Genomic DNA, 57,671 nt, shown 5'->3' with positions numbered 1-57,671 from the left:
CACGTCGCACAGGGCGGCGTATTTTTTGGAGAGCGCTTCGTCGTCTTTTTTCTCGCCTTTGTTAAAGCGAACGTTTTCCAGAACCACCAGCTCGCCGGCAGCCACGTCAACGCCGTCGAGGTAATCTTTTACCAGACGTACCGGGCTTGAGAGCTTGTCTTTCAGGTAATTAACCACCGGCAGCAGAGAGAACTCTTCGTTGTACTCGCCTTCAGTCGGACGACCCAGATGGGAAGTGACCATCACTTTAGCACCCTGTTTCAGGGCCAGCTCGATAGTCGGCAGAGAGGCGCGGATACGCGCATCGCTGGTCACTTTGCCCTCTTTAACCGGTACGTTCAGATCCGCACGGATAAAAACGCGTTTCCCAGCCAGATCCAGATCGGTCATCTTAATTACAGACATGGTGAATCCTCTTATTGATTCTAAAGTTTTGCAGGCGTCTTCACGCCTTACCTGAAACCTGTGGCGGCCATTGCTAACGTCGTGTCGATCATGCGGTTAGCAAAGCCCCATTCATTGTCGCACCAGACCAGCGTTTTGATCAGATGCGCCCCACTCACCCGCGTCTGGGTGCCATCAACGATAGCGCTGTGCGGATCGTGGTTAAAATCAGTGGAGACCAACGGTAATTCCGTATAGTCAACTATACCATGAAATGCCCCCTGCGCCGCTTTTTGCAGCAACAGGTTGACTTCGCAGGCTTTTACCGGATGCTTCACGGTAACGCTCAGGTCGATGGCGGTGACGTTAATGGTCGGCACGCGCACGGCAATCGCCTCAAAACGGTCATTAAACTGCGGAAAAATGCGGGTGATGCCCGCCGACAGTTTGGTATCCACCGGGATGATTGACTGGCTGGCCGCGCGCGTGCGCCTGAGGTCAGGGTGGTAGGCGTCAATCACCTGCTGATCGTGCATCGCCGAGTGGATAGTGGTGACGGTGCCGGACTCGATGCCAAAGGCGTCGTCCAGCAGCTTAATCACCGGAATAATGCAGTTGGTGGTGCAGGAAGCATTGGAGACGATGCGGTGTTCGCCGCGCAGCTCGTCGTGGTTAACGCCGTAGACCACCGTCGCGTCAAGATCGCTGCTGCCGGGATGTGAAAAGAGCACTTTCTTCGCGCCCGCCGCCAGGTGCGCCTCGCCGTCTTCGCGGCTGCCGTATACGCCGGTGCAGTCCAGCACCACGTCAACGCCCAGCTCGCGCCAGGGCAGCGCCGCAATGGTCCGCTCATGCAGCAGGCGGATGGTATCGTCGCCAACGAACAGCTGCTCCCGCTCCTGACGCACGTCCAGCGCGAAGCGGCCGTGGCTGGTGTCGTACTTCAGCAGGTGCGCGATGCCCGCAGCATCAGCCAGTTCATTGATGGCCACCACGGTAATTTCCGGCCGGCGCCCGGTTTCATACAGAGCGCGGACCACGTTACGTCCAATGCGGCCAAAACCATTAATCGCTACGCGTACGGTCATAAGTCTCCTGCAATGCACTCCCTGATTACGGTGGCTGAAAGCCTAATCCAGCCTTGCGCAGAAGGGAATGCCTGCCGCCGCAAACGGCGACTGATTGCTTAATTGTCGAACATTTAATCGACTGAAACGCTTCAGCCAGAGTAATCGAAACGAGGAATAAAAGGAATGGTTGTCCAGAGGAAGGTGTACGTTATCTGATGTACATCACATTTTCGCAGGAATAATTTACAGCGGGTTCACATTTGATCTGAAGAAAAGAAAACAGCCAAAACAAAAGCGCCTCTCCCGCAGGAGAGGCTCGTCTATATTCCTCTCCCCGAGGGAGAGGAAACGGGCATTACAGCAGTTCTTTCGCCTTAGCCAGCACGTTCTCGACGGTAAAGCCGAACTCTTCAAACAGTTGCTCTGCCGGGGCAGATTCGCCGAAGGTGGTCATACCGACGATAGCGCCGTTCAGGCCCACGTACTTGAACCAGTAGTCGGCGATACCCGCCTCAACGGCAACGCGCGCGCTGACCGCTTTCGGCAGTACGGATTCGCGGTAGGCCGCATCCTGCTTGTCGAAGGTATCGGTAGACGGCATGGAGACCACGCGCGCCTTCACGCCTTCGGCGGTCAGCTTCTCCCAGGCCGCAACCGCCAGCTCAACTTCGGAACCGGTGGCGATGAAGATAACCTGCGGCTGACCGTCAGAATCTTTCAGCACGTAACCGCCGCGGGCGATATCTTTCAGCTGCTGCTCAGAACGCTCCTGCTGGGCCAGGTTCTGGCGGGAGAGGATCAGCGCAGTCGGGCCGTCCGCGCGCTCAACGCCGAACTTCCACGCCGCCGCAGACTCAACCTGGTCACACGGACGCCAGGTGGACATGTTCGGGGTCAGGCGCAGAGAAGCCACCTGCTCTACCGGCTGGTGAGTCGGGCCATCTTCGCCAAGACCGATGGAGTCGTGGGTGTAGACCATCACCTGACGCACCTTCATCAGCGCCGCCATGCGCGCCGCGTTGCGGGCGTATTCAACGAACATCAGGAAGGTAGAGGTGTACGGCAGGAAACCGCCGTGCAGGGAGATACCGTTGGCGATCGCGGTCATGCCGAATTCGCGCACGCCGTAGTGGATGTAGTTACCGGCAGTATCTTCGTTAATGGCTTTTGAACCGGACCACAGGGTCAGGTTCGACGGCGCCAGGTCAGCGGAGCCGCCGAGGAATTCCGGCAGCAGCGGACCGAAGGCTTCGATCGCATTCTGGGACGCCTTGCGGCTGGCGATTTTCGCCGGGTTCGCCTGCAGCTTCGCGATGAACTCGTTAGCCTTAGCGTCGAAGTCGGCCGGCATCTCGCCCTTCATGCGGCGGGTAAACTCAGCGGCTTCCTGCGGGAAGGCTTTAGCGTAGGCGGCAAACTTGTCGTTCCACGCGGACTCTTTCGCCTGACCTGCTTCTTTTGCATCCCACTGGGCGTAGATTTCAGACGGGATCTCAAACGGACCGTATTTCCAGCCAAGCGCTTCGCGGGTCAGCGCGATCTCAGCGTCGCCCAGCGGCGCGCCGTGGGAGTCGTGGGTGCCCTGCTTGTTCGGGGAGCCGAAGCCGATAATCGTTTTGCACATCAGCAGGGACGGCTTGTCGGTAACCGCACGCGCCTCTTCCACCGCGCGCTTAATCGCATCAGCATCGTGACCGTCAACGCCGCGCACCACGTGCCAGCCGTAGGCTTCAAAGCGCTTCGCGGTATCGTCGGTGAACCAGCCTTCAACGTGACCGTCGATGGAGATACCGTTGTCGTCATAGAACGCCACCAGCTTGCCCAGCTTCAGCGTGCCCGCAAGGGAGCACACTTCGTGGGAGATCCCTTCCATCATGCAGCCGTCGCCCATGAAGGCGTAGGTGAAGTGGTCCACGATATCGTGGCCCGGACGGTTGAACTGCGCCGCCAGGGTTTTCTCGGCGATAGCCATACCTACCGCGTTAGCAATGCCCTGGCCCAGCGGACCGGTGGTGGTTTCAACACCGGGAGTGTAACCCACTTCCGGGTGGCCCGGAGTCTTAGAGTGCAGCTGGCGGAAGTTCTGCAGCTCGGACATCGGCAGATCATAGCCGGTGAGGTGCAGCAGGCTGTAAATCAGCATGGAGCCGTGGCCGTTCGACAGCACGAAGCGGTCGCGATCGGCCCAGGAAGGGTTCTGCGGGTTGTGGTTCATGAAATCACGCCACAGGACTTCGGCAATGTCGGCCATACCCATCGGGGCACCCGGGTGACCGGATTTGGCTTTCTGTACTGCGTCCATGCTCAGCGCACGAATAGCATTAGCAAGCTCTTTACGTGAGGACATTTTGACTCCAGTTCGTACTGTTGAAGGCCCTGCATAAAACGCCTTGACGACAGCGCGTTTTAGGCTACGCCGGAAAAATGTGCCAACAATGTAACTCAAGCGATTAAGCATGTACATGGAGCATCCTCGCGCCACCTGGGAAATATCCGCATTGCAGAATCGCTGTACGCAATCTGCTCGCCAGTACGGATCGCTATTCTTTATACTGGGCGCACCGCCATACTGAGCACACTGTCTCGCACAGCGTGGCGGCCGACAATTCAAATGGCGTTGATACTCATTGATGGAAAATAACGATGAACATTCGTAGCTTACTAGTTGCTCTGGGGATAGCGGGTGCGTTAACCGGCTGTCAGAACATGGATTCCAACGGATTGATGAGCTCCGGGGCCGAGGCGCTGCAAGCCTACACCCTGACCGATGCCCAGGTGAAAGAGCTGAGCGACAAGGCCTGTACTGAAATGGACAGCAAGGCCACCATTGCCGCCGCGGGCAGCGACTACGCCCAGCGGCTGAATAAAATCGCCGCCGCCCTTGGCGACAACATTAACGGTCAGCCGGTGAACTATAAGGTGTACGTCACCAAAGACGTCAACGCCTTCGCTATGGCTAACGGCTGCATCCGCGTTTACAGCGGCCTGATGGATATGATGAACGACAATGAAGTCGAAGCGGTAATTGGTCACGAAATGGGCCACGTGGCGCTTGGGCACGTGAAAAAGGGCATGCAGGTTCAGCTGAGCACCAATGCCGTGCGCGTTGCCGTCGCCTCGGCGGGCGGCACGATAGGCAGCCTCTCCCAGTCACAGCTTGGGGATCTTGGCGAGAAGCTGGTCAACGCTCAGTTCTCGCAGCGCCAGGAGTCGCAGGCCGACGATTACTCCTACGACCTGCTGCGCAAGCGCGGCATCAGCCCGGCAGGCCTGGCCACCAGCTTCGAGAAACTGGCGAAGCAGGAAGCGGGGCGTCAGAGCACCATGTTTGACGATCACCCGGCGTCCGAAGAGCGCGCCCAGCACATTCGCGATCGGATGAAAGCTGACGGAATTAACTGATCGCTGCGGGAGGCGTAATGCCTCCCACTTTATGTATAGCACCAAATGCTAATTTAAGAGCATATATCGTTAAATCGGGCTTACTTCGTTAATAAGCGATTCATTCGACGACTAATATCAGCGCAGAATAATATTTCACAACCCCGCCTAAAAATACATTTATTATGCTTTAAAAAAGCCTAATTAGTAACAGATTAAATATTCCAACCCCAGCTGGCGCATACCACGTCTCCTGCTATCATAGCAATAAGACATACGCATATTGTTATTGCATTCCTTCATTATTCAGGTAACTTCCCGTTACACAGCAACTCACTTTGACAACAGTTAATAAGAGACGTTCCTCAGTGAAAAAACAAATTTCATTAATCGCCTTAGGATTAATGGCCGCCGTACCGGCCATCGCCAGCCAGCAATCTGATAGTAAAGGCTTTGTCGACGACAGTCATTTAGATGTCCTGCTGCGCAACGCCTATATTAAACGTGATTATCAGGACGGGCTGGAAGATAAAGCCGAATGGGGCCAGGGGATCATCACCACCTTCAAATCCGGCTTTACTGAGGGCGTGGTTGGCTTCGGCGTTGACGGTATCGCGCAGTATGCCGTACGCCTCGACGGCGGCCGCGGCCGCAGCGGCGCGGGCGGCATCGACTTCTTCAAGCAGAACGACGATGGCAAGGCTAAAAGCAACCTGGCGAAATTTGGCGCTGCCGCCAAAATGCGCTTCTCAAATACCGTCCTGAGCTACGGTACCCAGAACCCGGTGCTGCCTATCCTGTACGCCGATGATTCGCGTCTGCTGCAGGAAACCTACACCGGTACGCTGTTAACCTCGCAGGAAATTGAAGGCCTGGACGTGAACGCCGGTTATTTCACCGACGAGCAGCGCAAGAGTGACGATCGCCACAACAGCGGCCTGAAGAGCATGACCTTCGGCGGCGCCAACTACAAATTCAACGATCAATTCAGCGGCGCGTTTTACGCGTCCAACGTTGAAAACGTCCTTAACAAACAGTACCTGGGCCTGAACTTCAAGCAGCCGTTCGCCACCGGCCAGCAGCTGGTACTGGATTTCAACGGCTACAACTCCCGCCTGAAGCGCGGCTACGCCAACGAGCTGGATACCGGCCGTAACAACACCATCTGGAGCCTGGCGGCCAGCTACATCTGGGACATCCACACCTTTATGTTCGCCTGGCAGCAGAACAACGGCAGTACCGGCTATAACTACGGCGGCTACCGCAATAAAGGCGGCGTCGGCGACGGCGGCAACACCATCTGGCTGGCGAACTCCTACTGGTCAGATTTTAACGGCGAAGATGAGCGCTCATGGCAGGCCTCTTACGGTCTGGACCTGAGCGGCCTGGGACTTCCCGGCCTGAGCTGGACCACCGCCTACGTCAACGGGGATAACATCAAAACCTCTGCCACCAGCAACGGTAAAGAGCACGAGTGGTTCAACCAGGTGCAGTACCAGGTACAGGACGGCCCGGCAAAAGATCTGAAGTTCAAGGTCCGCTACTCGGTGCTGCGCGTCTCCAACAACGCCAGCGACTACAACTCCAGCGGTAACGAGATCCGCGTGTTCGTCGATTATCCGTTCAACGTCTTCTAAAAACAAAAACGCCTCTTCATTCACCGAAGAGGCGTTTCTTTCTCTGCCCGCGATTACTCGCCTTTCTTCGCCGCCTGAATGTAAAGCATCTCCAGAGCCAGGGTCGCTGCCGCCAGGGCAGTGATCTCCGACTGGTCATAGGCCGGGGCCACTTCCACAACATCCATACCGACGATATTCAGATCCTTAAGGCCGCGCACCAGCTTAATGGCGCGATCGGAGGTCAGGCCGCCGATCACCGGCGTGCCGGTGCCCGGCGCGAAGGCCGGATCGAGACAGTCGATGTCAAAGGTCAGGTACACCGGCATGTCGCCGACGATCTGCTTCACCTGGGCGATGATGTCGTCCACGCCGCGATCGTTCACCTGGCAGGCGTCGAGCACGGTAAAGCCGTTGTCTTTATCAAACTCGGTACGGATGCCGATTTGCACCGAGTGGTTCGGGTCAATCAGGCCCTCATTCGGCGCGGTGTAGAACATGGTGCCGTGATCGAATTCGCAGCCGTTGGCGTAGGTGTCGGTGTGGGCGTCAAAATGCACCAGCGCCATTTTGCCGAAGTGCTTCGCGTGGGCGCGCAGCAGCGGCAGGGTGACAAAGTGGTCGCCGCCGAAGGAGAGCATGCGCTTGCCGGCCGCCAGCAGGCGCTCGGCGTGGGCCTGCAGCTTTTCGCTCATCTCACGGGCGTCGCCAAAGGCGTACACCAGGTCACCGCAGTCCACCACGTTCAGGCGCTCGCGCATGTCGAAGTTCCACGGGAAGCGGTAGTGCTCCCAGGCGAGGTTAGTGGACACCTGGCGGATCGCCGCCGGGCCGTGGCGGCCGCCGGCGCGCCCGGAGGTGGCCATATCAAACGGTACGCCGGTGATCACCCACTCGGCGTCGCTGTCGTAGGGCTGGAAGTTCAGCGGCAGGCGTAAAAAACCAAAAGCGTTCGATACCAGAGAGTTGTCGTACTGATGACCTAAAGTGCTCATTGAAATGACCTCGAGTCGTTAATGAGATAAATAAAAAAACCCCTCCGCGTCGTTAGGCCCGACGAGGAAGGGTTTCAATTTTGCTACAGCTTATGCGGCGGATTATCGCTGCAAATTTATGCGGATTCAAGGGGGGCTCCCCTCACCCGGCCCCTCTCCCTGGAGGGGAGAGGGGATCCGGGCAATGCAACCGCTCTACTCGTCTTCCAGATAAGTATATCCGTACAGCCCCGCCTCGAACTCTTCCAGGAACTGCTGCTGCAGCGCCTCGTCCAGCCCGGTCTGCTTCACCTGATCGCGGAACTGGATCAGCAGGGTTTTGGCATCCAGCTGCACGTAGGCCAGCATGTCCGCCACGGTATCGCCCTCGTCGGAAAGCTCCACCTCCACGCTGCCGTCCGGGAAGACGAACACGTCAACCGCCTCGGTGTCGCCGAACAGGTTGTGCATGTTGCCGAGAATTTCCTGATAGGCGCCGACCATAAAGAAGCCCAGCATCGGCGGGTTCTCCGGATCGTACTCCGGCATAGGCATGGTGGTCGCGATGCCGTCGCCGTCTACATAGTGGTCGATAGCCCCGTCGGAGTCGCAGGTAATGTCCAGCAGCACCGCGCGGCGCTCCGGGGCGTGGTTCAGCCCTTCCAGCGGCAGCACCGGGAACAGCTGGTCAATGCCCCAGGCATCCGGCATCGACTGGAACAGAGAGAAGTTGACGTACATCTTGTCCGCCATCCGCTCCTGCAGCTCGTCGATGATTGGCCGGTGCGCGCGGTTGCTCGGATCGAGCTGCTTCTGCACTTCGCGGCAGATGCTCAGATAGAGCTGCTCGGCCCACGCCCGCTCCTGCAGGGTGAAGTTACCCGAAGAGTAGCCAACGTGAATATCATGCAGGTCCATCTGGCTGTCGTGCAGCCACTCGCGCAGGGAGCGGCGGGTGCCCGGCTCGTTCATCTCCTGCCAGGTTTCCCACATGTTCTGCAGCGGACGCGCGGCATCGGCCTCGGGGGCCGAGGGGGTGGTGTATTCGTTGCGCTCAACGCCAATGATGTTGGAGACCAGCACGGTGTGGTGCGCGGTCACCGCCCGGCCCGACTCGGTGATCACCGTCGGGTGCGGCAGGCCGTTCTCTTCGCAGGCGTCGCCAATCGCCCAGATAATATTGTTGGCGTATTCATTGAGGCCGTAGTTCACCGAGCAGTCGGACTGGGAGCGGGTGCCCTCGTAGTCCACGCCCAGACCGCCGCCGACGTCGAAGCACTGGATATTGACGCCCAGCTTGTGCAGCTCGACGTAGAAGCGCGCGGACTCGCGCACGCCGGTGGCGATATCGCGAATATTGGCCATCTGCGACCCAAGATGGAAGTGCAGCAGCTGCAGGCTGTCGAGGCGGCCCGCGGCGCGCAGGGTTTCCACCAGCTGCAGCACCTGGGTTGCCGCGAGGCCGAACTTCGACTTCTCGCCGCCGGAGGACTGCCACTTGCCGGAGCCCTGAGAGGCCAGACGCGCGCGCACGCCGAGGCGCGGCACCACGTTGAGGCGCTCCGCCTCTTCCAGCACGATGGCAATCTCGGACATTTTCTCGATAACCAGATAGACCTTGTGGCCCATCTTCTCGCCGATCAGCGCCAGGCGAATGTACTCCCGGTCTTTGTAGCCGTTGCAGACGATGACGCTGCGGGTCATCCCGGCGTGGGCCAGGACGGCCATCAGTTCGGCCTTCGACCCCGCCTCCAGCCCCAGCGGTTCGCCGGAGTGGATCAGAGACTCAATCACCCGGCGATGCTGGTTGACCTTAATCGGATAAACCAGGAAGTAGTCGCCGCTGTAGCCGTACGACTCGCGGGCGCGCTTGAAGGCGGCGTTGATGGAGCGCAGGCGGTGCTGGAGGATCTGCGGGAAGCAGAACAGCGCCGGCAGGCGCTGGCCCTGGGCCTCGCGGGCCTTGACCAGCTGCGCCAGATCGACGCAGGCGTTGGGCACGTCCGGGTCCGGGCAGACGCTAATGTGCCCGAGCTCGTTGACGTCGTAGTAATTGTTGCCCCACCAGGCGATGTTGTAGGTGCGCAGCATCTTGCTGGCTTCCTGGGAGTTCATAGCCACCTCCTGCATGGAACGTAGTACACCCTGATCGCCTGCTGACGATGGGGAAGAGAAAGTCATGTCGTCAGACATAGCGAACCTCACTGACTGTTGAAAGTGTAAAACAGCAAACTTCTATCGCAGAGCAAACTACTATCGCAATGTTACCAGGTGATAACAACCCATATACGGCGCCGCAATCCAGCAGAGAATGCTGAAAAGCCGCCGGTGCGACCGGTTTCATGTTCATATCAATTAGGAATACACGTATCCGGGGCGTACAGGCCGCCGGAGAAACCACGAGAAAACTCCCGGAAAGGAGCGCCCTTGTCCAGTTATCGCAGGGCCTGACCGGCTCTGGAGTCCTGAGATGTGCCGTGATGGGAAATACGGCGGCAGATTTGCACGCTATTGATGCAGGATGCGGGGAACAGACGCGCACCGGAACGGTACGACAGATTCAGCGAAGAACGGCGGTTCATTATCTCGTATCACCTCCACGCCGGCCTCCTGAGACCAGCGACAAGCTAAAGCCCAAATAAACACTGCTTTGCCCGGCCGGAAGTGGCGACACGAGGGGAACCAACGTGTGCTTTTTATATGAGCCGCGCGCGGCGTTTTATACCGGGAAGCGGGCTAAAAAGCAAAACAAAATTGCGCACGCTTTCAACAGTGTCAGGAAAAATTTCCAGCCCTCTTTTGCATTCTGGTGCGACGCAAATCAAAAAAAACTGGCGTTTGGTCGCGCAACTGACCTAGAATAGCCATCCAGATGTTAATCCATCTATACCGATTAACACTCAGACTTCCTGCGTGTATTCTGCAATCATCTTCAATCTGCTATACGCGCGTCTGAGCTAACCAAATTCCTCAGGTAATATTAAATATGGCAAAACACCTCTTTACGTCCGAGTCCGTATCTGAAGGGCATCCTGACAAAATTGCTGACCAGATCTCCGACGCCGTCCTCGATGCCATCCTGGCTCAGGATCCGAAAGCGCGCGTTGCCTGTGAAACCTACGTTAAAACCGGCATGGTGCTGGTAGGCGGCGAGGTCACCACCAGCGCGTGGGTTGATATCGAGCAGATCGCGCGCGATACGGTTCGCGAGATTGGCTATGTGCATTCCGATATGGGCTTTGATGCCAACTCCTGCGCCGTGCTGAGCGCCATCGGCAAGCAGTCGCCGGACATCAATCAGGGCGTTGACCGCGCCGACCCGCTTGAGCAGGGCGCGGGCGACCAGGGCCTGATGTTTGGCTATGCCACCAATGAAACCGACGTGCTGATGCCGGCGCCAATCACCTACGCGCACCGTCTGGTTGAGCGTCAGGCCGAAGTGCGTAAAAACGGCACCCTGCCGTGGCTGCGTCCGGATGCCAAGAGCCAGGTCACCTTCCAGTATGACGGTGGCAAAATCGTCGGCATCGACGCCGTGGTACTTTCCACTCAGCACGCCGAATCTATCGATCAGAAGTCGCTGCAGGAAGCGGTGATGGAAGAGATCATCAAGCCGGTTCTGCCGACCGAGTGGCTCAACAGCGCCACCAAATACTTCATCAACCCGACCGGTCGCTTCGTGATCGGCGGCCCGATGGGCGACTGTGGTCTGACCGGCCGTAAAATCATCGTTGACACCTACGGCGGCATGGCCCGCCACGGCGGCGGCGCCTTCTCCGGTAAGGATCCGTCAAAAGTTGACCGCTCTGCCGCCTACGCAGCCCGCTACGTGGCGAAAAACATCGTTGCCGCAGGCCTTGCCGACCGCTGCGAAATTCAGGTCTCCTACGCCATCGGCGTGGCCGAACCGACCTCCATCATGGTCGAAACCTTCGGCACGGAAAAAATCCCGACCGAGCAGCTGACCCTGCTGGTGCGCGAGTTCTTCGACCTGCGCCCGTACGGCCTGATTCAGATGCTGGATCTGCTGCACCCGATCTACAAAGAGACCGCCGCTTACGGCCACTTCGGTCGCGAAACCTTCCCGTGGGAGAAAACCGACAAAGCCGCGCTGCTGCGCGAAGCCGCCGGCCTGTAACTTCCCCGCTTTGCTGAAGGGCCCGCGCACAGGCGCGGGCCTTTTTTATTGCGTCATTTTCACGTCATTTAGTTACCGTAGTCTCATTTCCGGACGATTTATTTGATCAATCTACGCGCGTAGATACACTGAGCGCGATCTGATGACTGCGAGTATCCAATGACAACGACACCCCTCTCTCAATCCTCTCCGGACGCGCAGCACGCGGCGGAAGAGCGGCTGGCGACGCCGGAAGGCAAACGCGACTTTATTCGCGCCACCTTCTCCTGCTGGCTTGGCACCACCATGGAATATGCCGACTTTGCTCTCTATGGCCTGGCGGCCGGGATCATTTTCGGCGACGTCTTTTTCCCGGACGCGACGCCGGTAATGGCGCTGCTCTCAAGTTTTGCCGCCTACTCGGTGGGCTTTATCGCCCGGCCAATCGGCGCCCTGCTGTTCGGCTGGATCGGCGATCGCTACGGCCGCAAGCTGGTAATGGTGATCACCATCGCCCTGATGGGCGTTTCCACGACCCTGATTGGCCTTATCCCCGCCTATGCGCAGATCGGCGTCTGGGCACCCGTCTGTCTCGTTATCCTCCGCTTCTCTCAGGGGCTGGGCGCGGGCGCGGAGCTCTCCGGCGGCACCGTAATGCTCGGCGAGTATGCGCCAGTAAAACGCCGCGGGCTGATATCGTCGATCATCGGCCTCGGCTCCAACAGCGGCACCCTGCTCGCCTCGCTGACCTGGCTACTGGTGCTGCAGATGGACAAAGCCGCCCTACTCTCCTGGGGCTGGCGCATTCCGTTCCTGTGCAGCTTTCTGATCGCTGCCGTGGCGCTGGTCATCCGCCACCAGCTGCGGGAAACGCCGGTATTTGAGCGCCAGAAGGCGCTGCTGGCCGAACAGCGCAGGCAGAGTCTGGAAAAAGGTCTGGCGCAGCAGCAGCAGGATACTCGCCCCTTCTGGCAGCGTACCCGCGCCTTCTGGACCATGGTCGGCCTGCGCATCGGCGAGAACGGCCCCTCCTACCTCGCCCAGGGCTTCATCATCGGCTACGTGGCGAAAGTACTGATGGTGGATAAGTCGGTGCCGACGCTGGCGGTGCTTATCGCCTCCATCGCGGGCTTCGCCATCATCCCGTTCGCCGGCTGGCTCTCGGATCGCTTTGGTCGCCGCATCGTCTACCGCTGGTTCTGTCTGCTGCTGATGATCTACGCCTTCCCGGCCTTTATGCTGCTGGACTCCCTGAATCCGGCGATAATTATTCCGACCATCGTGGTGGGCATGGGGCTGGCGTCGCTGGGCATTTTTGGCGTACAGGCGGCGTGGGGCGTTGAGCTGTTCGGCGTCACCAACCGCTATACCAAGATGGCGTTTGCCAAAGAGCTGGGCTCCATTTTGTCCGGCGGCACCGCGCCGCTGATCGCCTCGGCGCTGCTGTCGTGGACCGGCCACTGGTGGCCCATTGCCCTCTATTTCGCCGTGATGGCAGGCATTGGTCTGGTGACGACCTTTTTTGCACCGGAAACCCGCGGCCGCGATCTGAACCTGCCGGAAGACGCCATTTGATTCTCAATCAACCGGCAAAGCTTTATGCTGTGGCGCTAATAGCCCCAACCAGAGCAGGTATTCAGTGAGCAAGCCCCTCGTGCGGCGCGTTACCCGCGCCGACATCGCCAGAGAAGCCGGTACATCCGTGGCCGTTGTGAGCTACGTCATCAACAACGGCCCGCGCCCGGTAGCGCCCGCCACCCGCGAGCGCGTGCTGGCGGCCATTAAAAAAACGGGCTACCGCCCCAACGGCATCGCCAGGGCGCTGGCCAGCGGCACCACCCGTACTTACGGGCTGGTGGTGCCAAACATCGCCAACCCGTTTATCTCTTCGATGGCGCACGCCCTGCAGCAGGAGGCGTTTGCCGACGGTCGGGTTCTGCTGCTGGGGGACGCGGGCGACGACCGCGTGCGCGAGCGCGAGCTGGTCAATAACCTGCTGCATCGCCAGGTGGACGGCCTGATTTACACCAGCGTTGACCGCCATCCGTGGATTGAGATGATCCAGGCCAGCGGTACGCCGCTGGTGATGCTGGATCGGGTGGCGCCGGAGCTGCAGGTCAGCGCGATTCAGGTTAACGAGCAGCGCGCCGCCTGGCAGGCGACTCGCCATCTGATTGAACACGGCTACCGCGAGATAGCCATCATTTGCGGACCGCTGGAGATGCTGAACACGCAGGATCGCATCAGCGGCTGGCGGCAGGCGCTGGAAGAGGCGGGACTGACGCCGGATCCGGCCAGGATCTTTGCCACGGACTACACCCGCCAGGGCGGCTACGATGCCGCGCAGCGTATGCTGGCCGGCACGCTGCCCCGGGCGCTGTTCGCCACCAATGAGCAGCAGGCCTTTGGCTGCCTGCGCGCCCTCGCCGGGCACGGACTGTCCGTGCCGGACGATCTGGCCCTGGTATGCTTCAACGGCACCGTCGAGTCCGCCTTTAACGTCCCCTCGCTGACCGCCGTTCGTCAGCCGGTCATCAGCATGGCCAGAAAGGCGATTGAGATGCTCAAGCAGTGGGACGGCGAGCCCGAGCGCTGCGAATTTGATTTTGAACTGGAAATCGGCGAGTCCTGCGGCTGTCGGCCCGCGGCGCACGCCAGGAAGAGTAACTGACTGATATGATACGCTTAATTATTGACTGCGATCCGGGGAACGGCATAGCGGGCGCCAACGTTGATGACGGACTGGCCCTCGCCCTCGCCCTCGCCGCGCCGGAGATCTCTCTGGAGCTGATTACCACCGTCGCGGGCAATACCCCGAGCGAAGTCGGCTACGGCGTTGCCTGCGATTTTGCCCGGCGTTTCACTCCCGGCCTGAAGGTGGCGCGCGGCGCATCGCGGGCGCTGATTGAACCCGCCGCCCCCTGGCGCGAACACCTCGACCGCAAGGTGGACGAGGTCGGCCTGCGCCACCTGTGGAACGGCGTGCCCATCCCCGGCCATACGGCCACCGAGCCGCCGATGGCCGTCCACCAGATGAGCGAACTTATCTGCAATAATCCGGGTGAAATTACGCTGGTGGCCATCGGCCCCTTAACCAACATCGCGCTGGCGATGCAGTGCTATCCGCAGCTTGCGGGCCTGGTAAAGCAGATTGTGATTATGGGCGGGGCGTTTAACGTTCACGGCTATCTGAAAGATACCAACTTTGGCATCGATCCGGAGGCTGCTCATGCGGTATTAACCAGCGGGGCCGACATTGTGCTGGTGCCGATGGACGTCACTATCCAGACTCTGATGACGCATCGGGATCTCGATCTGCTGGCGGCGGCTAAAAGCCCGCTTGGCCGGTATCTGGTGGACACCATGCGTCCGTGGATGGATTTTTCCATGCAGACTCGCCGGCTGCCGGGCTGCTGGATCCACGATGTGCTGACCGTTGCATGGCTGCTGGAGCCGGGGCTGGCGACAGCGGTTACGGATAATGTGGCGATATCCCTCAGCGGGATCGGCCGCGGCAAAAGTTTTCGCTGCGGACCGCAGAGCCTGCGGCTGGCGGTGAACGTGCCGCCTCCCAGCAGCGCGCCAGTAACTATCCTGCAAACCGTCGATAATCAGGGCCTGCTGGCGCTGATTCAGCGCCATATCAGCCGCTTTGCCTGCTGAGCCAGCGGCTAAGACAGACCGCCCAGCAGACCGATAACTATCAGCAGAAACAGGATAGCGAAGACTACGGCGATACCGTACAGCACGGCGTGGAATGCCAGAGTCCCTCCGCCGCACAGTAGCGCCGCGCCCACTATCCAGCGCCTTTCCCGACGTACGCCGGCAATAAAAGCGCACAGCAGCGCGGCGAAGGCCAGACCGATACTGGTATTATCCAGCACCCGGTCAATATTAACCGGCCTGCCCCGCTTCTCCTGCGGCGCAGGCTGTTCACCTTTGAGGCCCGCCAGGATGCCTTTCTTAACTTCAAAGACCTGTTCTGCGACCACGCTGGCAACGGATGGACGGACCGAAAACGGGCCGAGCGTGACGTGGAAAATACTCATGACCAGAGCAACAGCGCCTAACAGCGCCCCTGCCGCTCCCCAAAGGTTGTCCCTTATCGCTTCCATAGAATTGTCCTTAACACATTTAAACTGTGAGGAATTTGAGGTTATCGTCTAAATCGAGAGTAGCTAAATTCAACATACTGCAACAGGGTCTAACCTTATCCGTTATCAGACCTTGGCAATAAACCGCTCTCAATGAAAGCGATTACATCAAATTGCGCTTGCCGGGCGGAAGTCGCTACTTTTTCCCGCTGTCACGTAGCCTGTATGTTACATAATTTTTCAGCCATTTCTTAAGCAGCATTATCTCTACGCCCGGCTATACTCCTATCCTCATGTTTTATAATAACAAAAGAGGCTTACCTAAACTGACAATGGTGTAACCGATTACACCATTGTGAGTAGCCTCACATCTTTTTACCCGACACTAACCTACCCTTTACAGCGGTAAAATGAATATTCCAACTGGAGAGCATATGCCTGGGTACAATAAAAAAGGGCGTTCAAACAAGGCTGTAACGTTCTTTGTCTGCTTTCTCGCAGCCCTTGCGGGATTACTGTTCGGTCTTGATATCGGCGTGATTGCGGGCGCGCTGCCCTTCATCGCCAAAGACTTCCAGATTGACTCGCATACCCAGGAGTGGGTGGTGAGTTCCATGATGTTTGGTGCGGCAGTGGGCGCAGTCGGCAGCGGCTGGCTCTCCTACCGCCTGGGCCGTAAAAAGAGCCTGATGATCGGCGCTATCCTGTTTGTTGCCGGTTCGCTCTGCTCCGCCGCGGCGCCCAACGTTGAAATTCTGCTGATTTCGCGCGTGCTGCTGGGCCTTGCCGTCGGCGTCGCCTCTTACACCGCGCCGCTCTACCTGTCTGAAATCGCCCCGGAAAAAATTCGCGGCAGCATGATCTCCATGTACCAGCTGATGATCACCATCGGTATTCTCGCGGCCTATCTGTCAGACACCGCCTTCAGCTACAGCGGGGCGTGGCGCTGGATGCTGGGCGTCATTATCATCCCGGCGGTGCTGCTGCTGATTGGCGTTATCTTCCTGCCGGACAGCCCGCGCTGGTACGCAGCCAAGCGTCGCTTTAACGATGCCGAGCGCGTCCTGCAGCGTCTGCGCGACACCAGCGCGGAGGCAAAAAGGGAGCTGGAGGAGATCCGCGAAAGCCTGAAGGTGAAGCAGACCGGCTGGGCGCTGTTTAAGGACAACAGCAACTTCCGCCGCGCGGTATTCCTCGGCGTGCTGCTGCAGGTGATGCAGCAGTTCACCGGCATGAACGTCATCATGTACTACGCGCCGAAAATCTTTGAGATTGCCGGCTACACCAACACCACCGAGCAGATGTGGGGCACCGTCATCGTCGGTCTGACCAACGTGCTGGCGACCTTTATCGCCATCGGCCTGGTGGACCGCTGGGGCCGTAAACCGACGCTGGTGCTGGGCTTCCTGGTGATGGCCGTCGGCATGGGCGTGCTGGGCACCATGATCCATAACGGCATCCACTCTCCGTCGGCGCAGTACTTTGCCGTGGCCATGCTGCTGATGTTTATCGTCGGCTTCGCCATGAGCGCCGGTCCGCTGATTTGGGTACTGTGTTCCGAGATCCAGCCGCTCAAGGGCCGCGATTTTGGCATCACCTGCTCCACCGCCACCAACTGGATCGCCAACATGATCGTCGGCGCGACCTTCCTGACCATGCTCAATACGCTGGGCAACGCCAACACCTTCTGGGTTTACGGCGGCCTGAACGTCCTGTTCATCCTGCTGACCCTGTGGCTGGTGCCGGAAACCAAGCACGTGTCGCTGGAACACATTGAGCGCAACCTGATGCGCGGCCGCCCGCTGCGCGAGATTGGTTCGCAGGATTAATCCCTGCCCCGAAGCATCTGTGCGGCGCTGCCGCCAGATGCTTTTTTAACCTATTATTTTCATTTCTATGATCTCCCGCACTTACAGGAATGAATTTTCTACATTCCCCCTCTTTTTTAGAAAATAAGCCTCTTTTAAACGCTCAATAACCATACAAATAGAAAGCCTTTTCTCCTGATTACCGATTATGATTTTATCATTCCAATAATAAACGCCTGCCGCGCCTGCTTCACCATCGACTGATGAGCTGAGCACCATAACAACAATTATTTACCCTACATAAATAAGTGAGAGCCTTATGGATACGGCAAATAACAATATTATTGTAAGTACACCGCCAACAACTGAACAGAACGAAATCAGTAAAGCAGACTGGCAGCAGGCCATTAAATTTGACAGTACTGATACCGGTTGGGTCATTATGAGTATTGGGATGGCCATTGGCGCTGGTATCGTTTTTTTACCTGTGCAGGTCGGATTAATGGGGCTATGGGTATTCCTTCTCTCGTCTATTATCGGTTACCCGGCCATGTATCTTTTCCAGCGCCTATTTATTAATACACTGGCGGAGTCACCCGAATGTAAGGACTATCCCAGCGTGATTAGCGGTTACCTGGGAAAAAACTGGGGCATACTGCTGGGGGCCCTCTATTTTGTGATGCTCGTTATCTGGATGTTCGTCTATTCAACGGCGATCACCAACGACAGCGCGTCCTATCTTCATACTTTTGGCGTCACTGACGGACTGCTATCGGAAAACCCGTTCTATGGCCTGCTGCTGATCTGTATTCTGGTCGCTATCTCTTCGCGCGGTGAAAAGCTGCTGTTTAAGATCTCCAGCCTGATGGTGCTGACAAAACTGCTGGTGGTGGCTGCGCTAGGCGTCTCGATGATCGGCATGTGGCACCTCTATAACATCGGGGCGCTTCCACCACTGGGCCTGCTTGTTAAAAATGCCATCATCACACTGCCGTTCACGCTGACCTCGATTCTCTTTATTCAGACGCTTAGCCCAATGGTCATCTCTTACCGCTCGCGGGAGAAATCAGCTAAGGTCGCGCGCTATAAAGCACTGCGGGCGATGAATATTGCCTTCGGCATTCTGTTTGTCACCGTCTTTTTTTATGCGGTCTCCTTCACCCTGGCGATGGGCCACGATGAAGCGGTCAAAGCCTACGAGCAGAATATCTCTGCGCTAGCCATCGCGGCCCAGTTCATAAGCGGAGACGGGGCAGGATGGGTAAAAACCGTTAGCGTTATTCTGAACATATTTGCCGTGATGACCGCTTTCTTCGGCGTTTATCTTGGATTCCGCGAAGCGACTCAGGGCATCGTGATGAATGTTTTGCGCCGCAGACTGCCGGAAAATAAGATCAATGAGCGTTGGGTGCAGCGTGGAATTATGATATTTGCGATTCTGCTTGCCTGGAGCGCTATCGTATTGAATGCGCCGGTACTCAGCTTTACTTCAATCTGCAGCCCGATATTTGGCATGGTCGGCTGTTTAATTCCCGCATGGCTGGTCTATAAAGTCCCGGCCCTGCACAAATATAAAGGCGTATCGCTGGTCATTATCATTATTACTGGATTTCTCCTCTGCGTATCGCCGTTCCTTGCATTTTCCTGATAGGTAAATAAGGTCGTCATGATGTCTGAAAATCTCACGCCACTATGGGCTAATTTCATTCGCGCGGTGCAGGAGGAAGTGAAACCTGCGCTGGGATGTACAGAACCCGTCTCTCTTGCCCTTGCCTGTGCAATAGCGGCGGAGCAACTGTCCGGGGGGATCACGCATATTGATGCCTGGGTTTCCCCAAATCTGATGAAAAATGGCCTGGGCGTCACGGTTCCGGGTACCGGAATGGTTGGTCTGCCCGTTGCTGCGGCACTTGGAGCCATCGGCGGTAACGCCCACGCCGGGCTGGAGGTGCTGAAGGACGCCACCGAGGAAGATATCTTCCGCGCCCGGGCCATGCTTGAAGCGGGCAATGTTCACGTCATGCTGGAGGAGCAAAGTGACGAGCTTCTCTATTCGAGGGCGAAGGTCTATGCGGGGAGCGAATGGGCCAGCGCAACCATTTCCGGGGGACACACCCGCGTGGTGAGCGTAGAGAAAAACGGTAAGGTCTGCTTCTCCCTGGATGAGGAGACTGACGCCCACAGCACCTCTCCCCTGGAGGTGCTTTCTCACACAAACCTTGAGGAAATAGTAAATTTCGTCACCAACGTTCCGCTGGAGGATATCCGCTTTATTCTCGACGCCGCGCGCCTGAATGATGCCCTTTCCAGGGAAGGGCTGAACAAAAAATGGGGGCTACATATTGGCAAAACCCTGCAGAAGCAGAGTCTGCGCGGATTAATCGCGCAAGATCTCGCTGCCGATATTGTGATTCGTACCAGCGCCGCCTCTGATGCGCGAATGGGCGGAGCAACGCTGCCGGCAATGAGCAACTCCGGCTCGGGTAATCAGGGGATCGCGGCGACTATGCCGGTCGTGGTGGTGGCCGAATATCTGGGCTCCGACAGTGAAGAACTGGCGCGCGCGCTGATGCTGTCTCACTTAACGGCCATCTATATTCATCATCAGTTGCCGCGTTTGTCCGCACTCTGCGCGGCAACAACGGCTGCAATGGGCGCAGCGGCCGGGATGGCGTGGCTTTTTGACGGCCGCTATCAAAGTATCGCGATGGCGATTGGCAGTATGATCGGCGATGTCAGCGGCATGATTTGCGACGGCGCTTCCAACAGTTGCGCAATGAAAGTCTCAACCAGCGTGAGCAGTGCCTGGAAATCCGTCCTGCTCGCGCTGGATGACTCCGCCGTGACGGGCGATGAGGGGATCGTCGCCCATGACGTCGAGCAATCTATCGCTAACCTCTGCGCGCTGGCTCGTCAATCAATGCAGGAAACCGATCGCCAGATTATTGCAATCATGTCCAGGAAAGTATCCTGAAGCGATACTGATCCGCCTGTCCCTCTTCCGGGGGACAGGCGTTTACCGGGTTTGCACTCTCTGCGCGGTGATACTATTCTGCCTCCATGAAAACCCCTCGCCTCCCAATCGCTCTGCAGCAGGCCGTGATGCGCACGCTGCGGGAAAAACTCGCGCTGGCAAACCAGAAGCTTAACCGCAGCTATCCCGAGCCGAAGCTTATCTACCAGCAGCGCGGCACCGCCGCCGGCACCGCGTGGCTTGAAAGCTATGAAATCCGCCTTAACCCGGTGCTGCTGCTGGAGAACCAGCAGGCGTTTATCGAAGAGGTGGTGCCGCACGAGCTGGCGCACCTGCTGGTGTGGAAGCACTTTGGCCGCGTGGCGCCCCACGGCAAAGAGTGGAAGTGGATGATGGAGGGCGTGCTCGGCGTTCCCGCCCGCCGCACCCACCAGTTTGAGCTGGCGTCGGTGCGTACAAATACCTTCGCCTACCGCTGCGGCTGCCAGCAGCACCGGCTCACCGTCCGTCGCCACAATCGCGTCCTGCGCGGTGAAGCGGTCTACCGCTGTCTGCGCTGCGGCGAACCGCTGGTGGCGGAAAAGTAACCTCAGGAAATAACTGGAAGTTTTCTGATCTGGCTGATTGCATCTGACATCCCTATTCGCTACGTTGCGGGCTCGTTTTGACACGGAGTTCGTGATGTACCGTTGTAAATCCATCCTGACGCTGGCGCTGCTTGCCGGCGTAATAACCGCTCAAGCCCGCGAGCCGGGCATCCACAGTTTTTCCCAGGCTAAAGCCGCGGGCGTAAAGGTCAATGCCGATGTCCCCGGCGATTTCTACTGCGGATGCAAGATAGCCTGGCAGGGCAAAAAAGGCGTTATCGACCTGCGCTCCTGCGGCTATAAAGTCCGCAAAAACGAGACCCGCGCCGCGCGCGTTGAGTGGGAGCACGTAGTGCCCGCCTGGCAGTTTGGCCACCAGCGCCAGTGCTGGCAGGAAGGCGGACGCAAAAATTGCGTAAAAGATCCGGTATATCGCCAGATGGAGAGCGATATGCACAACCTGCAGCCCGCCGTCGGGGAAGTGAACGGCGACCGCAACAACTTTATGTACAGCCAGTGGAACGGCGGCGAGAAGCAGTACGGCCAGTGTGAAATGAAGGTCGACTTCAAAGCGAAAGTAGCCGAGCCGCCCGAGCGCGCCCGCGGCGCCATCGCCCGCACCTACTTCTATATGCGAGATCGGTATCATCTGAACCTCTCCCGCCAGCAGACGCAGCTGTTCACCGTCTGGAATAAGCAGTTTCCGGTCACCGACTGGGAGTGCCGGCGCGATGAGCGCATCGCCAGGGTGCAGGGAAACCACAACCCGTACGTCCAGCGCGCTTGCCAGGCGCAAAAGAGCTACCCTACACTAGCGTCAAACGTACACTAAACTTCGGAAGTTCTGACACTATGCGCATTCCCCGCATCTATCACCCCGAGCCTCTCACCGTCGGCAGCCAGGTAGCCCTCAGCGACGATGCCGCCGGCCACGTTGGCCGCGTCCTGCGCATGGGCGCCGGGCAACCGCTCGCCCTGTTCGACGGCAGCAACCGGCTGTTTCAGGCCGAGATCGTTGAGGCCAGCAAGAAAAATGTGCGGGTCGTGATCCAAAGCGGCGAGACCGACGATCGGGAGTCGCCGCTGCATATCCACCTCGGGCAGGTGATGTCCCGGGGCGAGAAAATGGAATTCACCATCCAGAAGTCCATTGAACTTGGCGTAAGCCTCATTACGCCACTTTCATCCGAGCGCTGTGGCGTTAAACTGGACGCCGAACGTCTGAATAAAAAGGTTCAGCAGTGGCAGAAGATTGCCATCGCCGCCTGCGAACAGTGCGGCCGCAACGTGGTGCCGGAGATCCGCCCGCCCATGAGCCTTGAGCAGTGGTGTGCAGAAGAGGAGAGCGGCCTGAAGCTCAATCTTCATCCGCGCGCCAGCGCCAGCATCAATACGCTGCCCCTGCCCGTGGAGCGCGTGCGGCTACTGATAGGCCCCGAAGGCGGTCTGTCGGCAGAGGAGATTGCCATGACCGCGCGCTACGCGTTTACTGATATTCTGCTCGGGCCACGCGTACTGCGCACCGAGACCACGGCCCTTACCGCAATTACCGCGCTGCAGGTGCGTTTTGGCGACCTCGGCTAACAACGGCTTCAAGGAGAAATGCATGATTAAGCTCGGCATCGTGATGGACCCCATCGCGGAGATCAACATCAAGAAAGACACCAGCTTCGCCATGCTGCTGGAAGCGCAGCGTCGCGGCTATGAACTCCACTATATGGAGATGAACGATCTTTACCTGACCAACGGCGAAGCCCGGGCCACCACCCGCCTGCTGAGCGTTGAGCAGAACTATGACGGCTGGTACAGCTTCAGCGGCGAGCAGGACATTGCGCTGGCCGACCTCGACGTTATCCTGATGCGTAAAGATCCGCCGTTTGACACCGAATACATCTACGCCACCTACATTCTGGAGCGCGCGGAGGACAAAGGCGCGCTTATCGTCAATAAGCCGCAGAGCCTGCGCGACTGTAACGAAAAACTGTTCACCGCCTGGTTTGCCGACCTGACGCCGGAAACGCTGGTGACCCGCAGCAAGGCCCAGTTGAAGAGCTTCTGGGAAAAGCACGGCGATATTATTCTCAAGCCGCTGGACGGCATGGGCGGCTCCTCTATCTTCCGCGTCAAGCAGGGCGATCCGAACCTGCCGGTGATTGCCGAAACCCTGACCGCGCTTGGCACCCGCTACTGCATGGCGCAGAACTATCTGCCGGCCATCAAAGAGGGCGATAAGCGCGTGCTGGTGGTGGACGGCGAACCGGTGCCCTACTGCCTGGCGCGCATCCCGCAGGGCGGCGAAACCCGCGGCAACCTGGCGGCGGGCGGACGCGGCGAACCGCGGCCGCTGACCGAAAGCGACTGGGCGATTGCCCGCCGGGTCGCGCCGGTGCTTAAAGAGAAGGGGCTTATCTTTGTCGGACTCGACATTATCGGTGACCGCCTGACGGAAATTAACGTCACCAGCCCGACCTGCGTTCGTGAAATCGAAGCGGAGTTTCCCATCTCCATCACCGGTATGCTGATGGACGCCATCGAGAAGCGCCTCGGCAAGTAAGCCGCACGCCCCTCTTTCATCTGTGAAGTGACAGCGCCCTGGTTTCACCGCATACTGGGCGCTGTTGCTTTTTAAACCAGGAAACAGAACCTCTGACAATGAATTTACAGCACCACTTTCTTATTGCCATGCCTGCTCTCCAGGACCCGATGTTTCGCCGCGCCGTCGTCTACATTTGCGAATACAACGAGGATGGCGCGATGGGCATCATCATCAATAAACCGATGGAGAACCTGAAGGTCGAAGGGATCCTTGAGAAGTTAAAAATCACCCCCGATCCGCGCGATCCGGCGATCCGCCTCGACAAGCCGGTAATGACCGGCGGCCCGCTGGCGGAGGATCGCGGCTTTATCCTGCACACCTCGCCCTCGTCGTTTGCCTCCAGCATTCGCATCTCCGACAACACGGTGATCACCACCTCCCGCGACGTGCTGGAGACGCTGGGTACCCAGGATCAGCCGGACGAAGTGCTGGTGGCGCTGGGCTATTCGTCCTGGGATAAGGGGCAGCTTGAGCAGGAGCTGCTGGATAACGCGTGGCTTACCGCTCCGGCGGACATGAATATTCTGTTCAAAACGCCGATCGCCGACCGCTGGCGCGACGCCGCACGCCTGATCGGCATTGATATTCATACTATGCCCGGCATTGCGGGGCACGCCTGATGAGCGGAACACTGGTCGCTTTCGATTTTGGCACCAAAAGTATCGGCGCAGCGGTAGGCCAGCGCATCACCGGCACCGCCAGACCGCTGGCGGCGCTGAAGGCAAACGACGGCAACCCGGACTGGACCCTGATTGAGCGCCTGCTCAGAGAGTGGCAGCCGGAGGCGGTGATTGTCGGCCTGCCGCTGAATATGGACGGCACCGAGCAGCCGCTGACCGCCCGGGCGCGCAAGTTCGCCAATAAGATCCACGGCCGCTTTGGGGTAAAAATTATTCTGCACGACGAGCGCCTGAGCACCGTTGAAGCCCGCGCCGGGCTGTTCGAGCACGGCGGCTACCGCGCGCTGAATAAGGGCAGAATAGATTCCGCCTCGGCGGTGGTCATTCTGGAGAGCTTCTTCGAACAGGGTTACTGATACGGGCCTGCCGCCAACAGCAGGCCCGCATTGTCATCAGTGGCGCAGGTGCTCGTTCGCCCAGCTCACCGCCTGAGTGCGGTTTTTAACGCTGAGCTTGCGGAACACGTTGTAAAGATGGGTGCGCACGGTGTTCTCGCTAATGAACAGCGCCCGCGCGATATCCACGTTGGTCGCGCCGTGGCGCAATTCATTGAGGATTTCGCACTCGCGCTCGGTCAGAGGGATATTATCCGGCTCGCCCGATGCCTGTTCCACGGCGTACATCGCCGGGTGCATCACGCTCAATTCAGCGGTATGTTCGCCGTTCAGCACGGCTTTAACGCCCTCAATTAAGCGCGATTCATCATCGTCGTGGCGAAATACGCCGTACAGCGCCGGCCATTTTGCCATTTCGTACAGCTCGTACTTTTGAGCGCTGTTAATAATTAGCAGGCGCGGGTTCTCGGCCTGCGACTGAATAATATCCCGCCAGATACCATTGAGCTTTTTATTAGAAACGGCAATATCAAACAGCACCACGGTCCCTTTCGCCAGGCGGCCGGTCAGCGGTTTGTTGATATTATGCACAGAAACGTCAACGCCGAGCAGTCCGGCAAGGTGGCAGGCGAAGGCATTGGCCTGAATAGAGGGATGAGTAATAAGGGTTACCTGTCGGGACTTATCTGTAAACTCTGATACATCAAGCATTTAAAAACTCTCCATAGTTGAGACTCACCATCATGGCGATTAAATAGTAAAAGAACTAACAAGCGTGCTCACATATTATAAAATATGAAGTCCTGATGAAGAATTTACTAAGAAAATTCTTAGGCATGCAAGCAGAATAGAACGAATGCCTGACAGCTGTCAAAAAGTTATCATCCATTTCTGCTGTTCGTCACCGAAAAGTCTCAACTTTTGCCTGGCGTAATATCATCGGAATGTCGTATATCACATCCTTGCTGCGCATATTTCTCCTTATTAACGACAAAAATCACCCTCTTTATCACAATTTAATTAACAGCAAATTCACATCCCTCTATTTAATTCTATCCTTTCTGACACTTCTTTGAGTTAACGTCAATATTCCGCAGCGTGGTTAAATTATTAAAGGTTTCGTAAAGCTAACATTTATAGCCGCCCGGCGGCCTGCCGCTGCTGAAAACTCTGGCTGAAGGTCAGCATGCCCGCCTGCTGCCCGGTCTGCATGATGCCCGGCAGCTGATGGCTCTTGCCCTCGCGGATCAGGTTGGCGGCGGCGGGCGTATTTACCAGCAGTTCGTACAGCGCCACCCGCCCGCCCAGCTTATCTGGCAGCAGCTTCTGGGCCAGCACCGCGCACAGGCTGCCCGCCAGCTGGCCGCGCACCTGCTCTTTTTCGCCGGCGGGGAAGGCGTCCAGCAGCCGCTCAACGGCCTGGGCCGCGCCCCGGGTGTGCAGCGTCGCCAGAACCAGGTGCCCGGTCTCCGCAGCGGTCAGCGCCAGGCGAATAGTCTCGCTGTCGCGCAGTTCGCCAATCAGGATCACATCCGGATCCTGGCGCAGCGCCACCCGCAGCGCGTCCGCAAACGAGGCGCAGTGGGCGCCGACCTCCCGCTGCTGGATCAGGCAGCGGGCGCTGCGGTGAATAAACTCTACCGGGTCTTCCAGGGTCAGAATATGCCCGTCCCGCTGCCGGTTGAGGTGTTCCACCATCGCGGCAAGCGTGGTGGACTTGCCGCTGCCGGTCGCTCCGGTGACGAGGATAAGCCCGCTCTCCTCGTGGAGCAGCTCGCCAAGGGCCTGCGGCGCCCACAGTTCAGAGAGCTGTGGGCACGCGTCGGGCAGCAGGCGCAGCACCAACGAGCAGCCGCGAATATGCTGGAAAGCGCTGGCGCGCAGCCGCCTGCCGCCCGCCGTTTCGACGGAAAAGTCGCACTGCCGCTGCAGCAGCCACTCCTGTACCCCCGCCTCTCCGAGCCAGCGGGCCAGCAGGAGCTGCAGATCCGGCGCCGGGAATGGCGCCCGCTCGAGGCTCCCCCGCCGCCGCCATCGCACCTGCCCGGCGCTGCACAGGTGTAGATCCGAGACGTTATGCTTTACACTAAGGGCCACGATTTCTTCAATATCCATACCAGTACCCGAAAATGAATGACATTGCGCATAACCTGACACAGGTCCGGGACAAAATCTCAGCCGCCGCCGCGCGCTGCGGCCGCGATCGACGGGAAGTTACCCTGCTTGCAGTGAGCAAAACAAAACCTTCGAGCGCCATCGAAGAAGCCATCGCCGCCGGACAGCGCGCCTTTGGCGAAAACTACGTGCAGGAAGGCGTGGAGAAAGTGCGTTATTTCCGCGAAGCGGGCCAGAGCGGCCTGCAGTGGCACTTTATCGGCCCGCTGCAGTCGAACAAAAGTCGCCAGGTGGCGGAGCACTTTGACTGGTGCCATACGGTAGACCGCCTGCGCATCGCCAGCCGCCTCAGCGAGCAGCGGCCAAAAGACCTGCCGCCGCTGAACGTGCTGATTCAGGTCAATATCAGCGACGAAGAGAGCAAGTCCGGCATTGCCCCGCAGGAGGTGGACGCGCTGGCCGCTCAGGTCGCCGAATTGCCCGGCCTGCGCCTGCGCGGGCTGATGGCTATCCCGGCGCCGGAATCAGACTATGAAAGGCAGTTTGCGGTCGCCCGGCAAATGGCGGTAGCATTTGCCCGCCTTAAAGAACGCTACGCAACCGTGGACACGCTCTCTCTGGGCATGTCTGATGACATGGAGGCCGCGATTGCGGCGGGCAGCACGATGGTACGCATCGGTACCGCCATTTTTGGCGCCCGTGATTATACAAAACGATAAATAAGGAAACTGAGGAACGCCATGAAGACGTTGACCTTCCTGCTCTCGACGGTAATTGAGCTCTACACCATGGTCGTACTGCTGCGGGTGTGGATGCAGTGGGCGCGCTGTGATTTTTATAATCCCTTCTCGCAGTTTGTGGTTAAAGCGACTCAGCCGATCGTCGGCCCGCTGCGCCGGGTGATCCCTGCAATGGGCCCTATCGACAGCGCCTCGCTGCTGGTCGCGTTTGTGCTCTGCGTGCTGAAGGCCATCGTGCTGTTTATGGTCATCACCTTCCAGCCCATCATCTGGATTTCGGCGGTGCTGATTCTGCTGAAGACCATCGGTATGCTGATCTTCTGGGTGCTGATGCTGATGGCCATCATGAGCTGGGTGAGCCGCGGCCGCAGCCCGGTCGAGTTCGTGCTGATGCAGCTGACCGATCCGCTGCTGCGCCCGATCCGCAACCTGCTGCCCGCAATGGGCGGTATTGATTTCTCGCCGATGATTCTGGTCCTGCTGCTGTACGTGCTCAATATGGGCATCGGCGAAGTGCTGCAGGCGACCGGGAACATGCTGCTGCCGGGGCTGTGGCTGGCGCTATGAGTGCCGCGGAGTATCAGAGTGACGGGCTGGTGCTGCGGCTGTACATTCAGCCAAAGGCCAGCCGCGACAGCATCGTTGGGCTGCACGGCGACGAGTTAAAAGTCGCCATTACCGCCCCGCCGGTAGACGGCCAGGCCAATGCCCACCTGGTCAAGTTCCTCGCGAAGCAGTTTCGCGTCGCCAAAAGCCAGGTCGTCATCGAAAAAGGCGAACTTGGCCGCCATAAGCAGGTAAAAATCCTGCAGCCGCAGCAAATACCTTCCGCCGTAGAGGCGCTGACAACGCAGGATACCCCATGCAAAAAGTAGTTCTGGCTACCGGCAACGCCGGAAAAGTGCGCGAGCTGGCCTCGCTGCTGAACGATTTTGGCCTCGACGTCGTGGCCCAGACTGAACTGAACGTCGACTCGGTGGAAGAGACCGGCCTGACCTTCATCGAAAACGCCATCCTTAAGGCGCGCCACGCGGCGAAGGTGACGGGCCTTCCGGCCATTGCCGACGACTCCGGCCTGGCGGTGGATTTTCTCGGCGGCGCGCCGGGAATTTACTCCGCGCGCTACGCGGGCGAAGAGGCCAGCGATCGGCAGAATCTGGAGAAGCTGCTCGACGCGCTCAAGGACGTGCCGGACGCACAGCGCCAGGCGCAGTTCCACTGCGTACTGGTCTATATGCGCCACGCCGGGGATCCGACGCCGCTGGTCTGCCACGGCAGCTGGTCCGGCGTGATTACCCGCGAAGCGGCGGGCAGCGGCGGCTTTGGCTACGATCCTATCTTCTTCGTCCCCTCCGAGGGCAAAACGGCGGCTGAACTGAGCCGCGAAGAAAAAATCGCCATCTCCCACCGCGGGCGGGCGCTGAAACTGCTGCTGGAAGCCCTGCGTTAATGCGTGTATTGCCGCCCCTGAGCCTCTATATCCATATTCCCTGGTGCGTGCAGAAGTGTCCGTACTGCGACTTTAACTCCCACGCCCTGAAGGGCGAGGTGCCGCACGACGACTACGTGCACCACCTGCTGGCGGATCTCGACGCCGATGCGCCCTACGCCCAGGGGCGCGAGGTGAAAACCATTTTTATCGGCGGCGGCACCCCGAGCCTGCTCTCTGGCAGCGCCATGCAGATGCTGCTGGACGGCGTACGCTCGCGCCTCAGCCTGTCGGCAGAGGCGGAGATCACCATGGAGGCCAACCCCGGCACCGTGGAGGCGGATCGCTTCGTTGAGTATCAGCGGGCGGGCGTCAACCGCATCTCCATCGGCGTGCAGAGCTTCAGCGAGCCGAAGCTTAAGCGTCTGGGGCGCATTCACGACGCCGACGAGGCGAAGCGCGCCGCGCGCCTGGCCGCCTCGCTGGGGCTGCGCAGCTTCAACCTCGATCTGATGCACGGCCTGCCGGACCAGTCGCTGGAGGAGGCGCTGGACGATCTGCGCCAGGCTATCGCCCTCAATCCGCCGCACCTGTCGTGGTACCAGCTGACCATTGAACCAAACACGCTGTTCGGCTCGAAGCCGCCGAAGCTGCCGGATGATGACGCCCTGTGGGATATTTTCGAGCGCGGCGATGCGCTGCTGACCGCCGCCGGCTACCGGCAGTATGAAACCTCGGCCTACGCGAAACCGGGCTATCAGTGTCAGCACAACCTCAACTACTGGCGCTTCGGCGACTATATCGGCATCGGCTGCGGCGCCCACGGCAAAATCACCTTCCCGGACGGGCGCATTCTGCGCACCGCCAAGACCCGCCACCCGCGCGGCTTTATGGAGGGGCGCTATCTGGAGCGCCAGCACGACGTCGAGGAAGCCGATAAACCGTTCGAGTTCTTTATGAACCGCTTCCGGCTGCTGGAGCCGGCGCCGCGGGCCGAGTTTACGGCATTTACCGGGCTGGAAGAGGCTACGGTTCGCCCGCAGATTGAGGAGGCGATACGCCAGGGCTATCTGACGGAGTGCGGTGAGTTCTGGCAGATAACGCCGCGCGGCAAGCTGTTTTTGAATTCGCTGCTGGAGCTATTTCTGGCAGAAGAGTGACGTGATTCGCCTCTCCCTCCGGGAGAGGCGATCTGCTCGTTGCTGGTCTTATTTCTTCACGCTGCCGACCATCGAGCCTGCGCCCGCGCCGAGGGCCGCGCCTTCCAGCATACTGTGGCCGGTCAGCGCCGCGGCCCCCGTACCCAGCGCGCCGCCGACCAGCGCGCCTTTGCGGGCGTTTTTCCCTTTTTTCCCCTTGTTCACCGCCGCGCCGATACCGCCGCCGATGACCGCCCCTTTGACGCCTGACTCAACGGACTGCCCGGCCATCCCGCCGACGGCAGCCCCGGCAACGGCCCCGCCGAGCGCCCGGTTTGCGGCAAATGAGGAGGAGGAGGCAAACAGGGCCACAAGCGCACAGCCGGCCAGCGTGCTTTTAAGAGAGTGAAGTTTCATATTTTCCTTCGGAAATGAAAAGCGCAATAAATGAGAGCGGCGGCATCGCCCGATGTCCGCCCGGAGCGCATCGTACTGCAACTGCATCGGCTGATAATGGCTCAAAAATGCTGAAAAATGAGGAAAAAGCAGGATTTTAATGTGCCGGCAGCCTGGCGCTGCGCCGCCGGCGGTGTTAAGGATTAATAGCGGTTAAACATTGTCTGGATCTGTTGCGGATCGTCGGTTTTCGTTAACGCCAGCTGCAGCAGTACGCGCGCTTTTTGCGGGTTCAGGCTGCCGGAGGCCACAAAGCCATATTTACTGTCGTCCACCTCGGCATCGCGGGTCGTTGAGCCCGTCGGCACCCTCGACGATCGCACGACAATAGTGCCCTTTTGCGCGGCGCTCGCCAGCGCATCAAAGACCGTTTTATACATATTGCCGTTGCCGACGCCGGCGCTGACGATCCCCTGATAGCCGCCGCCGATCAGCGCTTTGACAGGCAAATCCGAGGCGTTGGCATAGTTATAAACGATCCCCACTTTCGGCAGCGCCGTGAGGCCGGAGACGTCAAACGGCGTGGAAGTGGTGTGCATGCGCGCCGGGGTGCGCTGGTAGTCAACCTTACCGTTGTGAATATAGCCGAGCGGACCGAAGTTAGCGGCTTTAAAGGTCGCCACGTCCGTGGTATTCATTTTCACCACATCGCGACCGTCGAGCACCGTATCGTTCATCACTACCAGCACACCGCGGTTAGCGGAGGCTTTGTCGGCTGCGGTGACAACAGCATTGTAGAGGTTAAACGGGCCGTCGGCGCTCAGGGAGGTTGCCGGGCGCATGGCGCCGGTCAGAACCACTGGCTTGCTGCATTTTACCGTTAAATCGAGGAACCAGGCCGTCTCTTCCATCGTATCGGTACCGTGGGTGATAACAAAACCGTCGGTTTTGTCGCAGTCGGCATTAATACGTTTAGCCAGGGTCAGCCATACCGTATCGTTCATGTCCTGCGATCCGATATTAACGATCTGCTCTCCCTTAATCCCCGCGATGTCCCTGAGCTGCGGCACGGCCCTGACCAGGCTCTCCACGCCCATTTTTCCCGCCGCGTAGCTTGAGCCGGTTGCTGAATCGCCGCCGCCCGCGATGGTGCCGCCGGTCGCCAGTATTGTGATATCAGGCAGCGCCAGCGCGGCCCCGCTGACGCTCATCACTAGCGCGGCAAGCGCCGTTTTTCTTAATAAATCCATCTATTTTCTCCGGTTATTTACGCTCCCTGCATTATCCGAATACTGCCGGTGAATAATGTGATGCTCTGCGGTTAACCAGATAAATAATTGTGGGCGGGATAACATAGAGGAGAAAATGGCGCAGCGGGGCTGCGCCTTGCGGAAAAAAATAGCGTTTACTTCAGGCCGCCCACCAGCGCCTTGCGGCTCTCCTCCAGCGAAATCACCCGGCTGCACACGTCTTTGCCGAACTGCTGGAAATCCGCCTCCTGGTTTTTCCACTCGTTCTGCACCGCGGTCTGCAGGCCGCCCATGCTTCCGAGGACATTTTGCAGCGGGTTGCCGCCGCCTTTGGTTGCCGCACTGACGCCCATCTCGTTGATGCTGTCCTGCAGCAGGCCGCCCATCGCCTGGTTCACCAGCTTCTGGCCGTCGGCGCGCACCTGCTCAATACCTTTGTGATGGAAGGTCAGGCCGTCGCTGCGGTGCTCAATAATGCGGTTCATCTGCGCTTTGAGCTGGGCATCGAGTTTGGTCAGGCGCGAGTGCATATTGCTGGTAGCCCCCACCTGCTCGGTGATGATTTTATCCAGCGCCGCCCGGCTCTTCTCAACTCTGGCGCGGGCGCCGTCGTCAATCCACGGCAGGGCGTTGCGCAGCGCCGTCTGGTAATCTTTTGCCTGTTCAGTCTGGGCGGCATTCAGGGTGTACTGCTTGCCGTTATAGGTGACATTGCCTTCCGGGGTAATCACCAGATCGCCGTTCTCACCTTTCACCTGCACGGTCTGGGGCTTGATGATCACGTCATCGCGCGGGTTAACGCTGCACTGGTAGTCCGCCTGGGCAGCAAAGGCCGTTAGAGCCAGAGCCGCTGCCAGCAGGGATTTGCGTATCATAGAAACTCCTGTAAAGACAAAACGGGCCAGCGATTGCTGGCCCCTGATATCAACTTAGTCCCACCAGACGTCGAAAAGTTCGCTGGTGCGCACCTCTTCGAACTTCCTCTCTTCGAGCCATTTGCGCACGATGGCCTGGTGTTCTTCGGTGCACTTGCCAATTTCCTGCATGCAGATAAGGCCCTCCCAGGCCAGATAGCCGCTGCCGTCAAAGGCCAGACCGTTCGGCTCAATGACTTCATTAATAAAGTCATCGACAGCTTTATCGATCTGCTCCTCGCCGGTGCCCTCAGGGAAGCGCCACGCAACGGAGAAGCCCAGTTCCTGAAACTCGTCGATGTGCATCTTCTTGCGCAGGCGGCGGCTGCGATTTTTAGCCATTATTTTACCCTCTCGAACATGAGATCCCATACGCCGTGGCCAAGACGCTGGCCACGCTGCTCAAATTTGGTTACCGGACGCGAATCCGGGCGCGGCACGTAGTCGCCGGTTGCAGACAGATTTTTGTAGCCGTCGAGCGGCGACATCACTTCCAGCATGTGCTCCGCGTAGGCTTCCCAGTCGGTCGCCATGTGGAAAACGCCGCCCAGCTTGAGCTTGCTTTTCACCAGCTCGGCGAACGGCGCCTGCACGATACGACGCTTATTATGGCGCGCTTTGTGCCACGGGTCAGGGAAAAAGAGCTGCACCATAGTCAGGCTGTTGTCCGGGATCATGGTGTGCAGTACCTCAACGGCGTCGTGGCACATCACGCGCAGGTTCTCAACGCCCTCTTCGTGGGCGGAGGCGAGGCAGGCGCCGACGCCCGGCGAGTGGACCTCAATGCCGAGGAAGTTCTGGTCCGGGCGGGCCTTCGCCATCGCCACCAGCGAGGCGCCCATACCGAAGCCTATCTCAAGCGTGGTCGGCGCGTCGCGGCCAAACAGCGCGGGCAGGTCGAGCGGCTCGCCGCTGAACTCAACGCCCATCACCGGCCAGTAGTGGTCCAGCGCGTGCTGCTGACCTTTGGTCAGGCGGCCCTGACGGCGGACAAAGCTGCGAATACGGCGCAGCGGGCGGCCGTTTTCATCAAATTCCGGTGAAATGACGTCGTTACTCATAAAAATTCAGTCTGCTCAGAGTGTGTTCGGGAAAGGGGGCATTATCCAAAGTTATGCCCGGTATGCAAGCATGGGAAAGATCCGGTTTACAGGCCGCAGCCGCTGTGCTGCAATCTGCCTCCCTGATACAGCGACGCGGTAGCCATGCAAGCCTCACAATTTTCAGCCCAGGTGCTGGACTGGTACGATAAATATGGTCGCAAGACCCTCCCCTGGCAAATTGACAAGACGCCCTACAAAGTATGGCTCTCTGAGGTGATGCTCCAGCAAACCCAGGTGGCGACGGTTATTCCCTATTTTGAGCGCTTTATGGCGCGCTTTCCGACGGTGACCGATCTGGCCAATGCGCCGCTCGATGAGGTGCTCCACCTGTGGACCGGCCTCGGCTACTACGCCCGCGCGCGCAATCTGCACAAGGCGGCGCAGCAGGTGGCGACAAAGCATGGGGGAATATTTCCGCAAACCTTTGATGAGGTCGCCGACCTGCCGGGGGTCGGGCGCTCCACCGCCGGCGCGATTCTCTCCCTCTCTTTAGGCAAGCACTTCCCCATCCTCGACGGCAATGTCAAGCGGGTACTGGCGCGCTGCTACGCGGTGGCGGGCTGGCCGGGCAAGAAAGAGGTCGAGAATCGCCTGTGGCAAATCAGCGAAGAGGTGACGCCGGCAAAGGGCGTCGAGCGCTTTAACCAGGCGATGATGGATCTCGGGGCGATGGTCTGCACCCGCTCAAAGCCGAAGTGCGAGCTCTGCCCGCTGAGCGGCGGCTGCGTGGCTTACGCGAATCACAGCTGGGCCAGCTATCCGGGCAAGAAGCCGAAGCAGACTCTGCCCGAGCGCGTCGGCTATTTCCTGATTATGCAGCACGACGATGAGGTGCTGCTGCTGCAGCGCCCGCCGAGCGGGCTGTGGGGCGGCCTGTTCTGCTTTCCGCAGTTCGACAGCGAAGCGGCGCTGCGCGACTGGCTGGCGCAGCGGCATATTCAGGCCGATACTCTCTGCCAGCAGACCGCTTTTCGCCATACCTTCAGCCACTTCCATCTGGATATCGTGCCGATGTGGCTGCGCGTGCACTCGTTCGACGCATGCATGGATGAAGGCAACGCTCTCTGGTATAACTTAGCCCAGCCGCCATCCGTGGGGCTGGCAGCGCCGGTAGAGCGCCTGCTACAGCAGCTACGCGCCGGCGCTCTTGCCTGAGCGACGGCCACAACGAGGAGTTATCATGAGCAGAACGATTTTTTGTACTTTCCTGCAGAAAGAGGCCGAGGGCCAGGATTTTCAGCTCTACCCGGGCGACATCGGCAAGCGTATCTATAACGAGATCTCTAAAGAGGCCTGGTCGCAGTGGCTGCACAAGCAGACGATGCTAATTAATGAGAAGAAGCTCAGCATGATGAATCCTGCCGATCGCAAGCTGCTTGAGCAGGAGATGGTGAACTTCCTGTTTGAAGGCAAAGACGTGCACATCGAAGGCTATACGCCGCCGGAACAGCAGTAACCCTAATCCACAACGACACGCACTCCCGGAATGATGAAAAAATTATACGCGCTGGCTTTACTTGCGCCGTTGCTTGTTTCGTGTTCAGGACATAAAAATCAGGGCGCTGCCTGGAATGAAGCCTGGGATAAGGACACCAACGGTTTTGACATTCTGATGGGGCAGTTTGCCCATAATATTGAGAACATCTGGGGGTATAAGGAAGTGCTGGTCGCGGGGCCGAAGGATTACGTTAAGTATTCCGATCAGTACTATACCCGCAGCCACATCAACTTTGACGCCGGGACCATCACTTTTGAGACCATCGCCGGCACCGATCCGGCCGGTCGCCTGCGCCAGACTATCATCAAGACCCTGCTGATGGGCGACGATCCGGGGTCGGTCGATCTCTACTCCGACGCCGACGATATCCAGATCTCGAAAGAGCCGTTCCTCTACGGCCAGGTAGTGGATAACACCGGCCACCCGATCCGCTGGCAGGGCCGCGCCGCGAACTACGCCGACTGGCTGCTCCAGCACCGGCTGATGCGCCGGCAGAGCGGGCTGCACGTTATCTACAGCGTGACGATTAATCTGGTGCCGAACCACCTCGACAAGCGCGCCCACAAGTATATCGGCATGGTGCGCCAGGCGGCGCACAAGTACGGCGTGGACGAGTCGCTGATCCTGGCGATTATGCAGACCGAATCCTCCTTCAACCCCTACGCGGTCAGTAATTCCGACGCGCTGGGACTGATGCAGGTGGTGCAGCATACCGCCGGGAAAGACGTGTTCAAATCCCAGGGCAAATCGGGCACGCCGAGCCGCAGCTATCTGTTCGATCCCGCCAGCAATATCGACACCGGCACCGCCTATCTGGCGATGCTCAACAACGTCTACCTGAGCGGCATTGATAACCCGACCTCCCGCCGCTATGCGGTGATCACCGCCTACAACGGCGGCGCGGGCAGCGTGCTGCGGGTGTTCTCCAGCGATAAGGTGCAGGCGGCGAATATCATCAACACCATGGCGCCCGGCGACGTCTACCAGGTGCTGACCACCCGCCATCCTTCCGCCGAGTCGCGCCGCTATCTGTATAAGGTTAATAACGCGCAGAAGAGCTACCGGCGCAAATAGCGCAGACGCCTCTCTCCCCGGAGAGAGGCGTCCGGTTTACGCCTGTACCTTCAGCACGTTCCCCCACAGCCGCTGGATCCCCTCGGCGTCGGTTTCGATATACACCCCCTGCAGCTCCGGCGAGAAGCCGGGCAGCAGGTTAACGCCCTCTTCCAGCGCGAGGAAGTAGCGCAGCACCGCCCCGCCCCACGCTTCACCCGGCACCACGCACAGCACGCCCGGCGGATAGGGCAGCGCGCCCTCCGCCGCGATGCGCCCGTCGGCATCGCGCAGACGCACCAGCTCGACGTTGCCGCGGATAAACTCGACGTGGGCGTCCTGCGGGTTCATCACTACCGGCGGGAAGCTGGCCTTGCGGAACATCGCCTTCTGCAGATCCTTGACGTTAAAACCGGCGTAGAGATCGTGCATCTGCTGGCAGAGCTGGCGAATGCTGTAGTCGCGGTAGCGCAGCGGATACTTGCCATAGACCGACGGCAGCACTTCCGCCAGCGGCGTGTCCTCTTCGATATGCTGTTCGAAGCGGGCCAGCATCGCCACCAGGTGCGCCATTTTCTCCGCGCTTTCGGCGGGCGTCAGCAGGAAGAGGATCGAGTTAAGATCGCACTTCTCCGGTACGATGCCGTTCTCGCGCAGGTAGTGGGCGAGGATCGTCGCCGGGATGCCGAACTCGGCGTATTCGCCGGTGGCCGCATCGATTCCCGGCGTGGTGAGCAGCAGCTTGCAGGGATCGACGAAGTACTGATCCGCCGCGTAGCCCTCAAAGCCGTGCCAGCGCTCGCCGGCGCCAAAGCTGAAGAAGCGGCGCTCGCGGGCGATCTGCTCCGTGGGGTGATCCTGCCAGGGACGCCCCGCCACCTGCGGCGGAATAAAGGGTTTGATCATCCGGCAGCGGTCGAGGATCGCCTTGCGGGCCTCGATGCCGAGGGTAACGCACTCCGCCCACAGGCGGCGTCCGCTCTCGCCTTCGTGGATTCTGGCGTTGACGTCGAGGGCGGCAAACAGCGGATAAAACGGGCTGGTAGAGGCGTGCAGCATATAGGCATTGTTGAGGCGCTTATAGGGGCAGAACCGCGCCTGGCCGCGAATATGATCGTCTTTCTTGTGGATCTGCGACGTCTGCGAGAAGCCCGCCTGCTGCTTATGCACCGACTGGGTGACGAAGATCCCCGGATCGTTTTCATTGAGATCGAGCAGCAGCGGCGAACAGTCGGCCATCATCGGAATAAACTGTTCGTAGCCGACCCAGGCCGAGTCAAACAGGATGTAGTCGCAGAGGTGGCCAATCTTATCCACTACCTGGCGGGCGTTATAGACGGTGCCGTCGTAGGTGCCGAGCTGAATGACCGCCAGGCGGAACGGCCGTGCTTCACCGGCCCGCTGCGGCGCCACTTCGGCAATCAGTTCACGCAGGTACGGCTCATCAAAGCAACGCTCGTCGATGCCGCCGATAAAGCCGAACGGGTTGCGGGCCGCCTCCAGATAGACCGGCGTCGCCCCGGCCTGCAGCAGCGCGCCGTGGTGGTTGGATTTGTGGTTGTTGCGGTCAAACAGCACCAGATCGCCGCGGGTCAGCAGGGCGTTGGTGACAACTTTATTCGCCGCCGAGGTGCCGTTGAGCACGAACCAGGTTTTATCGGCGTTAAACACGCGGGCGGCGTGCTTCTGGGCGTGCTTAGCCGCCCCTTCGTGGATCAGCAGATCGCCGAGCTTAACGTCGGCGTTGCACATATCGGCGCGGAAAATGTTCTCGCCGAAGAACTCGAAGAACTGCCGCCCGGCGGGATGCTTCTTAAAGAAGGCGCCGTGCTGGTGGCCCGGACAGGCGAAGGTGCTGTTCTCCATCTCCACGTACTGGGTCAGAGTATTGAAAAACGGCGGCAGCAGCGCCTCTTCATAGCGCAGCGCGGCGGCCTCAAGTTCGAGCCACTGCTGGACGCTGCCGTTAATCACCATATCCACGCCGTCCGGCGCATCCGTGGGCTGTTCCGAGAACAGAAACACCGGCAGATGGAAGCCGGTGCGCTTAAGCAGCGTCAGGATACCGCTGCGGCTGTCGGCTGCGGTAATGACGACGGCCGCCGCATCGGTGAAGTCCGTCTCATCAAGCCGGATCACCTTGCGGTGGGTGGAGAGACGGCTGACCAGCTCGGCGCTGGCGGCAATGTGCATCGATTTCATAAGCGCAAATAACCAGATTCAGGGTGTAAATGGCCCGGGCAGGTACTGACCTGCCCGTCACTGTCCGGGGTCCGACTGGTAGCCAGCACCGACCGCGGGACATCAGTAAAAGCAGACGCCTTCTGATTTTACTGCTGCCCTGCAGGGGGCCTGAGATGCCCTCACCGCATGGTGAGAGAGGGGGCGAGCGGAGACGGATAGCGGGCGGCAGCGTTGTGCTGCGATAGTGAAAACATGCCTGCGTCTCCTGCGTGAAAGGTGAAAATTCGCGCAATAATGGCAGCTTTCGCCAGCGGGCGCAAGGCGAAATCGGTACTGGAAACAATGAGAAAATATTCACCTTTTATGCACAATTAAGGCAATAACAACGAACCGTAAATATTTATCGCGCGAGAGCCAATGCGCGGTGGTGCCGGGCGGTGCAATTGATGCCCTGCTGAGCCAGCGCTTAACGGAACGTATCCGCACGTCAATGACCGCCATCTTTGGCCTCACCTCCCCCGGCACTACCGTGGTAGCGTCCAGCATCCCGCTGCTGATTATCCAGCTCGCCGGCGCCATGCTCATCCCGCCGCTGGCCATACCGCTTTCCGCCGCCCGGAGCACATTTATTGCCTGAAATGACCAGAGTTTGCGCACTTCCGCGCGGAAACGATAAATTTCGTTGACGAGGTGCCGGGATTAAGGTTTAATGCGCCCCGTTGCCCGGATAGCTCAGTCGGTAGAGCAGGGGATTGAAAATCCCCGTGTCCTTGGTTCGATTCCGAGTCCGGGCACCACTATTCAGAGAACCCAGCCTTATGGCTGGGTTTTTGCTTTTGGCGGAACGGACAAGGGGTTAGGTAACCCCCTGACGGGCTTACCCCGAGTTTCCCATGCCATTTCCAGCGCTTTCATGGTGAGTCTGCTGTCCGGCGAGATTAATAAAAACTATCTTAAGATGCCGGGCTTCCCCGGCATCGAAATTACGCCCCTGCAGGTACATCATGCGCGGTGTTTTTCATTACCGGGCCGGTGTATTTCTCGATCTGCAACTGCGACATCTGGCCGCAGTTCCCCTGCGCGAGACTGGAAGATCCCACGTCAAAGGTCAGACAGTTAACGTTACCGTTCTTACACAGCGACCCCGGCTGCGACGGATCGGCCGGGTCAAACCAGGCCCCTTCGCTGATGCGCACTACGCCTTCGCGAACGTAGTCGGTGACTACCGCCCCCACCAGAATCTGCCCACGATCGTTGTAGGCGCGAACCAGATCGCCCTCGCTGATACCGCGTGCCGTGGCGTCCTTCGGATGGATCCAGATAGCTTCGCGGTCGGCTACGGCATATTTCTTACGCAGCGGCGTATTGTCGAGCTGAGAGTGTAGACGGTTGATAGGGTGACCAGTATTGAGCGACAGCGGATACTTCGCAGCCTCCGGGCCGCGATACCACTCGTGAGGTGGCATCCAGGTGGGGATCGCTTTGCAGTCCTCGTAGCCCATTTTGGCAATGGCGTCGGAATAGATCTCAATTTTACCGGACGGCGTACCCAGCGGATTAAGCAGCGGATTCTCGCGGAAATCTGCGAAACGCACCCACTGTTTGTTCTCCTCCGGGATCGGGAAACGAATGTAGTTGTTAGAAGCCCAGAACATATCAAACGGCGGCAGCGCCACGCGGGCGTTACGTGCCTGGGCTTTCATCTCATCATACATGCCCTTCAACCACAGCATCTCATCTTTACCTTCGGTAAAGGCGTCGCGTACGCCAAGTATCTCGGAAATCTCCGCAAAGACATCAAAGTCATTTTTCGCTTCGTTCTGCGCCGGCACGCACTGACGCAGCGGGAAGACATACAGCTGCGAATAGTCGCCACCCATATCCATGTCGTTACGCTCGTAGGTGGTGGTCACCGGCAGTACGATATCGGCGTGTTTCGCCGTCGCCGTCCAGTACGGCTCGTTCACGACTACGGTTTCCGGATGCTGCCAGGCTTTCACCAGATTATTGGTATCCTGATGCTGGTGGAAGGTGTTTCCGCCCGCCACGTAGACCATTTTAATATCCGGATAGGTGACTTTCGTACCGTTATAGTCGATGGTCTTGCCAGGGTTCGCCAGCGCATCGGCAATGCGCGCCACCGGGAACGGAGTGATCTCCTTTGCTGCCGGTGAGGTTGGGCTACCGGCAGAGATCCCAGCCAGAATACCCCCGCGCGCGGTTGGGCTACCGCCGGAAGAGTAGTGATAGCTAAAGCCGAAACCGCCGCCGGGCAGGCCAATCTGGCCCAGCATCGCCGCCAGCGTCACCATCATCCAGTGGGCCTGTTCGCCATGATGCTGACGCTGAATGCCCCAGCCGCCCATAATCATGGTGCGATGCTTCGCCATATCTCGCGCCAGTTGCTTGATTGTTCCAGCATCAACGCCGCTGATATCCGCAGCCCAGTCGGCATCTTTTACGACACCATCATCTTTACCGTTGAGGTAGGCGGCAAATTTATCAAACCCTACGGTATAGGTTTTCAGGAAATCAGGATTATGCAGATTTTCAGCCAGCAGCGTATGCGCAATCCCCGCCATGAACGCGCAGTCGGTATAGCTGCGCGGGGCAATCCATTCGGCACCCAACTGACGCGCGCTGTCGCTGCGCACCGGGTCGATACAGATAATCCTGGTGCCTTTTTTCTTCAGCGCTTCAAAGCCCGTTTGGCCGACATGGTCCGGCAGGTTCCAGCTGTTTTTTAGTGTGATCATTGGATTACAACCGATCATCACTACCAGCTCGCTGTTATCAATAACGTTTGGCCACGCAGTTTGCTGTTCATACACTTCAACGGAACCAACCACGTGCGGCATAATCACCTGCGCCGCGCCGGTTGAGTAGTCGCCGGAATAGCCGACAAAACCGCCTGCCAGGTTCATCATACGCTGCAGCAGCGTTCTCGGATTGTGGAACATCCCGACACTTTTCCAGCCATAAGAACCGGCATAAATAGACGACGGGCCATGCTCTTTTTGCAGACGGCTGATTTCGCCCGCCACCAGGTGCAGCGCTTTATCCCAGCTGACGCGGACCCACTCATCGCGGCCGCGCAGCTCTGGCTTACAATTTTTCGCCCCGCCTTCTAACCAGCTTTTACGCACCATCGGATATTTAATCCGGTTTTCGGCGTGGACCTGATACGGCGCCATAGTAATCAGTTCGTTGGGATAGGGATCGTCTTTTATCGGGCGAACGTCCACCATTTTGCCGTCGCGCACGATGGCCTCAAACGCGCCCCAGTGGGCGCCGGTCAGAATACCGCTCTGCGCCTGACGCAATGCGATAAACTGCGGCATAGCCTGACTGATGGCCTCAGCCAGCGCCGAGCGCGGCCATATTCCCGCCAACAGCGGCACCGTCATTAGGGCGCTGGCGCCAGCCAGAAAACGGCGACGCGTCAGATTCATCCCGGGTTCCTGGCGCCGATCCGCCATCACATCAACGTTATTCTTTTTCATCATGGCTCCTTATTGCTTTCCCTGGTTGGCCGCTGCCGGCATGTCGCTCGCGTGTTTTTGCACGTACTGAGTCAGGAGACGAACCTGCTCCTGGGTCAGTGAAGTGCGCCCGGCCATACCTTTAACCACCCCAATCCACTGGTTGGCATTAAAGCGATTCAACTCGGTCTGGCCATGACAGCCGGTACAGTTGTTAGCCATTAATTCAGAAGCATAACTCCAGATTTTTTGTTGATCGCCAATCAGATTTTTCGCTGGCAACCAGACCTGCAGATCAACCTCATGCCAGACCTGTTTGGTCTCTTCATCGGTGACGGAACCAGACACTTTTAATGCTTTGCGGGCTTCTTCGCCCAGCAGCGCACTCATGATGCGTTTGCCTCGCGCGGCGTAGAAGGCTTCAGTGACGCCATCCTGCTGCCAGCCGTGCACGTCCGCCAGCACCATGTCACCTTCACGCTTCACCACTTTCACTTCAGTGGAGGCCATCAGGTTACCGTCGTTATGGTCGCCCGCTTTCTCGCTCAGCCAGAACGGCTGGGTCTGAATGGTGTAGAGAGTGGTCGCGGTCGCCGGCGTTTTCGCCGCCGCATTAGCGAGCTCATTCGCCCCTGCCGCCGCCAGGCCACTCATGTTCGGCAGAATATGCGCCACGCCTTTATGGCAATCGATACAGGTTTCGCCCTCTTTAATCGCTACCGGGTGCTGCTTACGGGCTTCAGGCGTTTGTGCCAGAATATCCATCGCTTTATAGTCGTGGCAGGAGCGGCAAGTTGCCGAATCGCTCTTCTTCAAGCCATCCCAGACGCTCTGAGCCATCGCGAGTTTATGCGCCTCATATTTTTCCGGAGTGTCGATTTTGCCGGTCATTTCCCCCCAGACATCTTTCAGAGCGCCAATTTTGGTCAACATATAATCGATCGGCTGATGAGGTACGTGGCAATCGGCGCACTCGGCACGAATACCTTTCTCGTTCTGAAAATGCACGCTACCCTGATATTCCGCCAGAGGCTGCCGCATGCTATGACACGACACACAAAATTCGGTATCGCTGGTTTTATGCATAATAGTCGCGGTACTGGCCAGCAATGCCGCGCCAATAATGATCCCAACCAGCAAGGCGATAAATATAATTTTTCGTCTACCAGAGCGTTCCAGTAAAAGTTTACTCATGTTATTATTTAACCCTTTTCCTAAATGAAAGACGTAAAAGTCCCTGCCAGCCAGCAATCGTCATATAAATAAATACATAACGATTTTCCTCGCTTTCTAAATCAACTCTATTTTGGAGATTTTCGGTGTCAGTATCATCAACCCGAGGTTATTACCCTGTGATTTCATAGCGATAATCCATTGCAAATCCCATACACCTTCGAGTAATACTCAAGTTATTTTTAATTATTTCAGTGTTGCGGTTGGCTCTTTTTGCGCCCGGTCAATACTACGAATGATAACCACCCGCTGAGTATCAACTGCCGGTAACAGAGGCGGCACAAGCTGCGGTGTTTGCTGGACAACTCTGACTGCGGTGGTAGCGGGAAGCACTGCTGTACAGCCGGATCGATATATGCAAACTGAACGGCGTGGCCCCAGAGAACGACCTCCGCTATGTGCCTGACGTCATCGCCGACTGGCCCCGGGTCAGCGAACGGCTGCCCTGACGCGATCGATTTTGGTACCGCGGTGCCGGGACCAGCGAAGATTCGTCCACTGCCCCGCCGCCGCGGTTTAGAGCAAAAAAGATTTCAGCGAGTTATACTTATTACTCCGTTAATTGATCGCTTTCATTTCTGCTATTTTATCCTTGATGGTTTTGTCTATATTGATCCTTCCCACGTAATGTGGACACAACCCTAAGCGAGATTCAGGTTTTCAAATTGCTCCGGGATGAGGCCGCTGCCGGCGCTGTAATCAGACCACCGATTGCAATCACAATCGATATCATTAAATATCGTCGTCCGCATTATTTCCCTGCTGATAAAGCGCTTACCGTGAATACGCTTAACCTTCAGCAGGTACTTCCTGAACGCTCTGGCCCAGTCGCTTCAGACTGGTTGCAGCTGTGTTCAGTAAAAAATACTGCGGTATCTATAAACGGCTACGATGTTTTCAATCGGCCATCCCTGCATTTCTTATCCTGAGCAAACCAATGAAGCCCTTATGTCGCAGAGCGCGAGTGCGTGGGGAGCCATCTCCTTCCTGCTACCGCGCGCGGCAAATAGCCCCGATGCCATTTACTTACCAGTAATGCAATGCATATTTTGATTATTTTCCTATTAACATTATTACCTTTTTATTTATTTCTTTTTTTATATTTCATTCTTATTTGAAAAGTGAGGGAACGTCGATAGGATTTCGATATATCTATAAAGCATTAACAATTATTATTCTCACTATCGGGGTTTACCGCAGCCCTGATAAGATAACCTGACGATAAACGGATCGCTTATCTGGGGGATTTTATGGGGTCATTAACAGGAAAAATTAGCGTGATAACCGGTGCTGGTTCGGGCGTTGGTCGTGAAACGGCAATTCTTTTTGCCAGAGCCGGTGCAACGGTCATTCTGGTGGGCAGGGGCCGCGAACACCTGGAGGAAACTCAGGCAAAGCTTGCGGGCTATGGCAACCGCAGCGAAATATTTACCGTTGATATGCAGGACAGCGCGCAGATAGTCGCCCTGTTCGCCGCGCTGGAGAACACCTTTGGCCGGATCGATATTCTGGTTAATAACGCCGGAATTATTGATAACTTCAAAACCGTCGATAATACCTCTGACGAGCTTTGGGATGCGGTGATAGATACCAACCTCAAGGGGCCATTCGTCGCCTCGCGCGAGGCCATTAAGCTCTTCAATAAGTATGATATTGCGGGCAATATCATCAATATCTCCTCCATTGGCGGCATCAGCGGCACCTGGGGCGGCGCGGCCTATATTTCGTCGAAGCATGGCCTGATCGGGCTAACGCGCAATATCGCCGCCACCCACGGCGCCTACGGTAAAATTCGCGCCAATGCTATTGCGCCCGGCGGGATCGACACCAGCATTCGCGGCAAAGTGAACGATCCTGACCCGTTGGGCATGAAGGCGGTGATGGCCAACGCCAACCTGCCGACGGCGCAGCCGGAGCAGATTGCCGAGGTGGCGCTCTTTTTGGCCTCCGAGGCGTCAAACGCGATCAATGGCGAAGTGATTGTGGCGGATCAGGGGTGGAGCGCCCGCTAACGGCAGGCTATTTCCTGATGCAAAAAGGCCGGGATTGCTCCCGGCCTTTTTTATGACGCCCGCGAAACCGCTATTTCCCGGCCGCCTTGGTCTTCACCTTCATCGGCTCTTTCTTCACCTCAGGATCTTTTTTCACCGTGTCGCTCGGCTTATCGCCCGGCTGATCGGTTCCCGGCTTGAGGACAACCACGCGGTAGCGTTTGGTCTCTTCATCGCGGATAACACCGTGAATATCGGTCTCAAAGCCCGGATAGTGCTCGCCGATATCGCACAGCATCTGCAGGAAGTTGAGCACCGGCATACTCTCTTTAGTGATGCGCTCACCGGGCAGGATAACCGGCACCCCCGGCGGATACGGCAGGATCATATTGGCGCTGACTTTGCCGACCATATCATTGAGATCAACCATCTCGATATTGCCGCGCACCTCTTCCTGGAAAGCATCGTGCGGAGTAATAACCATCTCCGGCAGTACCTCAAAGGCGCGGTACATCAGATCCGGCAGATTGTGCTGTCGGGTCAGATCGTGGATCCCCTGCGCCAGCTCCTGAATACGCATCTCTTTATAAAACTCCGGCGCGCTCTCGTACAGCGACGGCAGCACGTGCTTAACGAAGACGTTGCGATCAAAGATGCGCTTGAAGTCGGTCAGCGCGCGCAGAAGACTCATCGCCTTGGTCTTATCGATACCGATACTGAACAGGAACAGCATGTTATAGGGGCCGGTTTTCTCGACGATGATCCCATTTTCATCAAGGTATTTTGAGACGATCGACGCCGGTATCCCCTTCTCTTCCAGCGTACCGTCGGGGCTCATCCCCGGCGTGAGGATGGTCACTTTGATAGGATCGAGGAACATATGATCGTCGTCGATATTGTTAAAACCGTGCCACGCGTTGCGCGGATTGAGCGGCCAGCAGGCGACATCGTCGATGTTGTCCGGTTGCCAGACGTCGAAGAACCAGCCTTCTGACTCGGAGCGCAGGCGGCGGATCTCCTTACGAAAATTAATAGCCCGCTCAATGGAGCCGTTGATCAGGCGCTTGCCGGTCTTGCCGCGCATCATCGCCGCGGCCATTTCGGTCGAAGCCACGATGCCGTAATAAGGCGAGGTAGAGGTGTGCATCATGAAGGCTTCATTGAACGTCTCTTCATTGATGGCCCCCTTCACATGGATCATGGAGGCCTGTGAGAAGGCCGCCAGCAGCTTGTGGGTGGACTGGGTTTCATAAATAACCTTGCCCTCAACGCGATCGCCGCTCATCCCCGCGTGGCCGTCATAAATCGGGCTGAAGTTGGTATAGGGCACCCATGCAGAATCAAAGTGTATAGACTTCACGTCGAGAGTCTTTTTGATGTAGTTGGTGTTATAGAACAGGCCGTCGTAGGTGGAGTTAGTGATGACCGCATGCACCGGCCAGGTGGCGTTTGGCGTCTTTTTCACCAGCGCTTCGATACTTTCGCGGGTAAATTCCTTTTTCGGGATCCCGCCGAGAATACCGTAGGCGTTACGGGTCGGGCGGAAATAGATAGGTACGACGTTGCTCATCATCATCAGGTGCGTCAGCGACTTATGGCAATTGCGATCGATGAGGATCGTCGCGCCGGCGGGCGAGGCGTACATACCGACGATCTTGTTGGCGGTTGACGTACCGTTAGTGACAATATAGCTGCGCTCGGCGTTAAAGGTATGCGCGATATACTCTTCCGCCTCGCGGTGCGGACCGGTGTGATCCAGAAGGGATCCCAGCTCCCCCACCGAGATCGAGATGTCGGATCGCATGGTATTTTCGCCGAAAAAGTCGTAAAACAGGCTGCCTACCGGGCTGAGATTAAACGCCGTACCGCCCATGTGCCCCGGCGTACAGAAGGTGTATTTTTCCTCCTGCACATATTTATAGAGCGCCTTATTGAGCGGCGGCAGTATCGAATCAATGTAGTCATCGGTACTCTGGCGGATCTTCACCGCAATATCTTCGGCGCTGCCCAGTCTGTACTCAAAGAAGCGCACGTTGAGCCGCAGATCGTTCATGGTGACATCAAGCGTCGAATTGTTATTGGCAAAGGCATATACCGGCAGGCGATCGTTAAGGTCGCTAATCTGCGAGCACAGCTCCATGTTATAGGTGTCCCAGTCAAAAATAACGCCGCACAGGCGAGCATTGTTCTCAATGAGCTTCAGCAGATCGTGACGATCCGTTGGATAAGCAAGGCGAAACCCTTCATGCTCCAGCTGCTGATGCAGTTCGCTCAGCGCTTCATCCTTAAAGTAAGCCCCTTTGTCACTCATTACGGCAATAATATTCATGTAAATTCTCCAGACCTCTTGATACAGGGTTCACAACGCTCGCACCGGGGCGTTGCCGTTCAGGATGACGTTCGCGATACCAATCAGGGATGCGTCTCTTTAATGTTGCGCGGCGCCGGATCGCCAGGGACGGCGCTTTTCTTCGCGGCGGCCTGGGCGGCGCCCAGTTTGCGGGTGTAGAACATCAGGATAATCAGGCTAATGATACAGGTGCCCGCCAGCTCGAAGGACTGCGCGCCCAGCAGAGCGGTAAAGACGAAGCAGCAGCCGAAAATGGAGGCAATCAGGCTGAGCAGGTTTTTCACATTGGCGCCTTCGTAGCGGATAAGATCGATGCAGGAGTAGAAGTACGGCAGCATAGTCAGCAGTACCGCGATACCGGTCAGCATCCCGAACAAGTCAGAAGCCTTGCCGCCGCTTGAACTCATCAGCGTCAGCAGGATCATCAGGGCGGTCATTTTGAGCGAGGCCAGCACCAGTCCTTTTTTAGGTATGCCGTTTTTATCCATCTCACCATATATCGCCGGGAAGTTTCCGTCGTGCGCGGTGCGCGCCCCGGCCTGGCCAACCAGCATCATCCACGACCCCAGCGAAGTCAGGCAGGCAAAAGCGGTAAAGGCCGAGACGACGGAGGCCGCCCATCCCCCCACCATGGTAGAGGCGCTGACCGCAAACGGCGCGCCGGTGGCCGCCATCTGGCTCGCCGGAAACATGCCCGAGATGACCTGAGTCGCGAGAATATAAACGGTGCCGGCAAGCAGCGTTCCGCACATTGTCGCCAGCGGTACGGTGCGCTGCGGATTCTCCACCATCCCGGTACTCACCGCCGCTGATTCGACGCCGATAAATGCCCACAGGCAGAGCAGTACGCTATTAATGATCGCCCGGGAGTCTGGATCATGTGAAACGTTCCAGTTAGCCACATAAGTAGAAGCATCAAACCAGAACCAGCCAAATATGGCGGTGCCGACCACCGGAATAAGCACCAGTACCAGACCAATTGTCGTCAGGCGGCTCACCCACGTCCCGCCCAGCAGATTGACGGCGGTAAAAATCCAGACGATCACAATACAGGCAATGCCTGCCGGCACGGGCTGATTGAGAATGGGAAAGAACGTAGAGAGGTAAGAGACGGCGGTGATCCCGATGGCCAGATTACCAATCCAGTTAGCGTGGTAGTACAGCACCCCGGTCTGAAAACCAAAGGCCGGGCCGACTTCACCGGCGTAGGCAATCGGCCCCCCTTCCTGCGGGTTTTTTGTCGCCAGACGGGCGTAAACATAAGCCAACGACACCGCACCAATCAACGCAATGACCCATCCCCATAACGCGATAGATCCTATTTTTGCCAGGTTCGCCGGTAATAAAGCAATCCCGCTCCCCATCATATTACCGGCAACAACACCGGTGCAGGCAATAAGCCCTATTTTTTTTGCAGATGCCATACAAAGTCACTCCCGCTAAATCTTTTATACGGATAAAAGGCATATTAAAATTTCAGAACAATAGATAGGTGACATTCGCCATCAGGGGTAAGTATAGGTAAGGATGATGTTTTTGCTTGAAATCAAAAAGAAATGCGAGGATAAATATATTAAACCAGTAAAATCATTAAGATAAAAACAAAAAGGAATGGCTTAACATAAATTTTACACTTATAAATGCAACGGTTAATTAATAACTTAACCACACCAACAGGGTAAGCGAAACGGTATTTAACAAGATATCTAACCCCTTCAATATATATTTAAGATATATCTTTGCAAATACCTTAAACATACCCTACGTACAGCGCCATGCATTATATTAACAGTCGATAGTTTTTTATATTAGCGGGCTAAGTGATATCACAAAATACGCAAAAACAATTAATTGATGGCTGCTATGCATCCGTCAGGTAACCTCACCCGCCGGTCAGCACTGCTGATAACGATTAGCCATTTAAATGAGCGGCAGCAGCGGGCGGCCAAGTATAGCACAGAGATTTCTTGCTGCTGTCCCATGAAGTAGCGGCAGGAGCGAATAGATAATGGTCCGGATATATTAGCGGGCTTAATATTTGTTCCTGCAACACATTCCCGCGGCACAGCCCGGAATCACCGTTATCTCCAATCCGGATAGACGCTCAGGTAGCCGATGAATTTTTAGCGCCAGGCGATGGACGAATTAACAAAAATCGTCTAAGCAGGAAGCGTTGTTTATTGTGGATAATTAACCCGAATGTCACACTCGCCCCACCAATATATTGAATTATAATACTAATCATCTCTCGGATATGGGATGACGGATATCCCATCGTAGAGTTTCCCATTGATTTATATTGATATTTATTCTCTTTAACGATTAAGAAACAAATGAATAAATTGCTGCTGGCAGAGAAAATAGTTTCTTGATCTGTCACGGAAAACGACTACGCTTTTCATAAACAGGGAGTAATTACCCGTATCTATATCATTGGAAATCCAGGAATATATTCCTCAATAATTATATTAACGGCGGCAGGCAGGCGTGGGCGTTATTATGCCAGAACTCTGCATCAGTCAATTCTATGAATGATATTAGTCCTATCTCATTTGATGGAAAATTGTATGCGTAAAAAAAAACTCTTATTAATCATAGCGGTTTTGCTCGTTGCCGGCTGTGATAATTCAAATAAAACAGTGGCCAAAAATGACGCGCCTGTGCACGTTGATGTCACCACATTACGCTCCCAAAATGTCACGCTATCCACGCAGCTCCCGGGAAGAACAGCATCGGTCCGGACCGCTGAAGTTCGCCCGCAGGTTGACGGTATTATCCTCAAGCGCCAGTTCAAGGAAGGCGCAGAGGTTAAAGCCGGGCAACCGCTTTACCAGATAGACCCGGCGACTTATCAGGCCGCCGTCAACAAAGCCCAGGCCGCCTGGCGTAACGCCACGATATTAGAGAAACGCTACCGTACCCTCAGCGGCGTTGAGGCCATCAGTAAGCAGGATTACGACGACGCCTTAACCAACGCCCAGGAAACAAAAGCCGCCCTCGATACCGCCAACATTAATCTCGAATACACCAAAGTCCGGGCGCCAATCAGCGGCCGGATTGACCGTTCCCTGGTGACAGAAGGCGCGCTGGTGACCAACGGTCAGGCAAATTATCTGACCACCATCACCCAACTGGACCCGATATATGTCGACATCAGCGAGTCCTCCCGCAATCTGCTGTCGCTGCGCAAAATGATTGAGTCCGGCAAACTGCGTAAGGTCAGCGATCACGAGGCTGCGGTACGCCTGGTGCTGGAAGACGGTACGCCCTACCCCAATGAAGGCCGCCTCGAATTCGCCGAAGTCAGAATTGATGAAACCACCGGCTCAGTAATTTTACGCGCCACCTTCCCGAATAAAGATCGCATCCTGCTGCCGGGTATGTTCGTTCACGCGCAGTTAGTCCAGGGCGTGCAGGAGAACGGCATCCTGGTTCCCCAGCAGTCCATTGGACGCGATAACAAAGGCCATCCTTACGTTTACGTCGTCGATAACGATTCGGTGGTTCACCAGCGCGCCATTGCGACCGGTGAAATGATTAACGGCCAGTGGCTGGTGACTCAGGGGCTGAAAGAGGGCGAAAAGGTTGTGACGGCCGGGCTGCAGCAGGTCAGAGATGGCGCGAAGGTACAGTGGCAGGAACAGGATATTCAGAATACGAAAGACGCTAATAGCTCGCTGACGATTGCCGATCCCTCTGCACAATAAGGAACGCCAGGATGTCTAAATATTTTATTGAGCGCCCCATATTTGCGTGGGTTATCGCCATTGTTGTTATGCTGGGGGGCGTGCTGGCCATTTCAAGCATGTCTGTTAACCAGTATCCCAGCATTGCGCCGCCGGCGATTGAAGTCAGTATTACCTATCCTGGCGCGAGTGCGGATACGCTGCAAAAAACTTCCGTGCAGGTCATTGAGCAGAAACTGAACGGTATCGACCACCTGCGCTATCTCGAATCCAACAGTAACGGCGACGGCAGCGCGTCCATTATCGTTACCTTCGATCAGGGCACCGATCCGGATATTGCCCAGGTTCAGGTGCAGAACAAAGTGTCGCTGGCCGAGTCGCAGCTGCCAAATGAAGTTGTCCAGCAGGGGATCAGCGTCACCAAATACCAGCTCAACTTTATGATGGTGGTGGGCCTGTACTCCGATAACCCCGCGCTCAGCAACGGCGATCTCGGGGATATTCTGGTATCCAGGATGCAGGACCCGATTGCCCGTACGCCGGGCGTAGGTACGTTTCTGGTGATGGGTTCGGAATACGCGATGCGCGTCTGGCTCGATCCGGCCAAACTGTATAAATACTCTCTGGTGCCGAGCGATGTATCTGCCGCCATCAAAGCGCAGAACGTGCAGGTGTCATCCGGGCGTCTCGGCGGTTTGCCGACGATCCCTAACGGTAAATTCAGCTCGACGATTATTGGTAAAACCCGATTTGAAAAAACCCAGCAGTTTGAAAATATCCTGCTGAAAGTGAATCTCGACGGCTCCCAGGTCAGGCTTAAGGACGTGGCTAACGTCGAACTGGGTCCGGAAGATTACAGCATCACCTCTACCTATAACGGCAAACCTTCCGCCGGTATCGCCCTGCGCCTGTCGAGCGGCGCTAACGTGCTGGATACGGCCAACGGTATTCGCAAGACGCTCGATGGGATTAAGTCTTCCCTGCCGTCCGGGGTACACATTATCTACCCGTACGACACCTCGCCGGTGGTCAGCGCCTCGATACATGAGGTGGTTAAAACGCTGGTTGAAGCGATTATCCTCGTCTTCTTCGTTATGCTCATCTTTCTGCAAAACCTGCGCGCGACCATTATCACCACCATGGTGGTGCCGGTCGTGCTGCTGGGGACTTTCTGCGTCCTCTATATCTGCGGCTATTCGATAAATACGCTAACGATGTTCGGGATGGTGCTCGCCATCGGGCTACTGGTGGACGACGCCATCGTGGTGGTGGAAAACGTCGAACGCGTGATGCACGAGGAGGGGCTGGCGCCCAAAGAGGCTACCATCAAGTCGATGGAGCAGGTACAGGGCGCGTTGTTCGGTATTGCAATGGTGCTATCAGCCGTGCTGCTGCCGATGGCCTTCTTCAGCGGCTCCACCGGGATAATTTACCGCCAGTTCTCGATTACCATCGTGACGGCGATGGCCCTGTCGGTCCTGATGGCGCTGATCTTTACTCCCGCGCTGTGCGTCACCATCTTAAAACCGGCGAAACACGATGCCAAAACCACCGGCTTTGCCGGCTGGTTTAACCGCAACTTCGAGAAGGGAACGCTGCGCTACACCTCTAGCGTGACCGGTATTCTCTCTAAACGCACCTTCTTTATGCTGGTCTATCTTGGCATCGTGGTGGTTACCTGCTTCCTGTTTACCCGCGTACCGACCACCTTTCTGCCGGATGAAGATCAGCGGGTTATGCTGCTGCAGGTCACCCTGCCGTCGAACGCCGCGCCGGCGCGTACTCAGAAAGTGCTGGATGAGATGCGGCAATACATGCTGACGTCGGAAAAAGAGACCGTTGAGTCGGTGTATGTGGCAAACGGGTTCAGCTTTGCAGGCCGCGGCCCGAATACCGGGATGGCCTTCGTGATGCTCAAGGACTGGGAAGAGCGTCAGGATCCTTCCATGAAGCTCAACGCCATCGCCGAGCGCGCGATGAAGCACTTTGCCGGCATGAAGGACGGTATCGCCCTTGCCCTGGTGCCGCCGGCGGTCATGGAGCTGGGTAACTCAACCGGCTTCGACTTCTTCCTGCAGGACTTAAGCGGCAAGGGGCACGATGAGCTGGTTAAAACCATGAATAAATTTCTCGCCATGGCGCACAAAGATCCGCGCCTGACCATGGTTCGCCATAACGGTATGGAAGATGAGCCCCAGTTCAAGCTGGACATTGATGACGAACGCGCCCGCTCGCTCGGGGTCAGCATTTCGGATATCAACGACACGCTCTCCGCCGCGTGGGGCTCCAGCTACATTAACCAGTTCATGTATAACGACCGCGTAAAACGCGTCTATATCCAGGGTAATGCCGCATCACGCGTTACGCCGGAAGATCTCAACAGATGGTACGTGCGCAACAATACCGGAACCATGGTGCCCTTCTCCGCCTTCGGCAGCGGGGAGTGGATTTACGGGACGCCGCGCGCCGAACGCTTTAACGGTATTGCTGCGGTCAACATCATGGGCTCGCCCGCGTCCGGCTACAGCAGCGGCGAGGCCACCAAAGCGGTGATGGAGATCTTCAATAAACTGGAGCCCGGCTACCGCATCATGTGGCACGGCCTGTCTTATGAAGAGCAGCTATCAGGCTCGCAGACCACCTCACTGTATACCATCTCGGTGATCATCGTCTTCCTCTGCCTGGCGGCGCTGTATGAGAGCTGGTCGGTGCCGTTTTCGGTACTTCTGGTCGTTCCGCTCGGGGTACTGGGGACGATACTCGGCGTGCTGATACGCAACATGCAGAACGACGTCTTCTTCCAGGTTGGTCTGCTCACCACGGTGGGGCTCGCGGCAAAAAACGCCATCCTCATCGTCGAGTTTGCCAAGGACATCCACGAGAAGGAGGGCAAGGATATTGTGTCGGCAGCGATTGATGCGGCAAAACTGCGTTTGCGCCCGATCATCATGACCTCTATCGCCTTTATTCTCGGCGTATTCCCGCTCACCATCTCCAACGGCGCGGGCGCGGGCAGCCAGCACTCGATAGGTACGGCGGTGGTCGGCGGGATGCTCACGGCAACCTTCCTGGCTATCTTCTTCGTACCGCTGTTCTACGTGTTCGTGATGAGGATTTTCAGCCGCGGCAAAAACAAGCCGTCCGATCCTGGTGATGAGAAGCATCTGCCGGTAAAAGCGGTTAACCGTGAAGGAGAGGTTGGCCATGAATAATAAAAAATTTGTTGCGACGCTTTCGGCGACGGCACTCGCCCTGTCGGTTGCCAGCTGCTCTCTGGATCCGGATTATCATCGCCCCGCCATGCCGGTGTCGCAGAGCTGGCAGAACGGCGGCGGCGCCAGCAATGTCGCCGCCTACGACTGGCGGCAGTTCTACCGCCAGCCGGGCATGCAGAAGGTGATTGGCCTGGCTTTGAACAACAACCGCGATCTGCGCATTGCCGCCCTGCGCGTGCAGGAAGCGCAGGCGCAGTTCCGCATCAGCCGGTCGGCGCTGATGCCCACCATTGAGGCGGGCGCCAGCGAGACCAGCCAGCGGCTGCCCGGCGGACTGTACAATACGCGGGACAGCGGGGCCGTTACCTACCATCAATATGAGGCAGGCGTCGGCATTACGTCCTGGGAGATTGACTTCTTTGGCCGCATCCGCAGCCTGAATGAGCGGGCCCTGCAGACCTATCTGGCCACCGCGGCGATGGAGCAGGCGACGCGCATTACGCTTATCTCCGAAATTGCCGCCGCTTACCTCAGCCTAGCGACAGATAAGGACAAGCTCAAGCTGGCCCAGCAGACCGCCGAGAGCCAGCGGGCCTCCCTGAAGCTGGTGCAGTACCGGGTTGAAACCGGCACCGATAACGATCAGGCTCGCGCCCAGGCGGAGCTGAGCGTGGCGGATGCGGAGGCCGACGTGCAGCGCTTCTCGCGCCAGCTGGAGGAGGACATCAACGCCCTCACCTTCCTGACCGGCACCGCCGTTCCGCCCGACGTGATTGCCGAAGCGACGCTGAAGAAGGATTACCAGTTCCCGGATCTGCGCGCCGGGCTGCCGTCGGATCTGCTCACCCGCCGCCCGGACATTATCGCGGCCGAGCACAATCTGAAAGCAGCGAATGCCAATATCGGCGCGGCCAGAGCGGCGTTCTTCCCGTCGATCTCGCTGACGGCTGATGCCGGTACGATGTCCGGCAGCCTCGGCAACCTGTTTGAAGGCGGTACCGCGACCTGGTCGTTTATACCGTCGATCAACATTCCTATCTTTACCGGCGGACGCAACATGGCCAACCTCGATTTGGCCCACCTGCAGAAGCGGGAAGAGATAGCCCAGTATGAAAGAAGCATTCAGCAGGCGTTCCGCGAAGTTGCAGACGCGCTGGCGGGTAAAAACACCTGGCACCAGGTAGTGGCGGCGCGGTCGCGGTCAAACGCGGCCAACGAGCGCTACTACAAGCTCTCTCAGTACCGCTATCAGGGCGGTATCGACGGCTACCTCAACGTGCTGGTGGCCCAGCGCTCGAACTACCAGTCAGAGAAAGATCTGCTGGACGCCAGGGCCGGCGAGCTGAATCAGAACGTGACGCTCTACAAAGTGCTGGGGGGCGGCTGGTAGCGGCTTAAGCCTGCGGGGCACTCAGGTGACCCGCGGTTCTCTGCATACACGAGGGAAGCCCGCTCCAGGGATGGTGCGGGCTGCCGGAGCAGTAGAGCAGCTTTTGACGGCGCACGCAGAACGGGTTTTCACCTGATGGAACCGGCAGAGGCACGCGTTGCATCCCGATCCGGATACTGCCCGCTGTGGCGAAGCGCCTTTCAGTTTCACTGGAGGAATTGCCGGGTGACGAGGAAGATACGGTTGTACCGCACAGGGGCGGCAATAGGTAACGGCGTTAAAGAGGGGATTTCGCGCGGGGCTTAGGTATTACGGGCATCTCGCTACAGCTCACCACAACCGCCGTCTGAGAGCCGCCAAAGCCTGGCGAGCATAAAGCCCTTCAGCGGAGGCCGTCAGGCCGACTTCTCTTAAGGCCGTTTGCTGAAGGCGATGACGCGGCCGGTGCCGCCAGGGGCGGCGGTGCTGTTCTCCCGGCAGGACGCTCTGCCGGACACCGACCTTTTCAGCCTGACAGACAGCCCGACTAACTTTGCGGCACGTCCGTCGACACATCGGCTCCCAGCTCAGTAAACAGGCTCAGAACATCCCTTGAGCCATGCAGCAGGCGCTCTATTCGCACTTCAGTATCAAGCACCCGGAACACGATAAGGTATCTGCCGTAGGCACAGCTTCTGACGCTTTGCCCCAGCTCCGGGCGCTCTCTGTAGAGCACCGGTGATTCCGCTATCAGCAGGCACTGCCGGTATAACTCTTCCATGAAGCTGACTGCCCGCACTGGGTTATCCTGTGCGATGTAGTCACCGATGGCCTCCAGAACCTACTCTGCCAGTGGCGATACACCCAGTTTCATTTTGTCTGCTTACCTTCCGCCATTGACCGGTACTTGTGCGCCAGTCGCCCGAACACCTCTTCAGCGCTTTTACTTTCTCCACTACTGATGCCTGCACTGACCGCCTGCTGAAGTGATTCAAGTTTCATCTGCTGCTCCCGCTCCTCCAGAGCGCGAAGCCCTGCGCGGATGACCTCACTGGTATTGTTGTAACGACCACTTTCTATTTGCTCACGGATGAACGCTTCGAAGTAGGGACTCAGGGCTACGCTGGTTGGCATGATGACCTCACCTGTGATTACTATCAGTTAATAACTGTTAGTATACTGCGTCAGTTTTCATCAGCAACATCCGGCTCGTTTTCTGCCCGCTGCGCTGCCGGAGGCGTTGACGTATGCACCGCCTGAAGCGCCCGGACGCTCACCTACGTGTATATCTGCGTGCTCTCCACGCTCCGGTGGCCAGGCATCGCCTGTATCCACCGTAGGTCGGCCCCGTTCTCCAGCATCTGCGTCGCCATCGCGTGCCGGAACAGGTGACAGCTTCCTTTGCCGATGCCTGCGGATCTCAGGTACGGCAACACGGCCATCGTGGATGCCGCCCACCATCAGGCCCGCCACGCCGTCCATCGACAGGAACAGCGCCTTACAGTCGGGAGTTACCAGCACGTCCGGCCGCGCATGGTGCAGATACCGCGCAAGCCACCACAGCAGCTCCATCGCCGCCCGGTCACGTATACATGCTACCGCCTCTCAGCAGCGGAGATTAAGCGAGGTAGTTTATTATGGCTGAATGCAGCAGTTCCGGGTCACAACAGCACGTCACCACAACCGCCATCTGCGAGCCGCAGGCGCATTATTACAGGGTTGGCTACCGGCCCAACCTGGGCCAGCCGAACCCGCTGCCGCAGCTCACTCTCAAGGGCCGGTGGCTGGAAGCGCTGGGATTCAGCACCGGGCAGGCGGTGGTGGTCACCGCTGAGAAAGGACGGCTGGTTGTTGAGCCGCAGCGGAAGGGCTGACCGTAAAAAGTAAAGATCCCACCGTGTGAGGGGA

50 protein-coding genes, 1 tRNA gene and 4 pseudogenes (1 of these 55 running past the window's edge) are annotated in these 57,671 nt (G+C 57.7%); 31 read left to right on the top strand and 24 right to left on the bottom strand.

Annotation, left to right across the window (positions count from 1 at the left end; all coding sequences use genetic code 11):
* From pgk to tkt, 3 genes are all read right to left on the bottom strand, one after another.
* Positions 1-405, bottom strand: the 5' portion of a protein-coding gene (gene pgk, locus ENGE1_RS14250; protein WP_043082097.1) for a phosphoglycerate kinase. Its footprint begins 759 nt before the window's first position; only the first 405 of its 1,164 coding nucleotides appear in the window; the start codon lies at positions 403-405; its stop codon lies off the left edge, out of view.
* A 47-nt stretch (positions 406-452) separates the two neighbouring features.
* Entirely contained in the window at positions 453-1,472 is a 1,020-nt protein-coding gene (epd, locus tag ENGE1_RS14245; RefSeq protein WP_043082096.1) for an erythrose-4-phosphate dehydrogenase, read from the bottom strand.
* Between the two features lie 337 nt (positions 1,473-1,809).
* Positions 1,810-3,801, bottom strand: a complete 1,992-nt coding sequence (gene tkt, locus ENGE1_RS14240; RefSeq protein ID WP_048254066.1) for a transketolase — start codon at positions 3,799-3,801, stop codon at positions 1,810-1,812.
* A gap of 296 nt (positions 3,802-4,097) precedes the next feature.
* Here tkt and loiP point away from each other — a divergent pair, with 296 nt between their 5' ends.
* Both loiP and ENGE1_RS14230 read left to right on the top strand, forming a co-directional pair.
* Positions 4,098-4,856: a metalloprotease LoiP gene (gene loiP / locus ENGE1_RS14235; RefSeq protein ID WP_043082094.1), complete on the top strand. Its 759-nt coding sequence runs from the start codon at positions 4,098-4,100 to the stop codon at positions 4,854-4,856.
* Between the two features lie 347 nt (positions 4,857-5,203).
* Entirely contained in the window at positions 5,204-6,472 is a 1,269-nt protein-coding gene (locus tag ENGE1_RS14230) for an OprD family outer membrane porin (RefSeq protein ID WP_043082093.1), read from the top strand.
* A 53-nt stretch (positions 6,473-6,525) separates the two neighbouring features.
* On the opposite strand, the gene speB is transcribed toward ENGE1_RS14230, so the two are convergent.
* The 4 genes from speB to ENGE1_RS29565 form a co-directional block, all read right to left on the bottom strand.
* On the bottom strand, positions 6,526-7,446 hold the full coding sequence (gene speB, locus ENGE1_RS14225; RefSeq protein WP_043082092.1) for an agmatinase: 921 nt from the start codon (positions 7,444-7,446) through the stop codon (positions 6,526-6,528).
* Between the two features lie 195 nt (positions 7,447-7,641).
* Positions 7,642-9,618, bottom strand: a complete 1,977-nt coding sequence (speA, locus tag ENGE1_RS14220) for a biosynthetic arginine decarboxylase (RefSeq protein ID WP_072051229.1) — start codon at positions 9,616-9,618, stop codon at positions 7,642-7,644.
* Complete coding sequence (gene yqgB, locus ENGE1_RS28470; protein ID WP_269465014.1) at positions 9,611-9,769, bottom strand: acid stress response protein YqgB; 159 nt, start codon at positions 9,767-9,769, stop codon at positions 9,611-9,613. Before yqgB ends, speA begins: the two co-directional genes overlap by 8 nt.
* A 91-nt stretch (positions 9,770-9,860) precedes the next feature.
* Positions 9,861-10,007: a hypothetical protein gene (locus ENGE1_RS29565; RefSeq protein WP_420030080.1), complete on the bottom strand. Its 147-nt coding sequence runs from the start codon at positions 10,005-10,007 to the stop codon at positions 9,861-9,863.
* A gap of 404 nt (positions 10,008-10,411) precedes the next feature.
* Between ENGE1_RS29565 and metK the strand changes: the two genes are divergently transcribed.
* The 4 genes from metK (at position 10,412) to ENGE1_RS14200 (ending at position 15,205) form a co-directional block, all read left to right on the top strand.
* Positions 10,412-11,563, top strand: a complete 1,152-nt coding sequence (metK, locus tag ENGE1_RS14215; RefSeq protein WP_043082090.1) for a methionine adenosyltransferase — start codon at positions 10,412-10,414, stop codon at positions 11,561-11,563.
* Between the two features lie 159 nt (positions 11,564-11,722).
* Positions 11,723-13,117: an MFS transporter gene (locus ENGE1_RS14210; protein WP_048254064.1), complete on the top strand. Its 1,395-nt coding sequence runs from the start codon at positions 11,723-11,725 to the stop codon at positions 13,115-13,117.
* A gap of 64 nt (positions 13,118-13,181) precedes the next feature.
* Positions 13,182-14,213, top strand: a complete 1,032-nt coding sequence (locus ENGE1_RS14205) for a LacI family DNA-binding transcriptional regulator (protein ID WP_048254063.1) — start codon at positions 13,182-13,184, stop codon at positions 14,211-14,213.
* An 8-nt stretch (positions 14,214-14,221) separates the two neighbouring features.
* Positions 14,222-15,205 (top strand): nucleoside hydrolase, encoded by a 984-nt coding sequence (locus ENGE1_RS14200; protein WP_048254114.1) that lies wholly within the window; start codon positions 14,222-14,224, stop codon positions 15,203-15,205.
* 8 nt (positions 15,206-15,213) lie between these two features.
* On the opposite strand, the gene ENGE1_RS14195 is transcribed toward ENGE1_RS14200, so the two are convergent.
* Complete coding sequence (locus ENGE1_RS14195; RefSeq protein ID WP_048254062.1) at positions 15,214-15,657, bottom strand: hypothetical protein; 444 nt, start codon at positions 15,655-15,657, stop codon at positions 15,214-15,216.
* Positions 15,658-16,070: 413 nt separating this feature from the next.
* Here ENGE1_RS14195 and ENGE1_RS14190 point away from each other — a divergent pair, with 413 nt between their 5' ends.
* The 9 genes from ENGE1_RS14190 to ruvX all read left to right on the top strand — a co-directional run bounded on the left by ENGE1_RS14190 (position 16,071) and on the right by ruvX (position 24,637).
* Positions 16,071-17,465 carry a sugar porter family MFS transporter gene (locus ENGE1_RS14190; RefSeq protein ID WP_043082086.1) on the top strand — a complete coding sequence of 465 codons (1,395 nt, stop codon included), beginning with the start codon at positions 16,071-16,073 and terminating at the stop codon, positions 17,463-17,465.
* Between the two features lie 298 nt (positions 17,466-17,763).
* On the top strand, positions 17,764-19,092 hold the full coding sequence (locus ENGE1_RS14185) for an SLC5/6 family protein (protein WP_043082085.1): 1,329 nt from the start codon (positions 17,764-17,766) through the stop codon (positions 19,090-19,092).
* A gap of 21 nt (positions 19,093-19,113) precedes the next feature.
* Complete coding sequence (locus tag ENGE1_RS14180) at positions 19,114-20,418, top strand: L-cysteine desulfidase family protein (protein WP_048254061.1); 1,305 nt, start codon at positions 19,114-19,116, stop codon at positions 20,416-20,418.
* Positions 20,419-20,504: 86 nt separating this feature from the next.
* The gene (locus ENGE1_RS14175; RefSeq protein ID WP_043082084.1) at positions 20,505-21,005 is read left to right on the top strand and encodes a SprT family zinc-dependent metalloprotease; all 501 of its coding nucleotides are present in this window, start codon (positions 20,505-20,507) and stop codon (positions 21,003-21,005) included.
* Between the two features lie 94 nt (positions 21,006-21,099).
* Positions 21,100-21,837: a deoxyribonuclease I gene (gene endA / locus ENGE1_RS14170; RefSeq protein WP_043082083.1), complete on the top strand. Its 738-nt coding sequence runs from the start codon at positions 21,100-21,102 to the stop codon at positions 21,835-21,837.
* A 20-nt stretch (positions 21,838-21,857) separates the two neighbouring features.
* Positions 21,858-22,589, top strand: coding sequence for a 16S rRNA (uracil(1498)-N(3))-methyltransferase (rsmE, locus tag ENGE1_RS14165; protein WP_043082082.1), 732 nt, complete (start codon positions 21,858-21,860; stop codon positions 22,587-22,589).
* 22 nt (positions 22,590-22,611) lie between these two features.
* Positions 22,612-23,559 (top strand): glutathione synthase, encoded by a 948-nt coding sequence (gene gshB, locus ENGE1_RS14160; protein ID WP_043082081.1) that lies wholly within the window; start codon positions 22,612-22,614, stop codon positions 23,557-23,559.
* Between the two features lie 98 nt (positions 23,560-23,657).
* Positions 23,658-24,221: a YqgE/AlgH family protein gene (locus ENGE1_RS14155; protein WP_045287471.1), complete on the top strand. Its 564-nt coding sequence runs from the start codon at positions 23,658-23,660 to the stop codon at positions 24,219-24,221.
* The gene (ruvX, locus tag ENGE1_RS14150; RefSeq protein WP_048254060.1) at positions 24,221-24,637 is read left to right on the top strand and encodes a Holliday junction resolvase RuvX; all 417 of its coding nucleotides are present in this window, start codon (positions 24,221-24,223) and stop codon (positions 24,635-24,637) included. The genes ENGE1_RS14155 and ruvX overlap by 1 nt, the downstream gene beginning before the upstream one ends.
* 36 nt (positions 24,638-24,673) lie before the next feature.
* Here the strand turns inward: ruvX and ENGE1_RS14145 are convergent, their stop codons facing one another.
* Together ENGE1_RS14145 and ENGE1_RS14140 are read right to left on the bottom strand one after the other, a co-directional pair.
* On the bottom strand, positions 24,674-25,327 hold the full coding sequence (locus ENGE1_RS14145; RefSeq protein ID WP_043082078.1) for a LuxR C-terminal-related transcriptional regulator: 654 nt from the start codon (positions 25,325-25,327) through the stop codon (positions 24,674-24,676).
* A 423-nt stretch (positions 25,328-25,750) separates the two neighbouring features.
* A complete protein-coding gene (locus tag ENGE1_RS14140) occupies positions 25,751-26,731 on the bottom strand; it encodes a type IV pilus twitching motility protein PilT (protein WP_048254059.1) in 981 nt (326 codons plus the stop codon).
* A 14-nt stretch (positions 26,732-26,745) separates the two neighbouring features.
* Between ENGE1_RS14140 and ENGE1_RS14135 the strand changes: the two genes are divergently transcribed.
* The 5 genes from ENGE1_RS14135 to hemW are packed head-to-tail and all read left to right on the top strand — an operon-like array spanning position 26,746 to position 30,060.
* Complete coding sequence (locus ENGE1_RS14135) at positions 26,746-27,450, top strand: YggS family pyridoxal phosphate-dependent enzyme (protein WP_048254058.1); 705 nt, start codon at positions 26,746-26,748, stop codon at positions 27,448-27,450.
* Positions 27,451-27,471: 21 nt separating this feature from the next.
* Positions 27,472-28,038, top strand: coding sequence for a YggT family protein (locus tag ENGE1_RS14130; protein WP_043082075.1), 567 nt, complete (start codon positions 27,472-27,474; stop codon positions 28,036-28,038).
* Entirely contained in the window at positions 28,035-28,346 is a 312-nt protein-coding gene (gene yggU / locus ENGE1_RS14125; protein WP_043082074.1) for a DUF167 family protein YggU, read from the top strand. The genes ENGE1_RS14130 and yggU overlap by 4 nt, the downstream gene beginning before the upstream one ends.
* On the top strand, positions 28,334-28,921 hold the full coding sequence (locus tag ENGE1_RS14120; RefSeq protein WP_048254057.1) for an XTP/dITP diphosphatase: 588 nt from the start codon (positions 28,334-28,336) through the stop codon (positions 28,919-28,921). The genes yggU and ENGE1_RS14120 overlap by 13 nt, the downstream gene beginning before the upstream one ends.
* Positions 28,921-30,060 carry a radical SAM family heme chaperone HemW gene (gene hemW / locus ENGE1_RS14115; RefSeq protein ID WP_048254056.1) on the top strand — a complete coding sequence of 380 codons (1,140 nt, stop codon included), beginning with the start codon at positions 28,921-28,923 and terminating at the stop codon, positions 30,058-30,060. Before ENGE1_RS14120 ends, hemW begins: the two co-directional genes overlap by 1 nt.
* A 48-nt stretch (positions 30,061-30,108) precedes the next feature.
* On the opposite strand, the gene ENGE1_RS14110 is transcribed toward hemW, so the two are convergent.
* The 5 genes from ENGE1_RS14110 to trmB all read right to left on the bottom strand — a co-directional run bounded on the left by ENGE1_RS14110 (position 30,109) and on the right by trmB (position 33,660).
* Positions 30,109-30,456, bottom strand: a complete 348-nt coding sequence (locus ENGE1_RS14110; RefSeq protein WP_045287464.1) for a hypothetical protein — start codon at positions 30,454-30,456, stop codon at positions 30,109-30,111.
* A 182-nt stretch (positions 30,457-30,638) separates the two neighbouring features.
* Positions 30,639-31,685, bottom strand: coding sequence for an L-asparaginase 2 (gene ansB / locus ENGE1_RS14105; RefSeq protein ID WP_048254055.1), 1,047 nt, complete (start codon positions 31,683-31,685; stop codon positions 30,639-30,641).
* A 155-nt stretch (positions 31,686-31,840) separates the two neighbouring features.
* On the bottom strand, positions 31,841-32,560 hold the full coding sequence (locus ENGE1_RS14100) for a YggN family protein (protein ID WP_048254054.1): 720 nt from the start codon (positions 32,558-32,560) through the stop codon (positions 31,841-31,843).
* A gap of 54 nt (positions 32,561-32,614) precedes the next feature.
* A complete protein-coding gene (locus ENGE1_RS14095; protein ID WP_043082068.1) occupies positions 32,615-32,941 on the bottom strand; it encodes a YggL family protein in 327 nt (108 codons plus the stop codon).
* Entirely contained in the window at positions 32,941-33,660 is a 720-nt protein-coding gene (gene trmB / locus ENGE1_RS14090; protein WP_045287462.1) for a tRNA (guanosine(46)-N7)-methyltransferase TrmB, read from the bottom strand. Before trmB ends, ENGE1_RS14095 begins: the two co-directional genes overlap by 1 nt.
* A gap of 144 nt (positions 33,661-33,804) precedes the next feature.
* Here trmB and mutY point away from each other — a divergent pair, with 144 nt between their 5' ends.
* The 3 genes from mutY to mltC are packed head-to-tail and all read left to right on the top strand — an operon-like array spanning position 33,805 to position 36,274.
* Positions 33,805-34,857: an A/G-specific adenine glycosylase gene (gene mutY, locus ENGE1_RS14085; protein ID WP_048254053.1), complete on the top strand. Its 1,053-nt coding sequence runs from the start codon at positions 33,805-33,807 to the stop codon at positions 34,855-34,857.
* A gap of 25 nt (positions 34,858-34,882) precedes the next feature.
* Positions 34,883-35,158, top strand: coding sequence for an oxidative damage protection protein (locus tag ENGE1_RS14080; protein ID WP_043082065.1), 276 nt, complete (start codon positions 34,883-34,885; stop codon positions 35,156-35,158).
* Positions 35,159-35,191: 33 nt separating this feature from the next.
* Complete coding sequence (gene mltC / locus ENGE1_RS14075; protein ID WP_043086426.1) at positions 35,192-36,274, top strand: membrane-bound lytic murein transglycosylase MltC; 1,083 nt, start codon at positions 35,192-35,194, stop codon at positions 36,272-36,274.
* A 36-nt stretch (positions 36,275-36,310) separates the two neighbouring features.
* Here the strand turns inward: mltC and ENGE1_RS14070 are convergent, their stop codons facing one another.
* Entirely contained in the window at positions 36,311-38,455 is a 2,145-nt protein-coding gene (locus ENGE1_RS14070) for an ornithine decarboxylase (RefSeq protein ID WP_048254052.1), read from the bottom strand.
* Between the two features lie 361 nt (positions 38,456-38,816).
* Here ENGE1_RS14070 and ENGE1_RS29490 point away from each other — a divergent pair.
* Both ENGE1_RS29490 and ENGE1_RS14060 read left to right on the top strand, forming a co-directional pair.
* Positions 38,817-38,954 (top strand): annotated as a pseudogene (locus ENGE1_RS29490) (hypothetical protein); the annotation flags it as partial.
* Positions 38,955-39,158: 204 nt separating this feature from the next.
* Positions 39,159-39,234, top strand: a tRNA-Phe gene (locus tag ENGE1_RS14060).
* A gap of 186 nt (positions 39,235-39,420) precedes the next feature.
* On the opposite strand, the gene torA is transcribed toward ENGE1_RS14060, so the two are convergent.
* Entirely contained in the window at positions 39,421-41,940 is a 2,520-nt protein-coding gene (gene torA, locus ENGE1_RS14055) for a trimethylamine-N-oxide reductase TorA (protein WP_155409077.1), read from the bottom strand.
* Between the two features lie 9 nt (positions 41,941-41,949).
* Positions 41,950-43,113 (bottom strand): NapC/NirT family cytochrome c, encoded by a 1,164-nt coding sequence (locus tag ENGE1_RS14050; RefSeq protein WP_048273249.1) that lies wholly within the window; start codon positions 43,111-43,113, stop codon positions 41,950-41,952.
* A gap of 362 nt (positions 43,114-43,475) precedes the next feature.
* Between ENGE1_RS14050 and ENGE1_RS29230 the strand changes: the two are divergent.
* Positions 43,476-43,601: pseudogene (locus ENGE1_RS29230) on the top strand (hypothetical protein); the annotation flags it as partial.
* Between the two features lie 192 nt (positions 43,602-43,793).
* On the opposite strand, the pseudogene ENGE1_RS29225 reads toward ENGE1_RS29230, so the two are convergent.
* Positions 43,794-43,952, bottom strand: a pseudogene (locus ENGE1_RS29225) (IS3 family transposase); the annotation flags it as partial.
* A gap of 450 nt (positions 43,953-44,402) precedes the next feature.
* Between ENGE1_RS29225 and ENGE1_RS14045 the strand changes: the two are divergent.
* The gene (locus tag ENGE1_RS14045; protein ID WP_043082012.1) at positions 44,403-45,164 is read left to right on the top strand and encodes an SDR family NAD(P)-dependent oxidoreductase; all 762 of its coding nucleotides are present in this window, start codon (positions 44,403-44,405) and stop codon (positions 45,162-45,164) included.
* A gap of 70 nt (positions 45,165-45,234) precedes the next feature.
* Here the strand turns inward: ENGE1_RS14045 and cadA are convergent, their stop codons facing one another.
* Together cadA and cadB are read right to left on the bottom strand one after the other, a co-directional pair.
* The gene (gene cadA / locus ENGE1_RS14040; protein ID WP_043082011.1) at positions 45,235-47,472 is read right to left on the bottom strand and encodes a lysine decarboxylase; all 2,238 of its coding nucleotides are present in this window, start codon (positions 47,470-47,472) and stop codon (positions 45,235-45,237) included.
* 83 nt (positions 47,473-47,555) lie between these two features.
* Positions 47,556-48,917, bottom strand: coding sequence for a cadaverine/lysine antiporter (cadB, locus tag ENGE1_RS14035; RefSeq protein ID WP_043082010.1), 1,362 nt, complete (start codon positions 48,915-48,917; stop codon positions 47,556-47,558).
* Positions 48,918-50,048: 1,131 nt separating this feature from the next.
* Here cadB and ENGE1_RS14030 point away from each other — a divergent pair.
* From ENGE1_RS14030 to ENGE1_RS14020, 3 genes are read left to right on the top strand one after another with little or no spacing between them, the layout of a single operon-like run.
* The gene (locus ENGE1_RS14030) at positions 50,049-51,200 is read left to right on the top strand and encodes an efflux RND transporter periplasmic adaptor subunit (RefSeq protein WP_376744710.1); all 1,152 of its coding nucleotides are present in this window, start codon (positions 50,049-50,051) and stop codon (positions 51,198-51,200) included.
* Positions 51,201-51,211: 11 nt separating this feature from the next.
* The gene (locus ENGE1_RS14025; RefSeq protein ID WP_043082008.1) at positions 51,212-54,391 is read left to right on the top strand and encodes an efflux RND transporter permease subunit; all 3,180 of its coding nucleotides are present in this window, start codon (positions 51,212-51,214) and stop codon (positions 54,389-54,391) included.
* Entirely contained in the window at positions 54,384-55,784 is a 1,401-nt protein-coding gene (locus ENGE1_RS14020) for an efflux transporter outer membrane subunit (protein WP_064360637.1), read from the top strand. The genes ENGE1_RS14025 and ENGE1_RS14020 overlap by 8 nt, the downstream gene beginning before the upstream one ends.
* Positions 55,785-56,310: 526 nt before the next feature.
* On the opposite strand, the gene ENGE1_RS14015 is transcribed toward ENGE1_RS14020, so the two are convergent.
* The 3 genes and pseudogenes from ENGE1_RS14015 to ENGE1_RS26995 form a co-directional block, all read right to left on the bottom strand.
* Complete coding sequence (locus tag ENGE1_RS14015) at positions 56,311-56,601, bottom strand: type II toxin-antitoxin system RelE/ParE family toxin (protein WP_230682743.1); 291 nt, start codon at positions 56,599-56,601, stop codon at positions 56,311-56,313.
* A gap of 32 nt (positions 56,602-56,633) precedes the next feature.
* Positions 56,634-56,897, bottom strand: coding sequence for a type II toxin-antitoxin system ParD family antitoxin (locus ENGE1_RS14010; RefSeq protein WP_043082006.1), 264 nt, complete (start codon positions 56,895-56,897; stop codon positions 56,634-56,636).
* 50 nt (positions 56,898-56,947) lie between these two features.
* Positions 56,948-57,326, bottom strand: a pseudogene (locus tag ENGE1_RS26995) (tyrosine-type recombinase/integrase); the annotation flags it as partial.
* Between the two features lie 74 nt (positions 57,327-57,400).
* Between ENGE1_RS26995 and ENGE1_RS14005 the strand changes: the two are divergent.
* The gene (locus tag ENGE1_RS14005) at positions 57,401-57,637 is read left to right on the top strand and encodes a SymE family type I addiction module toxin (protein WP_048273251.1); all 237 of its coding nucleotides are present in this window, start codon (positions 57,401-57,403) and stop codon (positions 57,635-57,637) included.
* Positions 57,638-57,671 lie beyond the last annotated feature (34 nt).

It is taken from the genome of Pluralibacter gergoviae ATCC 33028 = NBRC 105706, assembly GCF_001598855.1.
GTDB lineage: Bacteria > Pseudomonadota > Gammaproteobacteria > Enterobacterales > Enterobacteriaceae > Pluralibacter > Pluralibacter gergoviae.
This window is presented reverse-complemented; position numbering and strand designations above follow the sequence as displayed.

Coding starts and splice junctions, on each gene's coding strand:
- epd (WP_043082096.1), bottom strand. CDS start 1,472: ATGACCGTACGCGTAGCGATTAATGGTTTTGGCCGCATTGGACGTAAC.
- tkt (WP_048254066.1), bottom strand. CDS start 3,801: ATGTCCTCACGTAAAGAGCTTGCTAATGCTATTCGTGCGCTGAGCATG.
- loiP (WP_043082094.1), top strand. CDS start 4,098: ATGAACATTCGTAGCTTACTAGTTGCTCTGGGGATAGCGGGTGCGTTA.
- speB (WP_043082092.1), bottom strand. CDS start 7,446: ATGAGCACTTTAGGTCATCAGTACGACAACTCTCTGGTATCGAACGCT.
- speA (WP_072051229.1), bottom strand. CDS start 9,618: ATGTCTGACGACATGACTTTCTCTTCCCCATCGTCAGCAGGCGATCAG.
- yqgB (WP_269465014.1), bottom strand. CDS start 9,769: ATGAAACCGGTCGCACCGGCGGCTTTTCAGCATTCTCTGCTGGATTGC.
- ENGE1_RS29565 (WP_420030080.1), bottom strand. CDS start 10,007: ATGAACCGCCGTTCTTCGCTGAATCTGTCGTACCGTTCCGGTGCGCGT.
- metK (WP_043082090.1), top strand. CDS start 10,412: ATGGCAAAACACCTCTTTACGTCCGAGTCCGTATCTGAAGGGCATCCT.
- ENGE1_RS14210 (WP_048254064.1), top strand. CDS start 11,723: ATGACAACGACACCCCTCTCTCAATCCTCTCCGGACGCGCAGCACGCG.
- ENGE1_RS14195 (WP_048254062.1), bottom strand. CDS start 15,657: ATGGAAGCGATAAGGGACAACCTTTGGGGAGCGGCAGGGGCGCTGTTA.
- ENGE1_RS14190 (WP_043082086.1), top strand. CDS start 16,071: ATGCCTGGGTACAATAAAAAAGGGCGTTCAAACAAGGCTGTAACGTTC.
- ENGE1_RS14185 (WP_043082085.1), top strand. CDS start 17,764: ATGGATACGGCAAATAACAATATTATTGTAAGTACACCGCCAACAACT.
- ENGE1_RS14180 (WP_048254061.1), top strand. CDS start 19,114: ATGTCTGAAAATCTCACGCCACTATGGGCTAATTTCATTCGCGCGGTG.
- ENGE1_RS14175 (WP_043082084.1), top strand. CDS start 20,505: ATGAAAACCCCTCGCCTCCCAATCGCTCTGCAGCAGGCCGTGATGCGC.
- endA (WP_043082083.1), top strand. CDS start 21,100: ATGTACCGTTGTAAATCCATCCTGACGCTGGCGCTGCTTGCCGGCGTA.
- rsmE (WP_043082082.1), top strand. CDS start 21,858: ATGCGCATTCCCCGCATCTATCACCCCGAGCCTCTCACCGTCGGCAGC.
- gshB (WP_043082081.1), top strand. CDS start 22,612: ATGATTAAGCTCGGCATCGTGATGGACCCCATCGCGGAGATCAACATC.
- ENGE1_RS14155 (WP_045287471.1), top strand. CDS start 23,658: ATGAATTTACAGCACCACTTTCTTATTGCCATGCCTGCTCTCCAGGAC.
- ruvX (WP_048254060.1), top strand. CDS start 24,221: ATGAGCGGAACACTGGTCGCTTTCGATTTTGGCACCAAAAGTATCGGC.
- ENGE1_RS14145 (WP_043082078.1), bottom strand. CDS start 25,327: ATGCTTGATGTATCAGAGTTTACAGATAAGTCCCGACAGGTAACCCTT.
- ENGE1_RS14140 (WP_048254059.1), bottom strand. CDS start 26,731: ATGGATATTGAAGAAATCGTGGCCCTTAGTGTAAAGCATAACGTCTCG.
- ENGE1_RS14135 (WP_048254058.1), top strand. CDS start 26,746: ATGAATGACATTGCGCATAACCTGACACAGGTCCGGGACAAAATCTCA.
- ENGE1_RS14130 (WP_043082075.1), top strand. CDS start 27,472: ATGAAGACGTTGACCTTCCTGCTCTCGACGGTAATTGAGCTCTACACC.
- yggU (WP_043082074.1), top strand. CDS start 28,035: ATGAGTGCCGCGGAGTATCAGAGTGACGGGCTGGTGCTGCGGCTGTAC.
- ENGE1_RS14120 (WP_048254057.1), top strand. CDS start 28,334: ATGCAAAAAGTAGTTCTGGCTACCGGCAACGCCGGAAAAGTGCGCGAG.
- hemW (WP_048254056.1), top strand. CDS start 28,921: ATGCGTGTATTGCCGCCCCTGAGCCTCTATATCCATATTCCCTGGTGC.
- ENGE1_RS14110 (WP_045287464.1), bottom strand. CDS start 30,456: ATGAAACTTCACTCTCTTAAAAGCACGCTGGCCGGCTGTGCGCTTGTG.
- ansB (WP_048254055.1), bottom strand. CDS start 31,685: ATGGATTTATTAAGAAAAACGGCGCTTGCCGCGCTAGTGATGAGCGTC.
- ENGE1_RS14100 (WP_048254054.1), bottom strand. CDS start 32,560: ATGATACGCAAATCCCTGCTGGCAGCGGCTCTGGCTCTAACGGCCTTT.
- ENGE1_RS14095 (WP_043082068.1), bottom strand. CDS start 32,941: ATGGCTAAAAATCGCAGCCGCCGCCTGCGCAAGAAGATGCACATCGAC.
- trmB (WP_045287462.1), bottom strand. CDS start 33,660: ATGAGTAACGACGTCATTTCACCGGAATTTGATGAAAACGGCCGCCCG.
- mutY (WP_048254053.1), top strand. CDS start 33,805: ATGCAAGCCTCACAATTTTCAGCCCAGGTGCTGGACTGGTACGATAAA.
- ENGE1_RS14080 (WP_043082065.1), top strand. CDS start 34,883: ATGAGCAGAACGATTTTTTGTACTTTCCTGCAGAAAGAGGCCGAGGGC.
- mltC (WP_043086426.1), top strand. CDS start 35,192: ATGAAAAAATTATACGCGCTGGCTTTACTTGCGCCGTTGCTTGTTTCG.
- ENGE1_RS14070 (WP_048254052.1), bottom strand. CDS start 38,455: ATGAAATCGATGCACATTGCCGCCAGCGCCGAGCTGGTCAGCCGTCTC.
- torA (WP_155409077.1), bottom strand. CDS start 41,940: ATGAAAAAGAATAACGTTGATGTGATGGCGGATCGGCGCCAGGAACCC.
- ENGE1_RS14050 (WP_048273249.1), bottom strand. CDS start 43,113: ATGAGTAAACTTTTACTGGAACGCTCTGGTAGACGAAAAATTATATTT.
- ENGE1_RS14045 (WP_043082012.1), top strand. CDS start 44,403: ATGGGGTCATTAACAGGAAAAATTAGCGTGATAACCGGTGCTGGTTCG.
- cadA (WP_043082011.1), bottom strand. CDS start 47,472: ATGAATATTATTGCCGTAATGAGTGACAAAGGGGCTTACTTTAAGGAT.
- cadB (WP_043082010.1), bottom strand. CDS start 48,917: ATGGCATCTGCAAAAAAAATAGGGCTTATTGCCTGCACCGGTGTTGTT.
- ENGE1_RS14030 (WP_376744710.1), top strand. CDS start 50,049: ATGGAAAATTGTATGCGTAAAAAAAAACTCTTATTAATCATAGCGGTT.
- ENGE1_RS14025 (WP_043082008.1), top strand. CDS start 51,212: ATGTCTAAATATTTTATTGAGCGCCCCATATTTGCGTGGGTTATCGCC.
- ENGE1_RS14020 (WP_064360637.1), top strand. CDS start 54,384: ATGAATAATAAAAAATTTGTTGCGACGCTTTCGGCGACGGCACTCGCC.
- ENGE1_RS14010 (WP_043082006.1), bottom strand. CDS start 56,897: ATGCCAACCAGCGTAGCCCTGAGTCCCTACTTCGAAGCGTTCATCCGT.
- ENGE1_RS14005 (WP_048273251.1), top strand. CDS start 57,401: ATGGCTGAATGCAGCAGTTCCGGGTCACAACAGCACGTCACCACAACC.